This window comes from Streptomyces sp. NPDC107498, assembly GCF_055582805.1.
This window is the reverse complement of record NZ_JBVJPE010000005.1, coordinates 1-54,937: the sequence shown is the minus strand read 5'-3', so window position 1 is coordinate 54,937 and position 54,937 is coordinate 1. Positions and strand designations below refer to the sequence as shown.

At 73.0% G+C, this 54,937-nt stretch carries 54 protein-coding genes, 3 pseudogenes and 1 riboswitch (1 of these 58 cut by a window edge); of the genes and pseudogenes, 33 read left to right on the top strand and 24 right to left on the bottom strand.

What is annotated here, in order from left to right; genetic code table 11:
* The 3 genes from ACZ66Z_RS10655 to ACZ66Z_RS10645 all read left to right on the top strand — a co-directional run.
* Positions 1–1,079, top strand: the 3' portion of a protein-coding gene (locus ACZ66Z_RS10655) for a hypothetical protein (RefSeq protein ID WP_469933618.1). Its footprint begins 664 nt before the window's first position; 1,079 of the gene's 1,743 nt are visible here — the last part of the coding sequence; its start codon lies beyond the left edge, outside the window; it ends in the stop codon at positions 1,077–1,079.
* Positions 1,072–1,452, top strand: a complete 381-nt coding sequence (locus tag ACZ66Z_RS10650) for a hypothetical protein (RefSeq protein WP_469933617.1) — start codon at positions 1,072–1,074, stop codon at positions 1,450–1,452. The genes ACZ66Z_RS10655 and ACZ66Z_RS10650 overlap by 8 nt, the downstream gene beginning before the upstream one ends.
* 229 nt (positions 1,453–1,681) lie before the next feature.
* On the top strand, positions 1,682–2,527 hold the full coding sequence (locus ACZ66Z_RS10645; RefSeq protein WP_469933616.1) for a hypothetical protein: 846 nt from the start codon (positions 1,682–1,684) through the stop codon (positions 2,525–2,527).
* On the opposite strand, the gene ACZ66Z_RS10640 is transcribed toward ACZ66Z_RS10645, so the two are convergent.
* Together ACZ66Z_RS10640 and ACZ66Z_RS10635 are read right to left on the bottom strand one after the other, a co-directional pair.
* Complete coding sequence (locus ACZ66Z_RS10640; protein WP_469933934.1) at positions 2,521–3,231, bottom strand: isocitrate lyase/PEP mutase family protein; 711 nt, start codon at positions 3,229–3,231, stop codon at positions 2,521–2,523. The genes ACZ66Z_RS10645 and ACZ66Z_RS10640 overlap by 7 nt on opposite strands.
* 107 nt (positions 3,232–3,338) lie before the next feature.
* Positions 3,339–3,842 (bottom strand): carboxymuconolactone decarboxylase family protein, encoded by a 504-nt coding sequence (locus tag ACZ66Z_RS10635; protein WP_469933615.1) that lies wholly within the window; start codon positions 3,840–3,842, stop codon positions 3,339–3,341.
* 47 nt (positions 3,843–3,889) lie between these two features.
* Here ACZ66Z_RS10635 and pdxR point away from each other — a divergent pair, with 47 nt between their 5' ends.
* Complete coding sequence (gene pdxR, locus ACZ66Z_RS10630) at positions 3,890–5,344, top strand: MocR-like pyridoxine biosynthesis transcription factor PdxR (RefSeq protein WP_469933614.1); 1,455 nt, start codon at positions 3,890–3,892, stop codon at positions 5,342–5,344.
* Between the two features lie 43 nt (positions 5,345–5,387).
* On the opposite strand, the gene ACZ66Z_RS10625 is transcribed toward pdxR, so the two are convergent.
* Entirely contained in the window at positions 5,388–6,224 is an 837-nt protein-coding gene (locus ACZ66Z_RS10625; protein ID WP_469933933.1) for a hypothetical protein, read from the bottom strand.
* A 101-nt stretch (positions 6,225–6,325) separates the two neighbouring features.
* Here ACZ66Z_RS10625 and ACZ66Z_RS10620 point away from each other — a divergent pair, with 101 nt between their 5' ends.
* On the top strand, positions 6,326–6,625 hold the full coding sequence (locus ACZ66Z_RS10620; RefSeq protein WP_469933613.1) for a hypothetical protein: 300 nt from the start codon (positions 6,326–6,328) through the stop codon (positions 6,623–6,625).
* Positions 6,626–6,640: 15 nt separating this feature from the next.
* Positions 6,641–7,825: a glutathionylspermidine synthase family protein gene (locus ACZ66Z_RS10615; protein WP_469933612.1), complete on the top strand. Its 1,185-nt coding sequence runs from the start codon at positions 6,641–6,643 to the stop codon at positions 7,823–7,825.
* Positions 7,826–7,859: 34 nt separating this feature from the next.
* On the opposite strand, the gene rocD is transcribed toward ACZ66Z_RS10615, so the two are convergent.
* A complete protein-coding gene (gene rocD / locus ACZ66Z_RS10610) occupies positions 7,860–9,065 on the bottom strand; it encodes an ornithine--oxo-acid transaminase (protein WP_469933611.1) in 1,206 nt (401 codons plus the stop codon).
* 123 nt (positions 9,066–9,188) lie between these two features.
* Positions 9,189–9,279, top strand: a riboswitch (ZMP/ZTP riboswitch).
* A 63-nt stretch (positions 9,280–9,342) separates the two neighbouring features.
* On the opposite strand from rocD, the gene ACZ66Z_RS10605 reads away from it, so the two are divergent.
* The 3 genes from ACZ66Z_RS10605 to ACZ66Z_RS10595 all read left to right on the top strand — a co-directional run bounded on the left by ACZ66Z_RS10605 (position 9,343) and on the right by ACZ66Z_RS10595 (position 12,484).
* Positions 9,343–10,611: a serine hydroxymethyltransferase gene (locus ACZ66Z_RS10605; RefSeq protein ID WP_469933610.1), complete on the top strand. Its 1,269-nt coding sequence runs from the start codon at positions 9,343–9,345 to the stop codon at positions 10,609–10,611.
* A gap of 177 nt (positions 10,612–10,788) precedes the next feature.
* Positions 10,789–11,802: a tryptophan--tRNA ligase gene (gene trpS, locus ACZ66Z_RS10600; protein WP_469933609.1), complete on the top strand. Its 1,014-nt coding sequence runs from the start codon at positions 10,789–10,791 to the stop codon at positions 11,800–11,802.
* Between the two features lie 91 nt (positions 11,803–11,893).
* Positions 11,894–12,484, top strand: a complete 591-nt coding sequence (locus tag ACZ66Z_RS10595) for a 2'-5' RNA ligase family protein (protein ID WP_469933608.1) — start codon at positions 11,894–11,896, stop codon at positions 12,482–12,484.
* A gap of 62 nt (positions 12,485–12,546) precedes the next feature.
* On the opposite strand, the gene ACZ66Z_RS10590 is transcribed toward ACZ66Z_RS10595, so the two are convergent.
* A complete protein-coding gene (locus ACZ66Z_RS10590; RefSeq protein ID WP_469933607.1) occupies positions 12,547–13,302 on the bottom strand; it encodes a decaprenylphospho-beta-D-erythro-pentofuranosid-2-ulose 2-reductase in 756 nt (251 codons plus the stop codon).
* On the bottom strand, positions 13,299–14,714 hold the full coding sequence (locus ACZ66Z_RS10585; RefSeq protein ID WP_469933606.1) for an FAD-binding protein: 1,416 nt from the start codon (positions 14,712–14,714) through the stop codon (positions 13,299–13,301). Before ACZ66Z_RS10585 ends, ACZ66Z_RS10590 begins: the two co-directional genes overlap by 4 nt.
* A 251-nt stretch (positions 14,715–14,965) precedes the next feature.
* On the opposite strand from ACZ66Z_RS10585, the gene ACZ66Z_RS10580 reads away from it, so the two are divergent.
* Complete coding sequence (locus ACZ66Z_RS10580; RefSeq protein WP_469933932.1) at positions 14,966–15,949, top strand: YihY/virulence factor BrkB family protein; 984 nt, start codon at positions 14,966–14,968, stop codon at positions 15,947–15,949.
* Between the two features lie 343 nt (positions 15,950–16,292).
* Here ACZ66Z_RS10580 and ACZ66Z_RS10575 read toward each other — a convergent pair.
* Positions 16,293–17,018, bottom strand: a pseudogene (locus ACZ66Z_RS10575) (D-alanyl-D-alanine carboxypeptidase family protein); the annotation flags it as partial.
* 238 nt (positions 17,019–17,256) lie between these two features.
* Between ACZ66Z_RS10575 and ACZ66Z_RS10570 the strand changes: the two are divergent.
* A pseudogene (locus ACZ66Z_RS10570) lies at positions 17,257–17,331 on the top strand (SCO4848 family membrane protein); the annotation flags it as partial.
* 274 nt (positions 17,332–17,605) lie between these two features.
* Positions 17,606–18,277 (top strand): recombinase family protein, encoded by a 672-nt coding sequence (locus ACZ66Z_RS10565; protein WP_469933605.1) that lies wholly within the window; start codon positions 17,606–17,608, stop codon positions 18,275–18,277.
* A 35-nt stretch (positions 18,278–18,312) separates the two neighbouring features.
* Here ACZ66Z_RS10565 and ACZ66Z_RS10560 read toward each other — a convergent pair whose 3' ends face one another.
* Positions 18,313–18,549, bottom strand: coding sequence for an SCO4848 family membrane protein (locus ACZ66Z_RS10560; protein WP_469933604.1), 237 nt, complete (start codon positions 18,547–18,549; stop codon positions 18,313–18,315).
* Between the two features lie 98 nt (positions 18,550–18,647).
* Between ACZ66Z_RS10560 and ACZ66Z_RS10555 the strand changes: the two genes are divergently transcribed.
* Positions 18,648–20,144, top strand: a complete 1,497-nt coding sequence (locus ACZ66Z_RS10555; protein WP_469933603.1) for an SCO4848 family membrane protein — start codon at positions 18,648–18,650, stop codon at positions 20,142–20,144.
* Between the two features lie 193 nt (positions 20,145–20,337).
* Complete coding sequence (locus ACZ66Z_RS10550) at positions 20,338–21,891, top strand: ABC transporter substrate-binding protein (protein WP_469933602.1); 1,554 nt, start codon at positions 20,338–20,340, stop codon at positions 21,889–21,891.
* A gap of 6 nt (positions 21,892–21,897) precedes the next feature.
* On the opposite strand, the gene ACZ66Z_RS10545 is transcribed toward ACZ66Z_RS10550, so the two are convergent.
* Genes ACZ66Z_RS10545 through ACZ66Z_RS10535 form a run of 3 tightly spaced genes read right to left on the bottom strand, consistent with a single transcriptional unit; the run spans position 21,898 to position 23,520 of the window.
* Positions 21,898–22,641: a TetR family transcriptional regulator gene (locus ACZ66Z_RS10545; RefSeq protein WP_469933601.1), complete on the bottom strand. Its 744-nt coding sequence runs from the start codon at positions 22,639–22,641 to the stop codon at positions 21,898–21,900.
* 10 nt (positions 22,642–22,651) lie between these two features.
* On the bottom strand, positions 22,652–23,080 hold the full coding sequence (locus tag ACZ66Z_RS10540; protein WP_469933600.1) for a thiol-disulfide oxidoreductase DCC family protein: 429 nt from the start codon (positions 23,078–23,080) through the stop codon (positions 22,652–22,654).
* Positions 23,081–23,085: 5 nt separating this feature from the next.
* Positions 23,086–23,520 carry a hypothetical protein gene (locus ACZ66Z_RS10535; RefSeq protein ID WP_469933599.1) on the bottom strand — a complete coding sequence of 145 codons (435 nt, stop codon included), beginning with the start codon at positions 23,518–23,520 and terminating at the stop codon, positions 23,086–23,088.
* Between the two features lie 202 nt (positions 23,521–23,722).
* On the opposite strand from ACZ66Z_RS10535, the pseudogene ACZ66Z_RS10530 reads away from it, so the two are divergent.
* Positions 23,723–23,920 (top strand): annotated as a pseudogene (locus ACZ66Z_RS10530) (alpha/beta fold hydrolase); the annotation flags it as partial.
* A gap of 415 nt (positions 23,921–24,335) precedes the next feature.
* On the opposite strand, the gene ACZ66Z_RS10525 reads toward ACZ66Z_RS10530, so the two are convergent.
* The gene (locus tag ACZ66Z_RS10525; RefSeq protein ID WP_469933598.1) at positions 24,336–25,559 is read right to left on the bottom strand and encodes an MFS transporter; all 1,224 of its coding nucleotides are present in this window, start codon (positions 25,557–25,559) and stop codon (positions 24,336–24,338) included.
* A gap of 85 nt (positions 25,560–25,644) precedes the next feature.
* On the opposite strand from ACZ66Z_RS10525, the gene ACZ66Z_RS10520 reads away from it, so the two are divergent.
* Positions 25,645–26,235, top strand: a complete 591-nt coding sequence (locus ACZ66Z_RS10520) for a MarR family winged helix-turn-helix transcriptional regulator (RefSeq protein WP_469933597.1) — start codon at positions 25,645–25,647, stop codon at positions 26,233–26,235.
* 58 nt (positions 26,236–26,293) lie between these two features.
* Here the strand turns inward: ACZ66Z_RS10520 and ACZ66Z_RS10515 are convergent, their stop codons facing one another.
* The 6 genes from ACZ66Z_RS10515 to ACZ66Z_RS10490 all read right to left on the bottom strand — a co-directional run bounded on the left by ACZ66Z_RS10515 (position 26,294) and on the right by ACZ66Z_RS10490 (position 31,152).
* Entirely contained in the window at positions 26,294–26,836 is a 543-nt protein-coding gene (locus ACZ66Z_RS10515) for a hypothetical protein (RefSeq protein WP_469933596.1), read from the bottom strand.
* Positions 26,837–26,938: 102 nt separating this feature from the next.
* Positions 26,939–27,697 (bottom strand): succinate dehydrogenase iron-sulfur subunit, encoded by a 759-nt coding sequence (locus ACZ66Z_RS10510; protein WP_030687532.1) that lies wholly within the window; start codon positions 27,695–27,697, stop codon positions 26,939–26,941.
* Positions 27,697–29,451 carry a succinate dehydrogenase flavoprotein subunit gene (gene sdhA / locus ACZ66Z_RS10505; protein ID WP_469933595.1) on the bottom strand — a complete coding sequence of 585 codons (1,755 nt, stop codon included), beginning with the start codon at positions 29,449–29,451 and terminating at the stop codon, positions 27,697–27,699. The genes ACZ66Z_RS10510 and sdhA overlap by 1 nt, the downstream gene beginning before the upstream one ends.
* A gap of 25 nt (positions 29,452–29,476) precedes the next feature.
* Complete coding sequence (locus tag ACZ66Z_RS10500; RefSeq protein WP_030687527.1) at positions 29,477–29,953, bottom strand: succinate dehydrogenase hydrophobic membrane anchor subunit; 477 nt, start codon at positions 29,951–29,953, stop codon at positions 29,477–29,479.
* An 8-nt stretch (positions 29,954–29,961) separates the two neighbouring features.
* Positions 29,962–30,342, bottom strand: a complete 381-nt coding sequence (sdhC, locus tag ACZ66Z_RS10495; protein WP_015035721.1) for a succinate dehydrogenase, cytochrome b556 subunit — start codon at positions 30,340–30,342, stop codon at positions 29,962–29,964.
* Positions 30,343–30,534: 192 nt separating this feature from the next.
* Positions 30,535–31,152, bottom strand: a complete 618-nt coding sequence (locus ACZ66Z_RS10490; protein ID WP_469933594.1) for a 2-oxo-4-hydroxy-4-carboxy-5-ureidoimidazoline decarboxylase — start codon at positions 31,150–31,152, stop codon at positions 30,535–30,537.
* A gap of 140 nt (positions 31,153–31,292) precedes the next feature.
* Between ACZ66Z_RS10490 and ACZ66Z_RS10485 the strand changes: the two genes are divergently transcribed.
* The 5 genes from ACZ66Z_RS10485 to ACZ66Z_RS10465 all read left to right on the top strand — a co-directional run bounded on the left by ACZ66Z_RS10485 (position 31,293) and on the right by ACZ66Z_RS10465 (position 34,998).
* Positions 31,293–32,930, top strand: coding sequence for a beta-N-acetylhexosaminidase (locus ACZ66Z_RS10485; protein WP_469933593.1), 1,638 nt, complete (start codon positions 31,293–31,295; stop codon positions 32,928–32,930).
* Positions 32,931–32,976: 46 nt separating this feature from the next.
* A complete protein-coding gene (locus tag ACZ66Z_RS10480) occupies positions 32,977–33,207 on the top strand; it encodes a FitA-like ribbon-helix-helix domain-containing protein (protein ID WP_469933592.1) in 231 nt (76 codons plus the stop codon).
* Between the two features lie 117 nt (positions 33,208–33,324).
* Positions 33,325–33,624, top strand: a complete 300-nt coding sequence (locus ACZ66Z_RS10475) for a type II toxin-antitoxin system VapC family toxin (protein ID WP_469933591.1) — start codon at positions 33,325–33,327, stop codon at positions 33,622–33,624.
* A 102-nt stretch (positions 33,625–33,726) separates the two neighbouring features.
* Positions 33,727–34,371: a DUF4328 domain-containing protein gene (locus ACZ66Z_RS10470; protein ID WP_469933590.1), complete on the top strand. Its 645-nt coding sequence runs from the start codon at positions 33,727–33,729 to the stop codon at positions 34,369–34,371.
* 66 nt (positions 34,372–34,437) lie between these two features.
* Complete coding sequence (locus tag ACZ66Z_RS10465; RefSeq protein ID WP_469933589.1) at positions 34,438–34,998, top strand: hypothetical protein; 561 nt, start codon at positions 34,438–34,440, stop codon at positions 34,996–34,998.
* A 7-nt stretch (positions 34,999–35,005) separates the two neighbouring features.
* Here ACZ66Z_RS10465 and ACZ66Z_RS10460 read toward each other — a convergent pair whose 3' ends face one another.
* Positions 35,006–35,743 carry a Clp protease N-terminal domain-containing protein gene (locus ACZ66Z_RS10460; protein ID WP_469933588.1) on the bottom strand — a complete coding sequence of 246 codons (738 nt, stop codon included), beginning with the start codon at positions 35,741–35,743 and terminating at the stop codon, positions 35,006–35,008.
* Positions 35,744–36,134: 391 nt separating this feature from the next.
* On the opposite strand from ACZ66Z_RS10460, the gene ACZ66Z_RS10455 reads away from it, so the two are divergent.
* Together ACZ66Z_RS10455 and ACZ66Z_RS10450 are read left to right on the top strand one after the other, a co-directional pair.
* A complete protein-coding gene (locus tag ACZ66Z_RS10455) occupies positions 36,135–36,815 on the top strand; it encodes an RNA polymerase sigma factor (RefSeq protein WP_469933587.1) in 681 nt (226 codons plus the stop codon).
* A complete protein-coding gene (locus ACZ66Z_RS10450; RefSeq protein ID WP_469933586.1) occupies positions 36,815–37,921 on the top strand; it encodes a hypothetical protein in 1,107 nt (368 codons plus the stop codon). Before ACZ66Z_RS10455 ends, ACZ66Z_RS10450 begins: the two co-directional genes overlap by 1 nt.
* 153 nt (positions 37,922–38,074) lie before the next feature.
* Here the strand turns inward: ACZ66Z_RS10450 and ACZ66Z_RS10445 are convergent, their stop codons facing one another.
* The gene (locus ACZ66Z_RS10445; protein WP_469933585.1) at positions 38,075–38,908 is read right to left on the bottom strand and encodes a L,D-transpeptidase family protein; all 834 of its coding nucleotides are present in this window, start codon (positions 38,906–38,908) and stop codon (positions 38,075–38,077) included.
* Between the two features lie 172 nt (positions 38,909–39,080).
* Here ACZ66Z_RS10445 and ACZ66Z_RS10440 point away from each other — a divergent pair, with 172 nt between their 5' ends.
* Positions 39,081–40,661 carry an acyl-CoA mutase large subunit family protein gene (locus ACZ66Z_RS10440; RefSeq protein ID WP_469933584.1) on the top strand — a complete coding sequence of 527 codons (1,581 nt, stop codon included), beginning with the start codon at positions 39,081–39,083 and terminating at the stop codon, positions 40,659–40,661.
* A 92-nt stretch (positions 40,662–40,753) separates the two neighbouring features.
* Here ACZ66Z_RS10440 and ACZ66Z_RS10435 read toward each other — a convergent pair whose 3' ends face one another.
* Complete coding sequence (locus ACZ66Z_RS10435) at positions 40,754–41,938, bottom strand: MFS transporter (RefSeq protein WP_469933583.1); 1,185 nt, start codon at positions 41,936–41,938, stop codon at positions 40,754–40,756.
* Positions 41,939–42,157: 219 nt separating this feature from the next.
* The gene (locus ACZ66Z_RS10430; protein ID WP_469933582.1) at positions 42,158–42,751 is read right to left on the bottom strand and encodes a malonic semialdehyde reductase; all 594 of its coding nucleotides are present in this window, start codon (positions 42,749–42,751) and stop codon (positions 42,158–42,160) included.
* Positions 42,752–42,865: 114 nt separating this feature from the next.
* Here ACZ66Z_RS10430 and ACZ66Z_RS10425 point away from each other — a divergent pair, with 114 nt between their 5' ends.
* From ACZ66Z_RS10425 to ACZ66Z_RS10415, 3 genes are all read left to right on the top strand, one after another.
* The gene (locus ACZ66Z_RS10425; RefSeq protein ID WP_469933581.1) at positions 42,866–43,372 is read left to right on the top strand and encodes a MarR family winged helix-turn-helix transcriptional regulator; all 507 of its coding nucleotides are present in this window, start codon (positions 42,866–42,868) and stop codon (positions 43,370–43,372) included.
* 84 nt (positions 43,373–43,456) lie between these two features.
* The gene (gene leuE / locus ACZ66Z_RS10420; protein ID WP_469933580.1) at positions 43,457–44,110 is read left to right on the top strand and encodes a leucine efflux protein LeuE; all 654 of its coding nucleotides are present in this window, start codon (positions 43,457–43,459) and stop codon (positions 44,108–44,110) included.
* A gap of 50 nt (positions 44,111–44,160) precedes the next feature.
* Entirely contained in the window at positions 44,161–44,982 is an 822-nt protein-coding gene (locus ACZ66Z_RS10415; protein ID WP_469933579.1) for a MerR family transcriptional regulator, read from the top strand.
* A gap of 62 nt (positions 44,983–45,044) precedes the next feature.
* Here the strand turns inward: ACZ66Z_RS10415 and ACZ66Z_RS10410 are convergent, their stop codons facing one another.
* Both ACZ66Z_RS10410 and ACZ66Z_RS10405 read right to left on the bottom strand, forming a co-directional pair.
* The gene (locus ACZ66Z_RS10410; protein ID WP_469933578.1) at positions 45,045–46,364 is read right to left on the bottom strand and encodes a polysialyltransferase family glycosyltransferase; all 1,320 of its coding nucleotides are present in this window, start codon (positions 46,362–46,364) and stop codon (positions 45,045–45,047) included.
* Complete coding sequence (locus ACZ66Z_RS10405; protein WP_469933577.1) at positions 46,361–47,383, bottom strand: glycosyltransferase family 2 protein; 1,023 nt, start codon at positions 47,381–47,383, stop codon at positions 46,361–46,363. The genes ACZ66Z_RS10410 and ACZ66Z_RS10405 overlap by 4 nt, the downstream gene beginning before the upstream one ends.
* Positions 47,384–47,602: 219 nt before the next feature.
* On the opposite strand from ACZ66Z_RS10405, the gene ACZ66Z_RS10400 reads away from it, so the two are divergent.
* The 6 genes from ACZ66Z_RS10400 (at position 47,603) to ACZ66Z_RS10375 (ending at position 54,783) form a co-directional block, all read left to right on the top strand.
* Positions 47,603–48,892 (top strand): DUF6716 putative glycosyltransferase, encoded by a 1,290-nt coding sequence (locus tag ACZ66Z_RS10400; RefSeq protein WP_469933576.1) that lies wholly within the window; start codon positions 47,603–47,605, stop codon positions 48,890–48,892.
* Complete coding sequence (locus ACZ66Z_RS10395) at positions 48,892–50,094, top strand: cytidylyltransferase domain-containing protein (protein WP_469933575.1); 1,203 nt, start codon at positions 48,892–48,894, stop codon at positions 50,092–50,094. Before ACZ66Z_RS10400 ends, ACZ66Z_RS10395 begins: the two co-directional genes overlap by 1 nt.
* Before the next feature lie 9 nt (positions 50,095–50,103).
* Positions 50,104–50,997 carry an N-acetylneuraminate synthase family protein gene (locus tag ACZ66Z_RS10390; protein ID WP_469933574.1) on the top strand — a complete coding sequence of 298 codons (894 nt, stop codon included), beginning with the start codon at positions 50,104–50,106 and terminating at the stop codon, positions 50,995–50,997.
* A complete protein-coding gene (locus ACZ66Z_RS10385) occupies positions 50,994–52,097 on the top strand; it encodes a hypothetical protein (RefSeq protein ID WP_469933573.1) in 1,104 nt (367 codons plus the stop codon). The genes ACZ66Z_RS10390 and ACZ66Z_RS10385 overlap by 4 nt, the downstream gene beginning before the upstream one ends.
* A gap of 116 nt (positions 52,098–52,213) precedes the next feature.
* Positions 52,214–53,434 (top strand): amidohydrolase, encoded by a 1,221-nt coding sequence (locus ACZ66Z_RS10380; RefSeq protein WP_469933572.1) that lies wholly within the window; start codon positions 52,214–52,216, stop codon positions 53,432–53,434.
* 284 nt (positions 53,435–53,718) lie between these two features.
* Positions 53,719–54,783 (top strand): BMP family lipoprotein, encoded by a 1,065-nt coding sequence (locus ACZ66Z_RS10375; RefSeq protein WP_469933571.1) that lies wholly within the window; start codon positions 53,719–53,721, stop codon positions 54,781–54,783.
* Positions 54,784–54,937: the final 154 nt, after the last annotated feature.

Below are 54,937 nucleotides of genomic sequence, written 5' to 3'. Positions count from 1 at the left end.
TCACCCAGGAGCTGTCCCGCGAGCGCTTCGCCGACCGGCGCTCCGACCCGGCCGAGCTCGCCGAGGGCGCCCGCTTCCGCAGGCTGCGCGACCGGATCCGGATCGAACAGCACGACCGGCTGATCATGTACGACGCCGACGTCCCGTTCTGCGGCGCCGGCTCCCCGTACGAGCCCTGGTCGCTCTCCGTCGAGCTGCGCCCCCGCAAGAACCTCGACGGCAAGGCGCCCGAACCGCTCGACAACAGCGCCGTCCTGCGGCACGTCGTCCCCCTCCTGGAGGCGCTCCGCGTGCCCTCCCCCCACGGCTCGCCGCAACTCCGGGCGGCCGTGCGGGACCGGCTGCGCGAGCTGGAGATCGACGAGGTCGTCTTCCTGCCCGTCGACGGACTGCCGGCCCGCACGAGCGCCCCGTACACGCCCGAGGCCTTCGAGGCGCACCGCTCGCGCGCCATCGAGGAGGGCGGCGAGACCCGCCGCCACTTCCTCCGCGTCCGGGTCGGCGGCTGGGGCGAGGAGATCGTCACCACGGTCTTCGTCCGCGTCCACACCCAGGGCGGCATGCTGATGCTGGAGGTCGCCCCGCACGTCCTGCGGCCGGTGAAGCGGCTCTACCGGGACGCCGACCGGATCGCCCACCGCTACCGCCACAACCACCACTTCGGCAAGGCCGTCTGGGCGCTCGGCCGGACCCCGAGCTCGGCCGGACGGGCCGTGGTCACCATCGGGCGCGCGCTCGTCCACCTGTGGCGGGTGCTCACCGCCGGCCACACCAACGCGCTGCCCGAGGGCCCGTGGACCTCGGTCCGCGAACTCGGCTCCGACGACGAGGCCTCCCTCTTCCAGGAGATGGACGTCAGCCGCTACCTGAAGAGCGTGCAGGACCGCGTCGCGAACGGCGTGACGATCGCGCTCCGCGAAGCCGGTTACGAGACCGCCGAGTTCGAGCAGAAGATCGTCCACGTGGCCGAGGGCGGCACGTTCATCGAGAACACCAAGGGGAACGTCACCGTCGGGCACCACAACACCGTCACCAGCAAGACCTTCACCACTTCCACGACCGGAGGCGACCGTGGCTGAGACAGGGAACTCCCGCGACCGCGGCGGCGTTCACGTCACCAACACCGGCGGCAACGTCACCATCGGCGACAGCAACACCGTCACCAGCACGGTGAACGGCACGCCGCCCGCCCGCGACGCCCGGCAGGAGGAGCTGCTCCAGGCCATCCGCCGGCTCCGCGCCGACCTGGAGGGCGTCGTCCCCACCGAGGGGACGACCGCGCTCGACGCCGAACTCGCCGACGCCGAGGACGAGATCGAGGGCACCGGGCGCGCGGGCACGAGTCGGCTCGCCGCCCTGCGCCGCGCCCTCACGGACGCGGGCGCGGTGGCCGGGATCCTCGCCTCGGGCGTGGCCGTGGGGCAGGCCGTCGGCGCCCTGCTCGGAGGATGAGATGAGCGGTCACGGGGGATCCCCGGCGGGCGGGGCCCGCTGGAACGACGAGACGCAGAGCTGGGAGAGCGGAGGAACGGAGACCACGCCCGCACCCCCGTGGGACGGGGCACCGGCCGGGCCGGTGGCGCCGGGGGGCGCTGCCGGGCCGGTGGTCCCGGAGGGTGCTGCCGGGCCTGTCGCCCCTGCCGGGCCGCCGCCCCCGCAGGGCGCCGGGACCGCCGGACCGGTGGCGCCTCCGCCGCCGCCTCCCCCGGAGTACGCGCCGGAGTACGCCCTCGATTACGCCCCCGACCGCGCTCCGGGCCACGGCCAGGGGCACCTCCCGGGCCCCCCGGGGTACGCCCCCGACGCCGGTGGTCCGCAGTACCCCGCGCCGCCCGTCCCGGCGCCCCGGGCCCGTTCGCGGGTCGTCCTGGCGGCAGTGGTGGCGGTGGCCGTCCTCGCGGCGGGTTCCGCGGGGGCCTGGCTGGTCTGGGGCCGGAGCGGGGACGGGAGCGGCCCGGCGGCGGGACCGCCGGCCTCCGTCCCGGCCACGACGGAGACGGACCGGCCGACCTCCGAGACCCCGTCGGGGACCCCGACGGGGTCCCCGTCCGGCACGTCCACGCCCCCGGACGACGTGCCCCCGCCCGGCTACCGCGCCCAGGAGGACCTCAAGGGCTTCACGATCGCCGTCCCCGAGGGCTGGAACCGCACCGAGTCCGAACAGGGCGTGTTCTACAACGCCCCGGACGGGCGGAGCCTGATCCAGGTCTTCGTCATCCAGGAGGCGGGCATGACGCCGTACGAGGCGCTGCGCGGGGCCTCCGAGGACGGCCGGACCAACAAGCCCGGCTACGGCGAGATCAGCCTCGAACGGGTCACGGGCGAGCCCGGCGCGCCCGCGGACTCCGCCGAGCTGGTGTACGCGTACGACCGGGAGGGCGGCCGCCGCAAGGTCGTCGACCGCGCCTTCACCGCCGGGGACGGCAACCAGTACGCGATCCTGGCCGCCGGCCCGGACGCCGACTGGCCGAAGCAGCGCGAACGGCTCCGCGTGGCCCTGCAGTTCTTCCGTCCCGGCGCCTACTGAGCCTGCGCCCGCACCTCGGCCGCCAGGTCCGCGAGCCCGTGCAGGGACCGGAACAACAGGCCGGGGCCGAAGGTGACGCGGGTCGCGCCCAGGCGGCCGAGTTCGGCGAAGGACGGGCCGTCCGGGAGGGACAGGGTGTTGATCGGCAGGTCGCCGAGAGCCGCCCGCAGGCCCGGCAGGTCGGTGGGCGGGGCCTTGATCGGGTACACGCAGTCCGCGCCCGCCGCCGCGTAGAGGCGGGCGCGGGCGAGCGCCTCCCCGGCGGGGTCGGCGACGCCCCCGCGGAGGTACGCGTCGACGCGCGCGTTCACGAAGAGGTCCGGCCCGGCCGCCGCCCGCACCTCCGCCAGCCACTCCGCGTGCGCCTCGGGGTCCTTGAGGCCGTTCGTGGCGTCGCCGTCCTCCAGGTTCACGCCGACCGCGCCGGTCTCCCGCACCCGCTCGACGAGTTCGGCGGCGGACAGCCCGTACCCGCCCTCCAGGTCCGCCGTGACGGGGACGGAGACGGCCCGGACGACGCGCGCCACGGCGGCGAACATCTCGTCGGCGGGCGTCGCCCCGTCCTCGTGGCCGAGGGACGCGGCGACGGCGGCGCTCGGGGTGGCGAGGGCGGGGAAGCCGGCGGCCTCGAAGGTGCGGGCGCTCGCCGCGTCCCACGGGCCGGGCAGCACGAGAGGGTTGCCGCCCGCGCGGCCGTGGTGCAGGGCGCGGAGGGCCTCGGCCTTCTTCGGAGCGGCCTCCGGGACGCCCGCCGAAGCGGGCTCCGAAGCGACCCCCGGGGCGGGCTTCGAAGCGGCCGCCGGGGTGCTCACTACGCGGACTTCGGGGTGTAGTGGCCCGGCGTCATGCGCGTCGTGACGCCGATCCGGTTCCAGGCGTTGATCGTGACGATCGCGGCGATGACCCGGGCGAGTTCGGTCTCGTCGAAGTGCGCGGCGGCCCGTGCGTACACCTCGTCGGGCACGAAGCCGTCGGTGAGGACGGTGACGGCCTCGGTCAGGGCGAGCGCGGCGAGTTCGCGCTCGGTGTAGAAGTGCCGGGACTCCTCCCAGGCGGCGAGCTGCACGATCCGCTCGATGCTCTCGCCCTCGGCCAGCGCGTCCTTGCTGTGCATGTCGATGCAGAACGCGCAGCGGTTGACCTGCGAGGCGCGGAGCTTGATCAGGTGGTACAGGGTCGGGTCGACGTCCTTCGCGGCCGCCGTCTCCAGCCGGATCATCGCCCGGTAGAACTCGGGGACGCGCTCGGCGAGGGGGAGGCGGGGCGCGTGCTCGTGGGCGTACGCGGTCTGCTCGGTGGATTCCGTCGTCGTCATGCCGACCACCGTACGAAGCCGATGGCGCACCTGTATGGTCCATTTCCATGGCGAACGACTGGGCCACTTTCGGGGCCGACCTCCACCTGGAACTCCGTGGCACCCGGCTCCGCGCGGGCCTGATGGACGCCCTGCGGGAGGCGGTCCGCAGCGGCCGCCTGGAGCCCGGCGCCCGGCTGCCGTCCTCCCGCTCGCTCGCCGTCGACCTCGGCATGGCCCGCAACACCGTCGCCGACGCCTACGCCGAGCTCGTCGCCGAGGGCTGGCTCACCGCCCGGCAGGGCTCCGGGACCCGTGTCGCCCGCCGCGCCGCGCCCCGTCCCCCGGCGCCGGCCTCCCCCAGGCCCCCGGCTTCGTCCGAGCAGGGGAGGCCCCCTGCGCCGCCGTCCGGCACCGGCCGGACCGCCGCACTCGTCCACAACCTCCAGTCCGGCTCCCCCGACCTCGCCTCCTTCCCGCGCGCCGACTGGCTCAAGGCGTACCGCCGGGCCCTCACCGCCGCCCCCCACGAGGCCTTCGGGTACGGCGATCCGCGCGGCCGGCCCGAACTGCGCACCGCGCTCGCCGAGTACCTCGCCCGCGCCCGGGGCGTGCACGCCCGGCCCGAGCGGATCGTGATCTGCGCGGGCTTCGTGCACGGCCTGATGCTGATCGGCGAGGTGCTGCGGGCCCGGGGCGTACGGGACGTGGCCGTCGAGTCGTACGGGCTCTGGCTCCACGACGACCTCCTGCGCCGGGCCGGGCTCGGCACCCCCGCCCTGGGCTTCGACGAACGCGGCACGCGGACCGAGGAGTTGACCGGACTCGACGGCTGCGGAGCCGTCCTCATGACGGCCGCCCACCAGTACCCGCTGGGCGGCGCCCTGCCCCCGGACCGGCGGGCGGCCGCCGTCGACTGGGCGCGCGCCTCGGGCGGCTTCGTCCTGGAGGACGACTACGACGGGGAGTTCCGCTACGACCGGCAGCCGGTCGGCGCCCTCCAGGGCCTCGACCCCGACCGCGTCGTCTACTTCGGCACCGCCAGCAAGTCCCTCGCGCCCGGACTCCGCCTCGCCTGGATGGTCCTGCCGCAGGAGCTCGCGCAGGAGGTGGCGGCGGCGAAGGGGGGCGCGGACTGGACGTCGAGCGCGCCGGACCAGCTGGCCTTCGCCGAGTTCCTGCGCTCGGGGGCGTACGACCGGCACGTGCGGGCGATGCGGCTGCGCTACCGGCGCCGCCGCGACCAGCTGGTGGCGGCCGTCGCCGCACACTCGCCGGAGACCCGGGTCAGCGGGATCGCGGCCGGCCTCCACGCCGTCCTGGCCCTCCCGCCCGGCACCGAGCAGGCCACCCTGCGGGCCGCCGCCTGGCGCGGCCTCGCCGTCCAGGGCGTCAACCGGTTCCGCCGCCCCGCGGTGCCGCCCACCCTCGACGGCCTCGTCGTCGGCTACGCCACGCCCCCCGACAGCGGCTGGCAGGGCGCCCTCCGGGCCCTGTGCGGGGTGCTGCCGCAAGGGTCGTGAGGGTCCCGCCAGGGGGTGTCCCGTCCGATCGGCAGGCCACCCCCTACGGCGCGGCGGACTCCGGGGCCGGAGCCGGGGCCGGCGCCTCGCCGAAGCGGGCCAGGGTCAGGGAGCCCGCCACCGCCACGGCGAAGCCGGCGACCGCCAGCCAGCCGAGCCCGTCCCGGGTGCGGTCCCCGAGCCAGGCCACCCCGACGATCGCGGGTCCGATCGTCTCGCCGAGCACCGCGCCCGCCGTCGCCGTGGTCACCGAGCCGCGCTGGAGCGCCGAGGTCAGCAGGATGAAGGCGGCCCCGCCGCCGACGAGGAGCGCGTACCAGGCGGGATCGGTGAAGTCGATGCCGTCGATCAGCCGGACCGCCACCTCCACCACTCCGAAGCCGAACCCGGCCCCGAGGCCGAGGACCAGCGCCCGGGGCCGCTCCGGCAACCGGCCCGCCCCGAAGCCGAGCAGCAGGACCCCGAAGGAGACCCCGAGCAGCGCCCAGCGCAGCGCCTCCGAGCCCTCCCGGTGGCCCTCCTCGCCGGAGGCGAACGCCAGCATCGCGAGCCCCGCGCAGACCACGGCCACGGCCGCCCACTCCACCCGGCTCAGCCGCACCCCCAGCACCCGGGAGGCGATGACCGCCGTGACCGCCAGACTCGCGGCGAGGGCCGCGCCCACCACGTAGATGGGCAGCGTCCGCAGGGCCACGATCTGCAGGACGAAGCCCAGCCCGTCCATCCCGAGCCCGGCGAGATAGCGCCACTGCCGCAGGACCCGCCCCATCAGCGCGACGTCGACGCCGCTCCCCGTCCCCGGCGCGGCGGCGCGGGCCCCCATCGCCTGGAGAACCGATGCCGCGCCGAAGCACACGGACGAGGCCAGCGCGCAAATCATCCCGAGTAGCACGAAACGACTCTAGGGGCTGAGGCCCGAAATCATCGGCCTACACTGTGCGGTCGCGACGGACGCGACGCGGTGAAGGGGAGGCGACGGCCATGCGCAGGCTGAGGTCGAGCACGGTGGTGCTCGGCGGGATGGGTGTGCTCGCGGCGACGATCACCGCGTGCGGTTCGGAGCCGGACAGGCGGTGCGTGGACCCGCTGACCCGGGAGGAACTGCCCAGCTACCGGTGCGAGAGCGGCGGCGGAAGCGACGACGACGACAACGGCAGCGCCACCCGGGGCGCGTACTACTACGGCGGATCCGTCCGCGACAGGCGCGTCAGCGGCGGCAGCTTCGACAGGACCGCCGTCGACAGCGGCGGCTTCGGCTGCTCCGGCACCGGCGGCGGCTGAGGCGGGCGCGGCACCGTGGAACGCCACACCATCGAGCCCCGGCCCGACTGGCAGCGGACGGTCGAGGAGCAGGGGCTCGTCTACCCCCTGACCCGTCACCCGGACGGCTCGCTGCGCCCGTACTGGGACGAGAGCGCGTACTACTCCTTCTCGCTGCCCGAGGTCGAGGCCCTGGAGGAGGTCGTCGAGGAGCTGCACGCGCTGTGCCTGGCGGCGGCCGCGCACATCGTCGAGCATGACCGCTTCGCCGAGCTCGGGATCACCGACCCGAAGCTGGCCGGCCTGGTCGCCGAGTCCTGGCGGCGGCGGGCCGAACTCCCCTCCCTGTACGGCCGCTTCGACCTCCGTTACGACGGCACGGGCCCGGCCAAGATGCTGGAGTACAACGCGGACACCCCCACCTCCCTGGTGGAGGCGGCGAGCCCGCAGTGGTTCTGGATGGAGGAACGATTCCCCGGCGCCGACCAGTGGAACTCCCTCCACGAGCGGCTCGTCGACGCCTGGAAGCGCCAGGCCCCCCTCCTCCCGCCCGGCCCCGTCCACTTCGCCCACTCGGACGGCGACGAACTCGGCGAGGACCTGATGACGGTCGCGTACCTGCGCGAGACCGCCCAGCAGGCCGGACTCGACACCGAGGCGCTCTCCGTCGAACGGATCGGCTGGGACCGGCTCTCGCGCCGCTTCGTGGACGACCGGCTCCGCTTCATCCGCAGCTGCTTCAAGCTCTACCCGTGGGAGTGGCTGACCACCGACCGCTTCGGCCCGCACGTCCTGGACACCCTCGACAACGGCGGCGGCACCGGCACGACCTGCTGGATCGAACCCGCCTGGAAGATGCTGCTCTCCAACAAGGCGCTCCTCGCGATCCTGTGGGAGCTGAACCCGGGCCACCCCAACCTGCTGCCCGCCTACCTCGACGGACCGCGCGAGCTCACCTCCACCGTCGGCTGGGTCGCCAAGCCGCTGCTCGGCCGCGAGGGTGCGGGCGTCACCCTGCACGAGGCCGGTGCGGAGCCCTTCGTACGGGACGGGGAGGCCTGCTGCTACCAGGAGCTGGCCCCGCTGCCCGACTTCGACGGCAACCGGGTGGTGCTCGGCGCGTGGGTCGTCGAGGACGAGGCGGCGGGGCTGGGGATCCGGGAGTCGGCGGGCCCCGTCACCGACGAGTACGCCCGCTTCCTCCCGCACGTGATCCTGTGACCCGCCGCGCCCCGTCGCGGGCGCCGCCCCGGGGTCAGACCGAGAGCACCGTCCTCAACTGCTCCAGCCCCCAGTCCAGGTCCTCCTTCGAGATCACCAGCGGCGGAGCGATCCGGATCGTCGACCCGTGCGTGTCCTTCACCAGGACCCCGCGCTCCATCAGCTTCTCCGAGATCTCCCGGCCCGTGCCCCGGGACGGCACGACGTCCACCCCGGCCCACAGCCCGCGCCCCCGCACCGCCTCCACCGCGCCGCCGCCCACGAGCAGCCCCAGCTCGGCGTGGAGGTGCTCGCCCAGCTCCGCCGCCCGCTCCTGGAACTCGCCCGTCCGCAGCATCGCGATCACCTCCAGGGCCACCGCGCACGCCAGCGGGTTCCCGCCGAACGTCGACCCGTGCTCGCCCGGCCGGAACACCCCGAGCACCTCGCGGTCGGCCACCACCGCCGACACCGGCACCACCCCGCCGCCCAGCGCCTTCCCCAGGACGTACACGTCGGGCACCACGCCCTCGTGCTCGCACGCGAACGTCCGCCCCGTCCGGCCCAGTCCCGACTGGATCTCGTCCGCCACGAACAGCACGTTCCGCCGGCGCGTCAGCTCCCGCACCCCCGCCAGATAACCGGCCGGCGGGACCAGGACCCCCGCCTCGCCCTGGATCGGTTCGAGCAGCACGGCCACCGTGTTCTCGGTGACCGCCGCCTCCATCGCCGTCAGGTCCCCGTACGGCACGATCTCGAACCCCGGCGTGTACGGCCCGTAGTGGTCCCGCGCCTCGTGGTCCGTCGAGAAGCTCACGATCGTCGTCGTCCGGCCGTGGAAGTTGTTCGCCGCCACCACGATCTTCGCGTGCCCGTCCGGCACGCCCTTCACCTCGTACCCCCACTTCCGGGCGGTCTTCACGGCCGTCTCGACCGCCTCCGCCCCCGTGTTCATCGGCAGCACCGCCTCCTTGCCGCACAGCTCCGCGAGCCGCGCGCAGAACTCGGCGAACCGGTCGTGGTGGAAGGCCCGCGAGGTCAGCGTCACCCGCTCTAGCTGCGCCTTCGCCGCGTCGATCAGACGGCGGTTGCCGTGCCCGAAGTTGAGCGCCGAGTACCCGGCGAGCATGTCGAGGTAGCGACGGCCCTCGACGTCGGTCATCCAGGCGCCGTCCGCCGAGGCGACGACGACCGGAAGGGGGTGGTAGTTGTGCGCGCTGTGCGCGTCCGCGGAAGCGATCGCCTCTTCTGTCCTCGACACGGGATCTCCGTTCGTCCTGCGGCTCGGGGGGTGGCTCGTCCCCAGGGGGCTGTGGCCCCCTTCTTATCGTCGCTCGGATGCCGGACGGGGAAACCTCGGCGTCGGCGCGCCCGCTACTGTGGGGACACGCACGGCGACTGGCGCACGGGGAAGCGACCCCGGGGGAGCCGCGCGCGCTCCACCACACGAGGTGCCGCCCGCCTGGGCATCACGGGATCCCGGTCCCGTGCGCACCTCAGCCCCGGGACCGTTCCGCCGAACGCCCGGAGGACACCGCATGACCGTCCCGCAGCAGCACCCCGCACTCGCCGCCGCCGACCCCGAGCTCGCCGCCCTCGTCGGCGCCGAGGAACGGCTCCAGGCCGAGACCCTGCGCCTCATCCCCAGCGAGAACTACGTCTCCGCCGCCGTGCTCGAAGCCTCCGGCACCGTCCTCCAGAACAAGTACAGCGAGGGCTACCCCGGTCGCCGCTACTACGAGGGCCAGCAGAACGTCGACCGGGTCGAGACCCTCGCGATCGAGCGCGCCAAGGCCCTCTTCGGCGTCGACCACGCCAACGTCCAGCCCCATTCCGGCTCCCCGGCCAACCTCGCCGTCCACCTCGCCTTCGCGCGGCCCGGCGACACCGTCATGGGCATGGCGCTGCCGATGGGCGGCCACCTCACCCACGGCTGGGGCGTCTCCGCCACCGGCACCTGGTTCCGCGGCGTCCAGTACGGGGTCCGCCGGGACACCGGCCTCATCGACTTCGACCAGGTCCGCGACCTCGCCCTCGAGGAACGCCCGAAGATCATCTTCTGTGGCGGCACCGCGCTGCCCCGCACCATCGACTTCGCCGCCTTCGGCGAGATCGCCCGCGAGGCCGGCGCCGTCCTCGTCGCCGACGTCGCCCACATCGCCGGCCTCGTCGCCGGCGGCGCCCACCCGTCCCCGGTCGGCCACGTCGACGTGATCTCCACGACCACCCACAAGACCCTCCGCGGCCCGCGCGGCGCCATGCTGATGTCCACGGAGGAGCACGCCAAGGCCCTCGACAAGGCCGTCTTCCCCGGCCTCCAGGGCGGCCCCCACAACCAGACCACCGCCGCCATCGCCGTCGCCCTCCGCGAGGCCTCCCTGCCCTCCTTCCGCGACTACGCCCACGCCGTCGTCGCCAACGCCGGGGCCCTCGCCGAGGCGCTCCTCGCCCGGGGCTTCGACCTGGTCTCCGGCGGCACCGACAACCACCTGATCCTGATCGACCTCACCCCCGAGCGGGTCCCGGGCAAGGTGGCGGCCAAGGCGCTCGACCGGGCCGGCATCGTCGTCAACCACAACACCGTCCCGTACGACCCCCGCAAGCCCTTCGACCCCTCCGGCATCCGCATCGGCACCCCCGCCCTCACCTCCCGGGGGCTCACCACGGAGCACATGGCGCAGGTCGCCGAGTGGATCGACCGCGCCGTCACCGCCGCCGGCACGGGCGACGAGGACGCCCTCCGCACGGTCCGCGCCGAGGTCGCCGACCTCATGGCCGCCCACCCCGCCCCCGGCCTCCCGGTCTAGCCCGGGCCTCCCGGTCCCGCGCTCCCGGTCCCCGGGGGCGCGGGACCGTCGGCCGCGCCGTGTTCCCGGTCTCACCGAAGACGGTGCCCGCCCGTGCCCGCCCGTGTCCGACCGCGTTCCCGCGATCCCGGCGGACGGCAGTCGGGATCGCTCCCCACACCTGAGAGAATGATGTGCATGGCCTCTGACAGTCCCCGCGTGCTCTCCGGAATCCAGCCCACCGCAGGCTCGTTCCACCTCGGCAACTACCTCGGCGCCGTCCGCCAGTGGGTCGCCCTGCAGGAGACCCACGACGCCTTCTACATGGTCGTCGACCTGCACGCGATCACGGTCCCGCAGGACCCCGCCGAGCTGCGCGCCAACACCCGGCTCGCCGCCGCCCAGCTGCTCGCCGCCGGCCTCGACCCGGAGCGCTGCACCCTCTTCGTCCAGAGCCACGTCCCCGAGCACGCACAGCTCGGCTGGGTCATGAACTGCCTCACCGGCTTCGGCGAGGCCTCCCGCATGACCCAGTTCAAGGACAAGTCCGCCAAGCAGGGCGCCGACCGCGCCACCGTCGGCCTCTTCACGTACCCGATCCTCCAGGTCGCGGACATCCTGCTCTACCAGGCCCACGAGGTCCCGGTCGGCGAGGACCAGCGCCAGCACATCGAGCTGACCCGCGACCTCGCGGAGCGCTTCAACGGCCGCTTCGGCGAGACGTTCACGATCCCCAAGCCGTACATCCTCAAGGAGACGGCGAAGATCTACGACCTCCAGGACCCGACGATCAAGATGAGCAAGTCGGCGTCCACGCCGAAGGGCCTCATCAACCTCCTGGACGACCCGAAGACCACCGCGAAGAAGGTCAAGAGCGCGGTCACCGACACCGACACGGTGATCCGCTTCGACCCGGAGCACAAGGCCGGCGTCTCCAACCTGCTCACCATCATGTCCACGCTCACCGCCACGTCCGTCGCGGATCTGGAGAGGAGCTACGAGGGCAAGATGTACGGCGCGCTGAAGACGGATCTCGCCGAGGTCATGGTGGACTTCGTCACGCCGTTCCGGACCCGCACCCAGGAATACCTGGACGACCCGGAGACGCTGGACTCGGTCCTGGCCAAGGGCGCGGAGAAGGCCCGCGCGGTCGCCGCGGAGACGCTGGCGCAGACGTACGAGCGGATCGGTTTCCTGCCCGCCAAGCACTGAGTCCAAGGACCCTGGCCGAAAGGGCGGTGCAGGCCGCACACTGGCGCTGCACCACCCGTACACATTTCGACGGACGACGGAGGAGAACGACGTGGGGACCGTAACGCTCGGCGTTTCGATCGCGGTCCCGGAGCCCTACGGCAGCCTGCTCCAGGAGCGGCGCGCCGGCTTCGGGGACCCGGCCGCGCACGGCATCCCCACGCACGTCACCCTGGTCCCGCCGACCGAGGTCCCCGAGGAGCGGCTGCCGGAGATCGAGGCCCACCTCGCGGACGTCGCCGCCGAGCACCAGCCGTTCCCCGTGCGCCTCCGGGGCACCGGCACCTTCCGCCCGCTCTCCCCGGTCGTCTACGTGAGGCTGGAGGAGGGCGTCTCCGCCTGCCACCGCCTCCAGCACCGGATCCGCGACGAGGCCGGGCCGCTGGTGCGCGAGCTCCAGTTCCCGTACCACCCGCACGTCACCGTGGCGCACGGCATCTCCGAGGAGGGGATGGACCGGGCGTTCGAGGAGCTCGCCGGGTACGAGGCGGCCTGGACCTGCCGCTCCTTCGCGCTCTACGAGCAGGGCCCGGACGGGGTCTGGCGGAAGCTGTACGACTACGAGTTCGGCAGCGGCCGCCCGATCGCGGCCGTCCCCGCCCAGGGCGGCAGCCCGGTCGACACGCCGACGCCGACGGCCTGACCCGCCGCCCGGGCCCCGGGCGCCGCGCCTCACGCCCGCCGCCCAGGCCCCGGCGCCGCGCCTCACACCGGCAGGCGCCGGAACAGCGGCCTCGGCACGTGCCGTACCGCCGCCGTCACCATCCGCAGCGACCCCGGCACCCACACCGTCTCCGAGCGCCGCCGCAGCCCCAGCTCGATCGCGCCCGCGACCTCCTCCGGGGTCGTCGCGAGCGGCGCCTCCGCGAGGCCCGCCGTCGCCCTCGAACGCACGAACCCGGGCCGTACGACCATGACGTGCACGCCCGTGCCGTGCAGCGCGTCCCCCAGGCCCTGCGCGAACGCGTCGAGGCCCGCCTTCGACGAGCCGTAGATGAAGTCGGCGCGGCGCGCCCGCTCGCCCGCCACCGACGAGAGCACCACCAGCGAACCGTGCCCCTGCGCCTGGAGCGCGCCCGCGCACACCAGGCCGGCCGAGACGGCGCCCGTGTAGTTGGTCTGCGCGACCCGGGCGGCGGCGACCGGGTCCGACTCGTCGCGCGCCTGGTCGCCGAAGACCCCGAAGGCGAGCAGCACCATGTCGACGTCGCCCTCCGCGAAGACCTTCCCGAGCCGCTCCTCGTGCGACCCGGTGTCCAGCGCGTCGAAGGGCACGGTGCGCACGTCCGCCCCGAGCGCGCGCAGCGAGTCGGCGGCGGCCGTGAGCGCGGGGGAGGGGCGGCCGGCCAGCCGGACCACGCGGGTGCGGCGCGCGATCAGCCGGCGGGCGGTGGCGAGCCCGATCTCGGAGGTGCCGCCGAGGACGAGCAGCGACTGCGGGGCACCGAAGGCGTCCTTCACGTGAACTCCTGGATTTCCTGGGGGGCCCGGGGGCCCTGGAGACCGAGACGGCGGGCGAGGTCCGAGGTGAAGACGGACCGGGGGTCGAGCGCCGCGCGCAGCGCCCGGAACTCGTCGAGCCGGGGGTACATCACGGCCAGGTTCTCCGGCCGGACCCGGGAGTCCTCGGCGAGGTCGACCCGGCCGCCGGCGCCCATGACCTCCTCGTCGAGCGCGTCGAGGAAGCGCCCGAGCCCGGGCAGGCCGGCGGGCAGGCCGAGGGAGAGGGCCCAGCCGGGGAGGGGGAAGGAGAGCGGGCCGGGGCCGCCCGCGCCGAACCGCTGCAGGACGGCGGGGAAGGAGGGGCAGCGCCGGTCCGCGATCCGCCGCACGATCCGCCGGAGGGCGTCCTCCTGCCCGTACGGGACGACGAACCGGTACCGGACGAAGCCCGCGGGCCCGTGGATCCGGTTCCGGTGCGGGACGCGGTCGAGGGGGTGGAAGAAGGCCGGCAGCGACTGGAGCCGGCCGGTGGCGGCGCGGGGGGTCCCGCGGTACCAGAGCTCGTTGACGAGCCCGACGGACGTGCGGCCGAGCAGCCCGCCGGGGACGTACGGCGGCGGTGCGGGCAGCCGCCCCGGCCGGAAGTCCAGCGGTGTGCGGCGGGCCCGGTGGCGGCGGGGCAGCGCGTCGTACGGGACGTGGTCGCCGCGGGTCAGGACGGCGCGGCCGGTGGCGGCGCCCCGGGCGAGCAGGTCGATCCGGGCGACGGAGTAGCGGTACCGGCGGTCACCGTCGGCGAGCCGGGCCATCAGCTCGTCGAGGCCGGGGACGCGCTCGGCGTCCACGCGCATCAGGGAGGTCTCGACGGGCAGCAGCCGCAGGGTGGCCGAGAGGATCACGCCGGTCAGGCCCATGCCGCCGGTGGTGGCGTCGAAGAGCGGGGTCCCGGGCAGCACGGTGCGGATCTCCCCGTCGGCGGTGAGGAGTTCGAGCGCGGTCACGTGCCGGCCGAAGGAACCCGAGACGTGGTGGTCGCCGCCGTGGACGTCGGCGCCGATCGCGCCGCCGACGGTCACGTACCGGGTGCCGGGGACGACCGGGACGAACCAGCCGAACGGCACCAGCGACTCCATCAGCCGGTGCAGGGTGACGCCCGCCTCGCAGACGACGAGCCCGGCGGTGGTGTCGACGGCCAGGATCCGGTCGAAGCCGGTCATGTCGAGGACGGTGCCGCCGGCGTTCTGCGCGGCGTCGCCGCACGCGCGGCCGAGACCGCGGGCGACGACGCCCCGGTGGCCGCGGGCGAGGACGGCCTCGACCGCCTCGGCGTACCCGCGGGGCCGGTGCACGCGCGCGAGGGTGGGGGCGGTGCGGCCCCAGCCGCTGATCGCTTCGCAGTCCTCGTCCGGGACGCGGGTCTCGACAGCCATGGAGCTGACCGTATAGCCGGATATGGGGCTTATGACGGCATTACGGGGCGGCTCGTCGGAACGGATGCCCGAAGGAAGGCAGGGAGCGCGAGAAGCGCGGTGAGAACCGGGCAGGGACCTCCACGACCCGGGACCGCCCGCGCCCGTACGGGATGTCGGTCGCGGATCCCCGCGCCCCGGCGGGGGATTCTCGTGTCCGGGGGATCCAAGTGACCCGAGTGGTCCGACGGCGCGAGGAGCAGACGTACGACATGGACTGGCTGACCGGACTCCCCGTCATCGGCCCGTGGATCGCCCGCCTCATGCGGACCCACGGCTGGCACGCGTACGAGACCCTCGACGAGGCGCACTGGACGCGGCTCGCCGCCGCGATCACCTTCGTCTCCTTCATCGCGCTCTTCCCGCTGATCACGGTCGCCGCCGCGATCGGCGCCGCGCTCCTCACCGACGACCAGCTCGGCACCATCGAGAAGAAGATCGGCGACCAGGTCCCCGGCATCTCCGACCAGCTCGACATCGGCGGTCTGGTCGCCAACGCCGGCACCATCGGAATCGTCGCCGGAGCCGTCCTGCTCGTCACCGGCATCAGCTGGATCGGCTCCATGCGGGAGTGCCTGCGCGCGGTCTGGGGGCTCGACGACGTCGAGGGCAACCCGATCCTGCTCAAGGGCAAGGACGCGCTGGTCCTCCTCGGCCTCGGCGGCGTCGCGCTCGGCTCGCTCGCGGCCTCCTGGCTCGGCTCCACCGCCGTCGGCTGGAGCGCCGACCGGCTCGGCGTCTCGGGCGGGGGAGCGGGCGGCATCCTGCTCCAGGTGGCCGCCGTCCTCGTCGCCGTCGTCGCCGACTTCCTGATCCTGCTGTACGTGCTGACGCTGCTGCCGGGCGTCGAACCGCACCGCCGCGACCTCGTGACGGCGGCACTGATGGGCGCGGTCGGCTTCGAGCTGCTGAAACTGCTGCTCGGCGGCTACATGAAGGGGGTCGCGGCGAAGTCGATGTACGGGGCGTTCGGCGTCCCGGTCGCCCTGCTCCTCTGGATCAACTTCACCGCGAAACTGCTGCTCTTCTGCGCGGCCTGGACGGCTACGGAGTCACCTCGGAAGGGCCTTTCCGATCAGGAGCCGGAGCCTCCCCCGACGACCCCTCCGGGGACTCCACGGACTCCGCCGACTCCTCCGAGGACGGGGAAGGGTGCCGACGGGCCGCCGCCCCGGCCGGCGGCCAGCGACGGTTGACCAGGAAGACGCCCGCGGCCAGGAGGACGAGGACGCCCCCCGCCACGGCCAGTGCGATCCCCACCCCGCCGGCCCACCCGGCGGGAGCGGCCGCGTGCACCGGCTTCTGCGGGACCTCCTTCCCGGGCGCCGGAGCCGTGACCTCCTTCACCTCGGGGGACGCCGTCCGCGCCGAGAGCGGCGGCACCAGCTCGCCCACCGGCGTCACCTTCCCCGAGGCGGCGAAGCCCCAGTCGAGCAGCCGGGCGGCCTCCCGGTAGACCGCGTGCTGCTCCTCCGAGGAGGGGTTCATGACGGTGACGAGCAGCACCTTGCCGTTGCGCTCGGCGACCCCGGTGAAGGTGGCGCCCGCGTGCGTGGTGTTGCCGTTCTTGACCCCGGCGATGCCCTGGTACGGGGCGACGCCGATGTCCCCGGTGAGGAGCCGGTTGGTGTTCTGGATCTCGAAGGTCTCGCGCTTCTTGCCCGGCTTGGCCTCGCCGGGGAAGGAGGCGCGGGCCGTGGCGGCGTACGTGCGGAAGTCCTTGTTCTGCATCCCGTCGCGGGCGATGAGCGTCAGGTCGTACGCGGAGGAGACCTGGCCCGAGGCGTCGTAGCCGTCCGGGGTGACCACGTGGGTGTCGAGGGCCTGGAGCTCGACCGCCCGGTCGTTCATGTCCTGCACGGTCTGCCGGAGACCGTTGTTCATGCTGGTCAGCACGTGCACGGCGTCATTGCCGGAGCGGAGGAAGACGCCGAGCCACAGGTCGTGGACGCTGTAGGTCTGCTTCTCCTTGATGCCGACCAGGCTGGAGCCGTCCCCCATCCCGGCCAGGTCCGCGGTGGTGACCAGGTGGTTCTGCGCCTTGTTGGAGAACTTCGGCAGCAGGGTGTCCGCGAAGAGCATCTTGAGCGTGGAGGCCGGGGCGAGCCGCCAGTGCGCGTTGTGCGCGGCGAGGATCTGCCCGCTCTCCGCGTCCGCGACGATCCAGGAACGCCCGGACAGCTCCTTCGGCAGCACCGGAGCACCGGGGCCGAGCCGCACCTGCGTCCCCGGCGTGCCGAGCAGGGCGCCGCCGACCTTGGACATCACGGCGGGAGGCTTGGGCTGCTTTTCCTTCCCGTCCTTCCCGTCCGCGTGAGCCGCGGGCGCGGCGGTGACGAGCGGCAGGAGCACAGCAGCGGCGACCGCCCAAGCGGTCTTCTTCGAAGCAGACACGGTCGAGAACGTACAGGTACGCACAACCGATCCGAACCCCGGCAGGCGGTTCACCCGCGCTCGTCCACCCGGACGCGGGGCTCGGGAGGCCGACGGTGATACGGGGGTCATGAAGCTCAGCCGCCGCGTCTCCTGGTTCCTGCTCGCGTTCGGGGCGTGGAGTTGGTTCATCTGGGTCACTTTCCATAGGCAGCCGACCTGTACGGCTTCAATGACAGAGAAGATCAGGTGAGAGACCTCGGCCCCCTTCGTTTCGCCGTGGGAGCCGAGCAACCGCACACGGTGCGGGCGGCCGTCCACGCCCGACAGTCCACGGCGCGCCCCGACTCGTCCGAAGCGCAGACGGCAGTCGGCGAGGCGTTGGCGGCGAGCCGAGGGCGGGAGGTCGTTCACGCCTTCAAAGACGTCGGTCGGCCCGGTGGGGATCCACACGCCATCCGCCCGGATTCGAAGACCTCATGTCCGCTGTCCGCGCGGGCGAGATCGACAAGGAGTTCAAGGAGTACGGAGTCCGCTTCGTCTCGGTCCTCGAACCGTTTCCCGACACGTCGAACCCGATCGGCGCCGCGATCTTCGCGCTGGTCGCGGCACTCGCGAAGCAGGACGGCGACATCAAGGCGGAGCGCCTGCGCGGAGCCGAGGACGAGAAGCGCGGGACCGGGGCGCATCTCGAACACGTCAGGAAGTCCATCGCCGAACTTCAGGCCGATCGCAAGGCGGGGCTCTACCGTGGGCGGGGCGAGCCGGCCGCGTGGCGCGCGGCGATGACGCAGTACCGGACCTTCGAGGACCGGTGCACGGTCAGGTCGGGAGAACTGGACGAGCAGGCCACGGCAGCGATCCGGGTTCCCTCGGACTGGTTCGAACCGGGCGAGGACCCCTTGGGCGCCGGCTCCCCTCGGGCGGCGTGGGGCGTGTGCGAGCGGCGCGAGTTCCTGGACCTCTTCCTCTCCGGCGTCTCCGTCGGCCCCGGCCGGGGCCCGGAGTCCCGCAAGTACCTCGCGATCGAGGAACGCGTGACGCTCCACTGGCGGCACCTCGGGACGGATGAGGACCGCGAAGACGACGAGGAGACGCCAGCCGCTCGGCCGCTGACCGGCCCACCAGCGCCGAGGCGTGCGACAAGCTGAGCGCCGTCGTGGAGAGCGACCCCGTGGACGGGGCCTTACTTCTTGCTGGCGCGCACCCCGCGCAACCCGATCACGCCGACTGCCGTCCCCAGGATGAACGACGTGACGGCCAGCAGCAGGTGGACCCAGAAGTACGGCGTCGGGTCGCCCGCGTCGTCGAAGGCGAGGCCGCTCCCGTCCTTCCAGAGGTTCTTCGCGAAGGTCACCCAGATCACCCAGGACCAGACGCCGAACGCGAGCAGGAACCAGGAGACGCGGCGGCTGAGCTTCATGGGGGTGTCCTCCGGAGTGGGGTGGCCGTGCCCTGCCAGTATCGAACGGGCCTGCCCCGATCTTGCGGCTGGGTCTCTGTACGCTGGTGGTCGGCTGCTTGTGGATCACTTTCGTCAGAAACCCGGGGAACGACGGGAGCGGCCTCGCCCTCGACGACGCGGGCGACCCGACGGCCTGCTTCCGGGTTCATCTGCTGCTCGCCGTCACGTCCTTCGTCCTGGGGACGGTGATCGGTGTGATCGGGTTGCGTGGGGTGCGCGCCGCGCGCCGCGCGGACGCCTGGAAGAGGGGTCCCGGGGGCGTGGTCGTCGTCTTTCTGCTGGTCCTGGTCGTGGTGCTCGCGCTGCTCGGGGCGGTCCACTGGTACGTGTGGCGGCGTCTCGTGCGCGACGTCACGGTGGCCGGGAGCCTCGCGCGCCGGCTCGGCACGGCCGTCGTCGTGGCCCTCCCGCTGCTCTCGCTCGCGGCCCTGGTCTCCTCGCGGGCGGGCGCGCCCTTCCGGCTCCAGCAGGCGGTCGCCTGGCCGGGCTTCCTCTGGCTCGCCGTGCTCCTGTACCTGGTCCTGGCCCTGGTCGTCGGCGAGGCCGTCCGGCCGCTCCTGCGCGCCTGGACGGAGCGCCGTGCCGCCGCCGACGCCCCGGCGGAACCCGTGCCCGCGGACGTCCCGGCGGAGCCCGTGCCCGCGGCCGAGCTCCCGGAGGGCGTACCCGCCGCCGAGCTCCCGGAGCCCCCGCCCGTGCCCGCGGGGGGACCGCAGGGGGCGGATCCCTCCCGGCGGCTGTTCGTCTCCCGGGTCGTCGGGGGTTCCGCGGCCGCCGTCGCCGTCGGGACCGTCGGGTACGGGACGTACGGCGTGCTGCGCGGGCCCCGGGTCAAGCGGGTCACCGTGCCGCTGGCCAAGATCCCGCGCGCCGCGCACGGTTACCGGATCGCCGTCGTGTCCGACATCCACCTCGGGCCGATCCTGGGCCGCGCCCACACCCGGCGCATCGTGGACACGATCAACGCCACCCAGCCCGACCTGATCGCGGTCGTCGGCGACCTCGTCGACGGGACCGTCCAGAACCTCGGCCCGGCCGCCGAGCCGCTCGCCCGGCTCCGGGCCCGGCACGGCTCCTTCTTCGTGACCGGCAACCACGAGTACTTCTCGGGCGCCGACGCCTGGGTCGACCACGTCCGCGAGCTCGGCCTGCGTCCGTTGCGCAACGCGCGCGTGGAGGTCCCGGCCGGCTTCGACCTCGCCGGCGTCGACGACGTCGCGGGGGAGAGCGAGGGGCAGGGCCCCGACTTCGCGCGGGCCCTCGGCGACCGCGACCGGGCCCGCGCCGCGGTGCTCCTCGCGCACCAGCCGGTCGTCGTCCACGACGCCGTGCGCCACGGCGTGGACCTCCAGCTCTCCGGGCACACCCACGGCGGCCAGCTCTGGCCCGGCAACTACCTCGCCGAGCTCGCCAACCCGACCGTCGCCGGCCTGGAGCGGTACGGGGACACGCAGCTGTACGTCTCGCGGGGCGCGGGTGCCTGGGGGCCTCCGGTCCGGGTCGGGGCGCCCTCCGACATCACGGTCGTCGAACTCGCCTCGAAGCAGGCCTGACCGGCGCGTCACTTCCCGCGCCGAGCCCGGTACGTGCTGCTCGTCGACTTGAATGCGCACATCCCGGACATATGCCCGGCATGTGAAAGTCGCCCCTTCCGCATGTGAAGACCGTGTGATGGGATGCAGCCATCGCGACGTTTTTCCGGGGGCCGTCGCATCCGGGGCGGCACCGAAAAAAGGAAGCACGGCAATGCGGTCGACGGTCCGTCTGCGGATCCTCCTCACTTGTGGAGTACTGGTGGCCGCCGGAGCAGGGGGCTGGCGCCTCCTGCCCTCCGACGGCGTCCGGACCGATCCGATCACCGTCGGCACGACCGACGAGGTCACTTCGCTCGACCCGGCCGGCGCCTACGACGCCGGCTCCTGGGCGATGTACAGCAACGTCTTCCAGTCGCTGCTGACCTTCAAGCCGGGCCTCACCCAGCCGGTCCCGGACGCCGCCGAGAGCTGCAAGTTCATGGGCGCCGAGCTCACCACCTACCGGTGCACGCTCCGCGACGACCTCACCTTCGCCAGTGGGCGCAGGATCACCGCCGAGGACGTCGCGTACTCCTTCGAGCGCATGCTGCGCATCAAGACCGACGTCGGCCCGCAGCCGCTCTTCCCGACCCTGAGGAACGTCTCGGCCGAGGGCCGCACCGTCACCTTCCACCTGAGCGGCCGCGACGCCACGTTCCCGCTGAAGGTGGCCACGGGCGCCGGTTCGATCGTGGACAAGGACCGCTACCCGGCCGACAGGCTGCGGAAGGACTCCACGGTCGACGGCTCGGGCCCGTACGTCCTCAAGGAGTACAAGGAGGGCGAGTCCGCGCGCCTGGAGCCCAACCCGAGGTACAAGGGCGCCGTCACCAGGACCGGTCACACGGTCCTGGTGAAGTACTTCGCCCAGTCCGAGGGCCTCGCCGACGCCTGGAAGGCGAAGGAGGTCCAGGTGACGCACCGGCAGCTCCCGCCGAACTTCCTCGCGACCCTGGAGGGCGAGGACGGGACCCGGATCACCGAGGCGGAGAGCGCCGAGATCCGCAACCTGAACTTCAACGTCCGGCCCGGCTCGCCCATGGCGGACAGGGCCGTACGGCAGGCCGTCGCCGCGGTCCTCGACCGCCCGGCGATCACCGAGGGCGCCTACAAGGGCACGGTCGAGCCGCTCTACTCCCTCATCCCGCAGGGCTTCGTCGGCCACAGCACCGCCTTCTTCGACGTCTATCCGGAGCCGAGCCGGAAGAAGGCCCGGGAGCTCCTGAGGGACGCCGGGATCAAGACGCCGGTGGCGTTCACCCTCGGCGTCCGCAAGGACGCCACCTACGTCGCCGAGGCCGCCGAGATCAGGCGGCAGCTGGACGAGACCGGCCTCTTCGACGTGAAGGTCCTCGAAGTCGACTGGAAGAGCTTCCAGAAGGGGTACGCGAAGGGCGGTTACGACGCCTACCCCGTCGGCTGGCTCCCCGACTTCCCCGACTCCGACAGCTTCACCGCCCCGCTCGTCGGCACCGAGAACACCCTGCACAACGGCTTCTCCAGCAAGCGGATCGACCGCCTGATCGCCTCGACGCAGCAGTTCGGCGACCGGGGCCGGGCGACGAACGACTTCAAGGAGATCCAGAACGAGGTCGCCGTCGACGTGCCGCTCGTCCCGCTGTGGCAGAAGAAGGACTACGTCCTCTCCACGGAGGCGGTCACCGGCTCCCAGTACCTCTCGGACGGCACGGGCATCTGGCGCCTGTGGGAACTCAACTGGATCTGACGGGCCCTAGGGGGCGTCCTGCGGCTTCGGGGCCGTCCGCTTCCCGGGCTTGCCCGAGGCCGCCATCCCGGCCGCCGTCGGCATGAAGTCGGTGAGCAGTTCGTGCGTCTCCTTGACCAGCGGGCGCAGGATCCGGAAGCGGGAGAGCGAGATCGCGCGGGCGGTGACCGGCGCGAGGCGCTCCACCAGGCGCCGGCTGTTCGCCGCGCCCTCCGAGCGGTCGTACACCCAGAACAGCACCAGCCCCATCTGCTGGAGCCAGAGCAACCGCGGGAGCGCTTCCCTCAGTTCCGGGTCGACCTTGACCGAGGCGCCGGAGATGACCCGCCGGTGCACCTCGATCGCCGCCTCGCGCGGGCCCTCCGACTCGGGGGAGAAGGGGCTGAGCGGGCTGTCGGGGTCGGCGGCGTTCTTGAAGAACTGGGCCGCGAACTCGTGGTACGGCTCCGCGATGTCGAGCCAGCCGAGGTAGACGCCGCGGATCCGGGCGGTCAGGTCCTTCTCGGGGCCGGCCAGGATGGGCTCGACGGCCGCCTGGTGCTCCTCGGCGATCCGGTCGTAGAAGCCCTGGACGAGGTGCTCCTTGGAGGAGAAGTAGTAGTACGCGTTGCCGACGGAGACCCCGGCCTCCTGGGCGATGGCCCGCATCGTCGTCTTGTCGTAACCGCGCTCCCTGAACAGCCGGAGCGCGGTTTCGAGGATGAGCGTGCGGGTCTGCTCGCTCTTGGGGGCCTTCTTCTCTTCCGTCACGGAGCCGAGCCTAACGGGGCGGACCGGGCGCCTCGCAGCGCCCGTCCCCGCAGGGCCCGTCCTCCCGTGCCGGCCCCTTGAGGGCCTCGCGCCACCTCGCGGCCGCCAGGACGGTCACCCGGGCGAAGGGCCGTCCGGCGGGGGTCGCCAGCCAGTGGGCCCTGGGCCGGTGGTCGGCCAGGGCCCAGAGGCAGACGATCCAGGCGGAGGTCTCGCGGTAGACCTGGCCCCGGTCCCCGATCACGGTGATCTCCCGCAGGGTGGCGGTGTGGTCGAGGGCCGGGAAGAGGCGCCGTGCCTGCTGCGAGCCGGCCGGTACGAAGTCGAGCGGGACGAGCTGCCGCTGGCGCATCAGCCAGTGCCTGAGGTGCACGCAGAGCGGGCAGTCGGCGTCGTACAGCACGGTCAGACGTCCCACGGGGGTCGTGGGGGCCGACATCGCGGTCAGCCCTGGGGCGCGGGCGGGGCCCAGGGGCCGCTCTTGGGCGTCGTGGTCCAGCCCTGGGGGCCGACCGGCGGGACCTGTTCGCGCTCCATGACCCCGCGGCGGCGGATCTTGTTGAGCACGTAGACGTTTCCGAGGTGCATCACGCCGAGGACGAGCAGGACCACTCCGAGCTTGACGGAGAGGGCCTCGAAGAGGGCCCGGGCGTCGACGACGGCGGCGTCCTGGCTCAGGTAGAGGGCGACGAAGCCGAAGTTGACGAGGTAGAAGCCGACCACCAGGAGGTGGTTGACGGCGTCCGCGAGCTTCTCGTTCCCGTGCAGGACGTCGGAGAGGAAGATCCTTCCGTTGCGGCTGAGCGTGCGGGCGACCCAGATGGTGAGGGCCACGCCGATCAGCAGGTAGACGATGTACGCGACGACAGTGAGGTCCATGCCCCACCCTCCCTTGAACGCGTTCAAAAGCTGGCGGTCATGACTGTAGACCCCTTCTTGAACGTGTTCAAGTCCTGGGGCGGAGGGGTGGTCCGGCCGTTTCCCGCCGCTTGGGGTCGGGCGGGTGACGCCCCCTCATGACCTGGCCGGCACCGGCCCCTCGACCGTCCTCCTACTGCACTCCGGGCTCTGCGACCGCCGGATGGGGGACGGGCGGTTCCCCGCGCTCGCCGAAGCGGGACACCGGGGCGTCCGCTGCGACCTCCGCGGCTTCGGCGACAGCCCCGTCGACGCCCCGCACGCCCACGCCGAGGACGTGCGCGAGCTCCTCGACCACCTCGGCGCCGAGCGCGCCGTCGTCGGCTCCTCCTCCGGCGGCCGGGTCGCCCTCGAACTCGCCGCCCGCCACCCCGGACGCGTCTCCGCGCCCGCCCTGCTCGCCTCCGGCGTCCCCGGCACGGCGCCGAGCGACGAGCTGCGCGCCCGGGGGCCCGCGGGGACGCGCTCCACGAAGCGGGGACCTCGACGCGGCCGTCGAGCTCAACGTCGACACCTGGCTCGGCCCCGGGGCCGGGGAGGCCGCCCGCGCCCTCGTCCGGGAGGGACGGCGGCGCGCCTTCGGCCTCCGGCTCGCCGCCCCCGAGGAACACCACCCCGTCGCTCCCGAGGTCACCCACGACGACCTCGCCCGGATCCTGGTCCCCGCCCCGGAGCGCCCGGAGGAGACCGCCCGCCTGCTCGTCGCCTTCCTCGCGGACGAGCCCCACCGGCCGGAGGCCTCCTGAGACCCGTCCGGCGGATCGCGGCCGGAGGTCCTAGGCGAACCGCCTCACCCCCGGCACCAGTGCCGTCCCCGCGCAGCACCCGCCCACCACCACCGCGGCGACCAGGAGCGGTGCCCGCGGACCCCAGGTCGCGGCGGCGAGCGGGGCGAGGGCGTACCCCAGGGGCATCGCGGCGAGCGAGAGCAGCCAGTCGTACGAGGTGACCCGGGCGAGCGCGTGGGCGGGCACCGCGCGCTGGACGGCGGTCTCCCAGACGGGGGAGAGGAAGCCGAGCCCCGCCTGTGCCAGCCCGTACGCCGCGATCGTCACCGGCGCGGGCGCGGCGAGGGCGAGCAGCACCAGCGGCAGCGCGTACGTGGCGAGGCCGAGGTTCGCGGTCAGGACCGGGCGCCGGGGGTGGATCCGGTCGGCGAGCAGCGTCCCGAGGAGGAAGCCGACGGCGCCGACCTGGAGGAGGACGACCCAGGTGGTGCCGCCGCCGAGCCGCTCCACGGCGATGGCGGGGCCGAGGGTCATCAGGACGGCCGCGGCGCCGTTCCAGGCGCTGTGGCCGATGAGGCTGGCCCAGTACCAGTCCCGGGAGCGGACCTCCTGCCAGCCCTCGGCGAGGTCGGCGCGGAGCGAACGGCGCGGGATCGGGACCCGCTTCACCCGGACGGCGGCCAGGAGCAGGGCGCTGACGGCGAAGGTGGCCGCGTCCAGGACGAACGCCCAGCCGGCGCCGACGGTCAGGACCAGGGTGCCGGCGAGCGCGGGGCCCGCGAGGCGGGTGGCGCTCTGGGCGACGCCCATCGCCGCGTTGGCCCGGTGCAGGCCCTCCTCGGGCACCGTGCCCTTCACGAGCGGTGAGCCGGTCGGCATGGCGAAGGCTCCGGCGGCGCCGCCGAGGGCCTCGGCGACCGCGAGGACGGCGAGGCCGGGGGAGCCGCCGAGCAGCTGGACGCCGACGAGGAGCTGGGTGGCGCAGCGTACGAGGTCCGTGGTGAGCGCGACCGCACGGGCGTCGAAGCGGTCGCCGACGACGCCTCCCAGCGGCAGCAGGAGCAGCTTGGGGACCATCGCGCAGCCGAGGACCAGGGCGAGTGCCGAGGTGGAGCCGGTGGCCTCCAGGACGGCGAGGGCGAGGGCGGCGGGAATGGCGGCGTCCCCGAGGAGGGAGAGGGCGCGGCCCGTGAAGAGGAGGCGGAAGGAGCGGGTGCGCAGGGGGTGGGGGACGGGTGGGGGTGCGTCGGTGCGCACGGGGGCGACGGGCATGGGCCGCAGGGTATTTCGCTGCCGAATAATTCGTCAACGAAATACTTCCCGGGAGAACGGCGCCCCGCCGACGTACGATCACCCCATGGCGCACCCCGAGGAACCGCGTGCCCCCCGCGAACCACACGCACCGCTCGAACACCGCGAAGCCCGTGAACCCCGCGAACCACGCGACTGGACCGACGAGCACGTCGACCGCTGGCAGCCCGTCCTGCCCGGCCTCGACCCCGTCGTCGAAGGCGCGGTCACCCGGATGAAGAAACTCTCCGTCCATCTGCGCCGGGTCAGGGAGCAGTCCCTCGTCGACTTCGACCTGGAACGCCACGAGTTCGACACCCTCCACAAGCTCGCGGGGCGCGGCGGCACCGCCGCCCCCTCCGAACTCGCCCAGGACCTCGACCTGGCCCCCGCCTCCGTCTCCGGGCGCCTCGACGCCCTGGAGAAGCGCGGTTTCGTTCGCCGCACCCAGTCCACGACCGACCGCCGCCGGGTCGTCGTCGAACTCACCGCCTCCGGCCGCGAGACCTGGCTCGGCGCGATGGACGTCCTCGGCCACGAGGAGGAGCGGCTCCTCGGCGTCCTCACCCCCGAGGAACGCGGCCTGCTCAACGGCATGCTGCGCCGCGTCATGGTCGAGGCGGAGGCGGGCGGCCCCACCCACTCCTGGCACGCCTGAGCGCCCCCGTCGGCGCCCGCTCCGCACTCGGGGACGGCCCCCTACAGGACGAAGGGGGTCACACGCTCAGCGAGCGCGCGTAGTTGAGCTGCCCCATCACCCAGTGGATGGTGTCCGGGCCCGTCGCCGGGATCATCGTCGAGTGGTGGCGGCCGCCGCTGGTCACCGTGACCTGGATGAAGCCCGTCGTGGTCTTCTCCTTCATCAGCAGGAACAGCAGGCCGAGCAGACAGAAGAGGAAGAAGATCACCGCGAGGACGATCGCCACGGTGGGCATCTTCTCCTCGGTCCGCGACATGTCCATCGCGTTCCACACGGCGCCCTTGAGGGGCATGTTGCCGGCCGGCGTGACGATCTGGTCACCGATCACGGTGATGTCACCGAGGCTCAGCAGCGGCGCGCCGCCGCCCATCGGCGCGTGCTGCGGCGGCACCGGCACGCCGCCCGGCAGGGTCGGCTGGTAGGCGGGCGTCGCCTGCGGGTACCCGTACCCGGGCGTCGCGTCCTGCGGGTATCCGTACGCCGGGCCCCCGGGCGCCCCGCCCTGCTGCCCCGGCCCCCACTTGTACTCACCGTCCGCGTAAGGGTTCGGCTCGCTCATCTGTCCCCGATTCTCTGTGCGATGGAAAAGCCCGCGTGCAAGGGAAAAGCCCGCTTCTGCACGCCGCAGCGTACAGAAGCGGGCTCTCCCGCCGCGCCGGTGTCAGAAGCGACGCGTGATCAGCGCGCGCTTCACTTCCTGGATGGCCTTCGTGACCTCGATGCCACGCGGGCACGCGTCCGTGCAGTTGAACGTCGTGCGGCAGCGCCACACGCCGTCCTTGTCGTTCAGGATCTCCAGGCGCTGCTCGCCCGCCTCGTCACGCGAGTCGAAGATGAAGCGGTGCGCGTTGACGATCGCGGCCGGACCGAAGTACTGGCCGTCGTTCCAGAAGACCGGGCAGGACGACGTGCACGCGGCGCACAGGATGCACTTGGTGGTGTCGTCGAAGCGCTCGCGGTCCTCGGCGGACTGCAGGCGCTCGCGCGTCGGCTCGTTCCCCTTGGTGACCAGGAACGGCATGACGTCCCGGTACGCCTGGAAGAACGGCTCCATGTCCACGACCAGGTCCTTCAGGACCGTCAGGCCCTTGATGGCCTCGACCGTGATCGGCTTCTCGGGGTTGATGTCCTTGATCAGCGTCTTGCAGGCGAGCCTGTTCTTGCCGTTGATCCGCATCGCGTCCGAGCCGCAGATGCCGTGCGCGCACGAGCGACGGAAGGTCAGCGTGCCGTCGACGTCCCACTTGATCTTGTGGAGGGCGTCGAGCACGCGCTCCTTCGGGTCGATCTCGATCTGGAAGTCCTCCCAGACCGCGGCGTCCGACACCTCGGGGTTGAAGCGGCGGATCCGCATCGTGACCGTGATGTACGGGGAGGCGGCGGAGTCCTTCTCCACCTTGTCCAGTACGGGGGTAGCCATCAGTACTTACGCTCCATCGGCTGGTAGCGGGTCTGGACGACCGGCTTGTAGTCGAGACGGACGGTCTCGGAGCCGTCCTCGCCGACCTCGCGGTACGCCATGGTGTGGCGCATGAAGTTGACGTCGTCGCGGTTCGGGTAGTCCTCGCGGTAGTGACCGCCGCGGGACTCCTTGCGCGCCAGGGCCGAGACGGCCATGACCTCGGCCAGTTCGAGCAGGTTGCCCAGCTCGATGGCCTCCAGGAGGTCGGTGTTGAAGCGCTTGCCCTTGTCCTGGATGGACACGTTCGCGTAGCGCTCGCGCAGTTCGGCGATCTTCTCGACGGCCGTCTTGATGGTCTGCTCCGTGCGGAACACCATCACGTTGGCGTCCATCGTCTCCTGGAGCTCACGGCGCAGGTCGGCGACCCGCTCGTTGCCCGTGGAGTTGCGGAGCCTCTCGATCTGCGCGACGACGAACGCCTCGGGGGCCTCCGGCAGCTCGACGAAGTCGGCCTTGGCGGAGTACTCGGCGGCGGCGATGCCGGAGCGCTTGCCGAAGACGTTGATGTCGAGCAGCGAGTTGGTGCCCAGACGGTTGGCGCCGTGCACGGAGACACAGGCGACCTCGCCGGCCGCGTACAGGCCCGGGACGACGGTGGTGTTGTCCGAGAGGACCTCACCCTCGACGTTGGTCGGGATGCCGCCCATGGCGTAGTGCGCGGTGGGCTGGATCGGGATCGGGTCCGTGTACGGCTCGATGCCGAGGTACGTACGGGCGAACTCGGTGATGTCCGGGAGCTTGGCGTCGAGCTGCTCCGGCGGGAGGTGCGTCAGGTCCAGGTAGACGTGGTCGCCCTCGGGACCGCAGCCGCGGCCCTCGCGGATCTCCGTGTAGATGGAGCGGGAGACGACGTCACGGGACGCGAGGTCCTTCATGACCGGCGCGTACTTCTCCATGAAGCGCTCGCCGTCCTTGTTGCGGAGGATGCCGCCCTCACCGCGGGCGCCCTCCGTCAGCAGGATGCCCATGCGCCAGATGCCCGTCGGGTGGAACTGGAAGAACTCCATGTCCTCCAGGGGCAGGCCGCGGCGGTAGCAGGCGGCCTGGCCGTCACCGGTCAGGGTGTGCGCGTTGGAGGTCACCTTGAAGAACTTGCCGGTGCCGCCGGAGGCGTAGATCACGGCCTTCGCCTGGAAGATGTGGATCTCGCCGGTGGCCAGCTCGTAGGCGACGACGCCCGCGGAGTGCTTCACACCGTCGACCTCGGTGATCAGCTGGTCCAGGACGTAGAACTCGTTGAAGAACTCCACGCCCTCCTTGACGCAGTTCTGGTACAGCGTCTGGAGGATCATGTGGCCGGTGCGGTCCGCGGCGTAGCAGGACCGGCGGACCGGGGCCTCGCCGTGGTTGCGGGAGTGACCGCCGAAGCGGCGCTGGTCGATGGTGCCGTTCGGGGTGCGGTTGAACGGCAGGCCCATCTTCTCCAGGTCGAGGACGGCGTCGATGGCCTCCTTCGCCAGGATCTCGGCGGCGTCCTGGTCGACCAGGTAGTCACCGCCCTTGACCGTGTCGAAGGTGTGCCACTCCCAGTTGTCCTCCTCCACGTTCGCCAGCGCGGCGGCCATGCCGCCCTGCGCGGCGCCCGTGTGGGAGCGGGTGGGGTAGAGCTTCGTCAGCACGGCGGTGCGGCTGCGCTTCGTCGCCTCGATGGCGGCGCGCATGCCGGCGCCGCCGGCGCCGACGATGACGGTGTCGTACTTGTGGATCTTCATGACGTGGATTACCTCAGCCCCGTGCCTAGCGGATGTTCGGGTCGAAGGTGAAGATCACCAGCGTGCCCAGAAGGATGGTGAACACCGTGGCGGTGTACAGCAGGCCCTTGAGCCACAGGCGCGTGTTGGCCCGCTCCGCGTAGTCGTTGATGACCGTGCGGAGGCCGTTGGCGCCGTGCAGCATGGCGAGCCAGAGCATCAGCAGGTCCCAGACCTGCCAGAACGGGGAGGCCCAGCGGCCGGCCACGAAGGCGAAGCCGACCTTGCTGACGCCGCCGTCCAGGAAGAGCTGGATCAGCAGGTGGCCGAGGACCAGGACGACGAGGACCACGCCGGAGAGGCGCATGAAGAGCCACGCGGCCATCTCGAAGTTGCCCCGGGTCGCGCGCGGGGTCCTGCCCGTGCGCTTGCGGGGGGCCTCGATGTACGGCGCGGGGTTGTCCACGTCGTAGCGCGGGCCGCCCTCGACGGGTCCGATCGCGGAGGTGGTGTCAGTCGACATGTCTGGCGTCAGCTCCCGAACAGTTCACGTGCGGCGTGGCCGAGGACGGGGTAAAGGGAGCCCGCCATCAGCACGACCCAGATGCCCACGACGGTCCAGAGCATCTGCTTCTGGTAGCGCGGGCCCTTGGACCAGAAGTCCACGGCGATGACCCGGAGGCCGTTCAGCGCGTGGAAGAGGATGGCGGCGACCAGGCCGTACTCCAGAAGAGCGACGATCGGCGTCTTGTAGGTCGCGACGACCTCGTCGTACGCCTCGGGGGAGACGCGGACGAGAGCGGTGTCCAGCACGTGTACGAACAGGAAGAAGAAGATGAGGACGCCGGTGACTCGATGAGCCACCCAGCTCCACATTCCTTCCCGGCCGCGGTACAGCGTTCCAGCCGGCACGGAAAAACCCTCCGGGAGCGGGGATCGGGGTCGGCCGGCTTCTCTGTCGGTCTGACCCGGCCGGGTACGGTCCACCGGCCCCGGTCATCGTAGCGACGACTCGTCGGTTCGCTCGCCCGGGGTCCATCGGTGTGATCAAACAGGCACGGACGGGCTATCGCACAGACCCGAATCGCCGCATTACGGACGACATCACGGCCCGGAGTGTCGCGGTGTGAGCCCTTCGGCCAGTCGGAAGGCCAGTCGGGCGCGGGCGAGCCGGCGGAGCTCCTCGGCGGCGACCACCCGCTCCTCCTCCGCTTCGTTGCCGAGACGTGACCGGATACCGGCCAGTAACTGGTCGAGGCGCTCCTCGGGGCGGACTCCGTCGAGGCTGATCACGAACGCGTGTCCGAATCTGCTCTCGTACGCGGCGTGGGCGGCCCGCAGCGCCGTCCGGGCGGCGGGCGGGGCGTCCGGGTGGGGCGGCGCGGAGGACTCGGCGGCCAGGGCCTCGTCGAGATCGGCGCGGGAGAGGTCGTACCCGGCCTCGTCGGCGGCGGCGAGGAGGGCGTCCGCGGTCGGGTACGGGCGGTGCGCCGCCACCCGTTCGGCCCAGCGCGTGCTGCGGCAGCAGGAGAGCAGCAGGGTCACCGCCTCGGCGGGCGCGGCCGCGTTGAATCCGACGAGACCGCCGGTGTGCCGTGAGGGGGTCTGCTGGGCGGGTATGCCGGGGGTGTCCACGGAGCCCGGCTTCCGGCAGGGGGCGTGGGTGTCGCTGGTCAGCGTGGACTCCGGTGCTCCGGGACGGATGGGGTGGGCGTGACGCAACGTTATCGACGGGATGGGGGAAGTGTCCGACGGATGCGCGATTTTCACCCGGAAGGGAGAGTTTCGGAACAGATGACGGACGATCGGCCTCCGCTCCGTCGACTGGTCGGACCGCCGTCCTTGCGGGAGGATTCCGAGTGATGCGGTATTCCCCACGAGGGCCCCGCCCGGGCCCCGCCCTCCTGGCGACCGCGGTGGCGCTGGCCGCCGTGGCGGCCTGTTCGAACGGTTCTCCGTCAGGTCCGCCCTCCGGCCCGTCCGCCACGGGCGCGTCCGCGAGCGCCGCACCCACGAGCGCCGCGCCGCCTCCCAGCCCCACGCCGACGCCGCCCGCGCCCACCCCCACGAAGACCCACCCCCTCTCCACCGCGCCCCGCACCGTCCCCGCCGTCCGCGCCCACGAGGCCGCCCGCGGCCCCGGCTGGAAGCCCGCGCCCACCGGCGGGGTCGTCCTCGCCGCGAACAGCGGGGCCCTCGCCGACGAGGGGCGGCTGCTCGCCGGGGAGCTCGGCATCCCGTACCGGGGCGCCGCCGCGGCCGGGCCCGGGGACGTCGAACTGGCCCTCGGCGGGACGGGCGCCCCCGAGTCGTACACCCTGACGGTCACGGGCGGCCGCGCCCGGATCGCCGGCCCCGACGAGGCCGGGGTCTTCTACGGCACCCGCACCCTCAAGCAGTCGGTGAAGGCCACCGGCGCCGTGCCCGAGGGGACCGTCACCGACCGGCCCGCGAAACCGCAGCGCGGACTCATGCTCGACATCGCCCGCAAGCACTTCACCGCCGCCTGGATCGAGGACCGCATCCGCGAGATGAGCGACCTGAAGCTCAACCAGCTCGGGCTGCACTTCTCCGACGACCAGGGCTTCCGGATCGAGTCCTCCAGCCACCCCGAGGTCGTCTCGGCCGAGCACCTCACCAAGGCCGAGGTCCGCCGGATCCTCGCCCTCGCGGCGAGCCGCCACGTCACGGTGATCCCCGAGATCGACTCCCCGGGGCACCTCGGCGCGGTCATCGCCGCCCACCCCGGGCTCCAGCTCGTCAGCGCGAGCGGCCGGACCCCGCGCGGGACCGTCGACATCGCGAACCCGGACGCGGCGAAGATCGTCGACGAGCTGCTGCGCGAGTACACCGGGCTCTTCCCCGGGGCGTACTGGCACCTCGGCGGCGACGAGTACGTCGCCCTGATGTCCAAGGACCCCGAGGCGAGCTACCCGAAGCTGGCGCGGGCCGCGGTCGCGAAGTACGGGCCCTCCGGCCGCGTCCAGGACCTCGCCACCGGCTGGCTCAACGACCGCGCGGCCGTCGTCCGCCCCACCGGCAAGACCCTCAAGGCCTGGAACGACGGCTTCTTCACCGGCGGGGTGGTGGGCCCGGACAAGGACCTGCAGGTCGAGTACTGGACGGGCCGCGAGATCGGCGCCCGGCTGCCCGTCTCCTACCTGAGCGAGGGTCGCAAGCTGGTCAACCTCAACGACGACTACCTCTACTACATCCTGGGCGAGCCCAACGATTTCCCGTACCCCACCGGCCGCCGGATCTACGAGCAGTGGACCCCCCGCGTCCTGCGCGGTTCCACCCCGGTCCCGGCGAAGTACGACCCCCAGATCCTCGGTGGCCGGCTCGCGGTCTGGTGCGACCTGTCACGGGCCCAGACGCAGGCCCAGGTGGCGGCCGGCATCCGCCTCCCGATGGCGGCCCTCGCCCAGAAGGTCTGGGACCCGAGGCCCCCGGCGCTGACCTGGGCGCAGTTCAGGGCGCTGGCGTCGACGGTGGGCTGATCGGAAGTCGCTAGCAGATCGCCGGCGGTGCGACTACTGCTGTCGCATGGCCACTCTCTACGCGCGAGACCCGTCCGAGGAAGCGCTGACCGAGCTGAAGATACGGGCCGCCCGCAAGCGGCGGTCCCTGCAGGCGTACGCGCGGACCCTGCTGGAGCAGGAGGCCGCGACGCCGTCGCTGGAGGACGTGCTCGACCGGATCCAGGGCCGGGTGACGGCGCGGCTCACCACGGAGGACGTGCTCGACGAGATCGACCGGGGAAGGCGCCGCGAGTGATCGTCGTCGACGCCGGTGCGTCGGTCGTGCTGCAGTCCGACGCGGGGCCGGTCGGTACGGCGCTGAGGAGACGGGGGAGGGGGGCGTCTGCTCGCCCCGCACCTCGTGGACGGCGAGGTGACGTCCGCGCTCCTGGGAAGGCATCGCGGCGGCAAGCCGACCGACCGGGAGCCGGACGATGCCTGTACGGCGTTCGCCGAACTCCCGCTGCGCAGGCCGGAGCACCTGCTCCTGCTTCCGCGCGTGCGTGAGCCGTACGCGAACCTCACTCCGTACGACGCGCTGTGCGTCGCCCTCGCCGAGGGCTACGACGTGCCGCTGGTGACGGGCGACGGCCGGATCGGGGACGGCGCCCGGGCCACTCGGGCCACGTGCCGGGTCGAGGTGTTCGGCGAGAAGACGCACGGGGAGGCGTAAGGTCCGCCACCTCCATTTTCGTCGTGGACGCGATCGGTCCGGATCGCGTACGTTCCCCCGGCGGCGGCCGAGCGGTCGCCGCACGTTCCTGGGGGGAACCCGTTGCTCACGCTCAAGAATCCGAGCGGCCTCGCGAGGGCCGTCGTGGCCCTGCTGGCCGGAAACATCTTCTTCGACGTCCTGCTCGGTCTGATCGAGGCCCGCTGGCTGATGGCCGACGCGATGCCCTACACCTTCGATCCGGCCGTGTTCGGTCCGGTCGATCTGAACGCGGCCCACAACCTGCAGGTCATGGTCTTCACGGCGACCGTCGTCGTCTTCATCATCTGGTTCCACCGACTGCGGAAGAACGCCGAGGTCTGGGCCGCTGATCTGCAGGGCCGGAAGCCCGGCTGGGCCATCGGCGGCTGGTTCGTCCCGATCGGCAACCTCTGGATCCCGCGGGTGATCGCCGTCGACATCTGGCGGGCCAGTCGCCGGCAGCCGTATGGCGCCGACGGTCCCGGGGAGCTGACCCTCCTGAACGCCTGGTGGGTGTTCTGGATCGCCGACTGGGTCGTGGGCAGGGTCGGCGCGCAGATGTACAAGCGTGCCGAGACGCCGGAGGCCTACGACACCGCCGCCGCCTGGGCCCTTGCGAGCTACGGCGTCAACATCGTCGCCGCCGTCCTCGCGATCCTCGTCGTCCGGCGACTGACCTCTATGCAGCACGCCAAGGCCACTGGCATGATTCCGGCCGCGCAGTGACGAAAAAGCGCCCCCCGGCGCAGTAGTGGAAGTACTGCGTCCGCATCGGGTGGCGAGGAGGCGTCCATGACGTCGGGGAACGGCCGGAGCCTGCTGGAACTGATCGACGGGGCCGACGAGCGAGGGCTGGCCGCGGCCGGGCTCGCCTGCCTCGACCGCTGTCTGCCGCTGCTCGCCCCCGACCGGGCCGACGCCCTGCGCCCCGTGTGGGCGGCCGTCGCGCGCGGCGACGGGGGCGCGTGGGGCGAGGCCGTCGCCAAGGCCCGCGTCGACCTCGACGTCGACGGCGCGGAGGACGCCGAGGCCGTACGCCGCATGCTCGCGGAAGCCCCGGTGGCCTGGACCGCCGGGGCCCTGCGCGTCTGGGCCGGCGACTGCTCCGTCGCGGCGCTCGCCCTGCACGGGCGGTACGACGCGGCCGGAGCGCCCGACGGGCTCGTCGAGCGCTGCCGGGCCGGGGACGCGGACGGCGCGGGCCCGCTGCTCGCCGGGGAGCTCCGCCGCCAGCTGGCCGTCCTCGAAACGGCCGCCCACGGCCCGACCGGTCTGCGCCGGGCGCGTGAACTCTCCGTCGAGGGCGGCCGCGTGCTGCGCGCGGTGGTCTCCCGCCGGGCCCGCACCGCCTGACCGGCGGTCAGGCCTCCGGCGCCTGGACCACGACCGAGGCGATCGCCTCGGCGATCTCCCGTTCCGCCGCGGCCTTGTCCAGGCCGAGCCCGCTCAGCACGCCCTGTCCGTCCTCGTGCTCCAGGAGGGCCAGCAGGATGTGCTCGGTGCCGACGTAGTCGTGGCCGAGGCGCAGGGCCTCGCGGAACGTCAGCTCCAGGACCTTCTTCGTGTTCGCGTCGAACGGGATCAGGGCCGGGACCTCCTCGGTCCGCGGCGGCAGCGTCGGGGTCACCGCGTTGCGCACCGCCTCCTCCGTCACGCCGTGCCCGGTCAGCCACCGCATGGCGAGCGACTCGGGCTCGGCGAGCAGGCCCAGGGCGAGGTGACCGGTCGTGACCTGCGCGTTGGCGGCCGCCCGGGCCTCCTCCTGCGAGGCCACGACCACCGTGCGGGCGCGCGGGGTGAAGCGGCTGAACCCGGAGTTCGGGTCCATCTTCTCCGCGTCGGGCTCCTTGGGGACGAAGCGCTTCTGGGCCGCCTGGCGGGTGACGCCCATGCTGCGGCCGATGTCGGTCCAGGAGGCGCCGGAGCGCCGGGCCTGGTCCACGAAGTGGCCGATGAGGTGGTCGGCGACGTCGCCGAGGTGGTCCGCCGCGATGACCGCGCTGGAGAGCTGCTCCAGGGAATCCGGATGGACCTTCTTGATGGCTTCGATGAGTTCGTCGAGACGGACGGGGATCTTCGGGCCGACTGGATTCGTCATGAGGCAACCTTAGGTTGACACCTCTCCACTGTCAACGGTCGGTTGACACTCGAAGGGTGTACTGCGCCCCGGGAGGCGAAAGGTCGCGAGAAAGAGTGAGAAGGAGCGAGAAAAGGGAGACGACCGGGGCCGCCACCCCCCACAGGAGAGGCCCCGGTCGTCGTCCACGGAGCCGCAGCACGGCTCCGTACTCCTATCAGCGCCGGGCATGCGGTTTCTGTCACACCCTCTCGGCCGCCCAGAGGTTGCAAGTTGCACAAAGACCCCGGACCGCGTGGACGGGACACCGCGACACCACGTAGCGTGCAGGTGCGCGAGCCTGCGTGGCGGTGATGACCAGCCGCGATGACGCGGGGCGCGACCACGCTGCCGACGAACAGGGTTTAGGGGAGTGCTGGGGGACGACGCGGAGCTGACGGCCGCGGTGCTCGCTGCGCAGGACGGGGACGAGGACGCCTTCCGTACTGTGTACCGCGCCGTGCACCCCCGGTTGCTCGGCTACATACGCACGCTGGTCGGCGACACGGACGCCGAGGACGTCGCCTCCGAGGCCTGGCTCCAGATAGCCCGCGACCTCGACCGCTTCGACGGCGACGCGGACCGGTTCCGCGGCTGGGCGGCCCGGATCGCGCGCAACCGCGCCCTCGACCACGTCCGGATGCGCGGCCGCCGCCCCGCCGCGGGCGCCGACGAGACCGAACTCACCGACAAGCCCGCCGACTCCGACACGGCCGGAGAGGCCCTGGAGGCCCTCTCCACCGGCGACACCATGCAGCTGATCGCCCAGCTCCCGCAGGACCAGGCCGAGGCCGTCGTCCTGCGCGTCGTCGTCGGCCTCGACGCCAAGAGCGCCGCCGACACGCTGGGGAAACGCCCCGGCGCCGTGCGCACCGCCGCGCACCGGGGCCTCAAGAAGCTCGCCGAGCTCCTCGGGGCCGACGGCGGGCAGGGCGACGGCGCGGGAACCGTCGTCCCCCTGGACGGCGTCCCTCCGCAACGCGGCCGCGTACCGGGGCCCGTGGCCCCCGGCGGTGTGACGCAATCACGTCCGCGTACGCAGAAGGACATGTGATGGCCGACGAGCGGTACCAGTGGCTCGATCAGGAGGCCGCGGAGCGGCTGCTCCGCGGCGAGCCGGTCGAGGCCGTCGACGACCGTGCGCGCGCCGAGGCCCAGCGCCTCGCCGAGGCCCTGGGCACGGCCCGCGTCCCGGCCGTCCCGCCGGCCGCGCGCACCGAACTTCCGGGCGAGGCGGCGGCGCTCGCCGCCTTCCGCAAGGCCGCCGCCGAGCGGGCCGCGGCCGCCGTGTCCGCGTCCGCGGGCCCCGCCACCACCGGCGAGATCGGCCGGATCCGACTCGCGCCCGCGACCGCCCCGGCGCGCCGCTGGGGACGTTCCGTACGGTACGGGCTGGCCGCCGCGGTCGCCGCCGTCACGGTCGGCGGCGTCGCCGTCGCCGCCGGCACGGGCGTGCTGCCGCTGGTCGGCCCCGCGCCCGCGAGCTCCGTCACGGCGGAGGAGACGGCGGACCCGCTCGTCTCCGAGGAACCCGGCATACGCCAGGACCCCGAGACGCCCCCGACGGAACCGGGCGACGGCGGCGACCCCACGCCCGGCTCGTCCCCCTCGGCCGACTCCGGGTCCACCGCCCCCACCCCCCGCGCCCCCGACGGACGCGGCACGGCCACCCCGGCCCCCGGCACCCCGACGCCGGGCAGGACGTCCGGTGGCGGCGACACGGCCGGGACCGGCTCGGCGAACGCCCGCCAGAAGGCCCTCCAGGCCTGCCGGCAGTACCGGACGGGCAAGCTCGACACCGCCGGCCGGCAGCACCTCCTGAACACCCTGCGCAACGGCGACACCCTGCGCGTCTACTGCGACCGGCTCCTCTCCGGCGACGACGGCACCCCCGAGGACGGGGGCCAGGACTCCGGCAAGGACGACTCCAAGGGCGACGGCAAGGACGACTCCGACGACACCTCCGACGGCGACCGCAAGACCGGCCCGAAGGACGGGTCCAAGGGCGGATCCGGCGGCGGCTCCGCGAACGCCGGCGGAAACGGAGACCGGCACGGCGGCACCGGGAACCAGAACGGAGGCGTCCGTCTCGACGCCGGAGCCACCGCCGCGCTGCCCGCGGGAATCACCGCCGGAGCACGTCTTCCGCTCGGGGTGTAACACTTCTCGACCCGTCGGCGCAGTAAGAAGTGCCGACTGGTCATCGGCCGCGCAGAGAGCCGGGGTTCCCCCCGTACCTACGGCTCCGCGCACCCGGCGCGGGTGGGACACGTTCCCCCGGTCCCACCCGCGCCCCTTCCTCTCCCGCGGCTCCTACCAGTGGACGACGACCTTGTCGCCGACCTTCACCTGGTCGAAGAGGGTGGACAGCTTGGCCCGGTCCCGGACGTTGACGCAGCCGTGCGAGGCCCCGGCGTAGCCGCGGGCCGCGAAGTCCGCCGAGTAGTGCACGGCCTGGCCGCGGCTGAAGAACATCGCGTACGGCATGGGCGTGTGGTAGATCGTCGACGTCCACTCCCGCGCCTTCCACTCGACCTTGAAGAGGCCCTCGCGGGTCGGCGTGTTCTCCGAGCCGAAGCGGACGTCCATCGAGGAGACGACCTTGCCGTCGACCATCCAGGCGAGGGTCCGGCTCTCCTTGCTGATGCACAGCACCCGGCCGGTCATGCACCGCGGGTCCGGGGCGTCCAGCTCGTTCGTCGTCGACGGCTTCAGCTCGTCGGCGGTCGGCTTCCGGGTGGCGGAGAGCAACTGCCGCCAGGTCGTCGCGTCGACCGTGCCCGTCTCCGGCAGCGTCCGGCGCGCCTGGAACCCCCTGACCGAGGTCGCCGTCATCGTCCCGTAGAAGCCGGTGGGGGCCCGGTCGAAGAAGTCGAGCTGCCGCAGCCGCGCCTGGAGCTCGCGCACCTGCTCGTTCTCGTCCCCGTCGCCCATGAGGGGCTTGGGGTCGGACACCCCGGTGGAAGGGGACGGCGGCTTGTCGTCCGTGGTGGGCGCGGAGGTCGGGCCGGCGCCGGGCGCGGTGGTCCCGGGCGCGACCGAGCTCGGCGCGGGAGCCGTGCCCGTGCCCGTACCCGTACCGGACGCGTCGGGCGTGCAGCCGGCGGCGAGTGCCACCGCCGCCGCCGCCAGAACCACTCTGCGCATGACGGCCGAAGACCGCTTCATCATTGCCCCCCGAGGTGTGTCGTGTGTACGTAGGGATGCTTCCCGCGCGCGTGCGGTTGCGCGCCCGGGCGGCGAACCGCGCATCCTGTGAGGAAGGAACGGCAGGTCCGGACGGCAGGCCCGGGCCACAGGTCTACGGGAGGCACGGGACATGGCGCGCGAGTCGGAGTCGGGGCTGCCCATCGAGCCGGTCTACGGGCCGGACGCCCTGGAGGGATGGGATCCCGCCGAGAAGCTGGGCGAGCCGGGCGCGTACCCCTTCACGCGCGGTGTCTACCCCTCGATGTACACCGGTCGGCCCTGGACCATGCGGCAGTACGCCGGCTTCGGCACCGCCGCGGAGTCCAACGCCCGCTACAAGCGGCTCATCGCCAACGGCACCACGGGCCTGTCGGTCGCCTTCGACCTGCCGACCCAGATGGGCCACGACTCCGACGCCCCGATCGCGCACGGCGAGGTCGGGAAGGTCGGCGTCGCCGTCGACTCGATCGACGACATGCGGGTCCTGTTCGACGGCATCCCGCTGGGCGGGGTCTCCACGTCGATGACCATCAACGCCCCCGCCGCCCTCCTCCTCCTGCTCTACCAGCTCGTCGGCGAGGAGCAGGGCGTCCCGGCGGACGAGCTGACCGGCACGATCCAGAACGACGTGCTCAAGGAGTACATCGCCCGCGGCACGTACATCTTCCCGCCGAAGCCCTCGCTGCGGCTGATCGCGGACACCTTCAAGTACTGCCGGACCGAGATCCCGAAGTGGAACACCATCTCGATCTCCGGCTACCACATGGCCGAGGCCGGCGCCTCGCCCGCGCAGGAGATCGCGTTCACCCTCGCCGACGGCATCGAGTACGTCCGCACCGCCGTCGCCGCCGGCATGGACGTCGACGACTTCGCGCCCCGCCTCTCCTTCTTCTTCGTGGCGCGCACGACGCTCCTGGAGGAGGTCGCCAAGTTCCGCGCCGCCCGCCGGATCTGGGCGCGGGTGATGAGGGAGGAGTTCGGCGCGAGGAACCCCAAGTCGCTGATGCTCCGCTTCCACACCCAGACCGCCGGCGTGCAGCTCACCGCCCAGCAGCCCGAGGTCAACCTGGTGCGCGTCGCCGTCCAGGGCCTCGCGGCCGTCCTCGGCGGCACGCAGTCGCTGCACACCAACTCCTTCGACGAGGCCATCGCGCTCCCGACCGACAAGTCCGCCCGCCTCGCGCTGCGCACCCAGCAGGTCCTGGCGTACGAGACGGACGTCACCGCCACCGTCGACCCCTTCGCCGGCTCCTACGTCGTCGAGAGGATGACGGACGACGTCGAGGCCGCGGCCCTGGAGCTGATGGAGCGGATCGAGGAGATGGGCGGCGCGGTCAGCGCGATCGAGCGGGGCTTCCAGAAGGGCGAGATCGAGCGCTCGGCCTATCGGATCGCGCAGGAGACCGACAGCGGCGAGCGGGTCGTCGTCGGCGTCAACCGCTACGCGATCGACGTCGAGGAGCCCTACGAGCCGCTCCGCGTCGACCCGGCCATCGAGGCCCGGCAGGCCGAGCGCCTCGCGCGGCTGCGCGCCGAGCGCGACCGGGCGGCCGTGGACGCCGCGCTCGCCGAGTTGAAGAAGGCGGCGGAGGGCACGGAGAACGTCCTCCACCCGATGAAGGACGCCCTCAAGGCGCGGGCCACGATCGGCGAGGTCTGCGACGCGCTTCGCGAGGTCTGGGGCACGTACGTCCCGACCGACGCGTTCTAGTCGGTTCCGCCCGCGGGAACCACGCGACGGCCCCGCTTCCCGTCCGGGGAAGCGGGGCCGCTCGGCGTCCACCGACGGCCGGGACGAGGTGGTCAGGCGCCCAGCGTGATCAGCGCCGCGAGTGCCGGACCGAAGGCGCCGCCCAGCTGGTAGCAGAGGTTGAACAGGCCGATCGCCGTGGGGCGCCGGGCGGGCGGCGCGGCCTGCGTGGCGTAGACCGCGAGCGTGGCCTGGCCCGCGCTCGTCGTGAAGACGGCCAGCGTCGCGACCGGCAGGAGCAGCGGAGCCCAGGGGGTCAGCAGGGCGGTGAGCGGGGCCAGGGCCCCGAGGGTGAGCAGGATCGTCAGGACTCGCGGGCGGCCCAGCCGGGCCGCGGTCGCGGCCAGCACCATGGAGAGCACGGAGCCCGCGAGGAGGGCGACCAGCTGGCCGGTGCCGATCGCGGGGGTCGACCAGTCGGTACGGTCGCGCAGCAGCTGCGGGACGGTGAAGAGCAGCGTGAAGTACGAGGTCGCGAAGGCGCAGGCGAGCAGGGCGGAGAGGGCGAAGGCCCGGGAGCGCAGCAGTGCCGCGGGGACGAAGCCCTCGGGGCGGGACCGGATGTGCAGGCCCAGCAGCGAGGCCGTCAGCAGCGAGGCGGCCACCGCCGGGAGCGGGTGGCGCGGGATGAGGACCAGGGCCGTCGCCGTCAGGACCAGCAGGACGGCGCCCCGGCCGTCGAAGGGGGTGGTCCGCTCGGGTGCGGACAGGTCGGCGCGGCGCATGACCGCCGGCAGGGCCAGGAGGGCGACCGTTCCGACGGCGAGGGACACCCGCCAGGAGGAGGCGCCCGCGACGGCGGAGCCGAGCAGCGGTCCGACCGCGCCCAGCGCCCCGAAGCCCGCCGTGATCACTCCCATGCGGCGGGCCGTGCCCGCCAGGCTCATCGCGGCGGTGATCAGGCCCGCGCCGCCCACCGCCTGGGTCGCCCGGCCCGCCATGGCCAGCGGCAGCCAGGGCGCCAGCCCGACGACGGCGGTGCCGGCCACGATCAGGGTCGCGCTCAGCCGGAGCGCGGTGCCCAGGCCGCGCCGGCGGAGCAGGCCCGCCATCAGCGGGGTGCCGACGGCCATGGCCCAGGCGAAGACCGTGACGAGCCAGGTCGCCGTGGCCGTGCGGATGCCGAGCGAGCCGGCCATGTCGGAGAGGATCAGGACCGGGCTGTTGGCGCTCGCGGCGACCGGAGTGGCCAGCAGCGCCAGCCACGCGGCGGGGACCTGGCGGGACGGCGGAGTCACGGGCGCGGCGGTGGGTGCCTGAGCGGGGGGGCGGGTGCGTGCGAACAGGGACACGGCGGGCTCCGGGTGGCGAGGGGTGCGGGCGGGGCGGGCTCTGCGGGAGTCGGGAGGGCGCGAGGGTTCTGCGGGAGTCGGGGAGGGCGGGGCGCGCCGGCGGCTCGGACCGCGCGGGTCGGGTCGCGGGTCGCACCGCTCGGGCGGATCGGCGGCTCGGGTCGCTCAGACCGTGGTGACGACCTCGTGGTAGGCGAGCCGCGGGGAGCGCGGGTGCCAGGCGTCCGCTCCGGGGCGGCCGATGTTCACGACCATCAGGGGCGTGTGGTCGTCGTCCAGGAACTCCTTCCGCACGCCCGGGAAGTCGAAGCCGGTCATCGGCCCGGCGGCCAGCCCCGCCGCGCGCACGCCGAGGATGAAGTACGCCGCCTGGAGCGTCGCGTTGAGCAGCGCGGACTCCTCGCGGACCGGGCGGTCGGCGAAGAGGACGTCCTTGGCCCGGGGGAAGTGCGGGAGCAGCGTGGGGAGCTCCTCGTGGAACTCGTTGTCGGCGGCGAGGACCGCGATCAGCGGTGCGGACGCGGTCTTGCGCCGGTTCCCCTCGTCCATGAGGTCGAGGAGCCGCTCCCGGGCCTCGTCGGAGCGGATCAGGACCACCCGGAGCGGCGACTGGTTGTAGGCGGTCGGGGCGTACTTGACCAGGTCGTGGATCGCCTGGACCTGGGCCTCGGTCACCGGCTCGTCGGTGAACGTGTTGGCGGTGCGGGCCTCGCGGAAGAGGAGGTCCTGGGCGGTGGGGTGGAGGACGAGCTCGGACATGGGTGTTCCCGTCGTTCAGTCTTGATAATCTCAACGTTGAGATAAAAGCAGCCCGACTCTCTCAACGTCAAGTATCTTAACGTTGAGATAATGTCCAGGAGAGGAGAGACGGCCATGAGCGATGCCGTGGACGCGATCATCGACCAGTGGGCCCGGGAGCGCCCCGACGTCGTGGAGGACCTCTGGCCGGTGCAGCTCTTCGGGCGCATCCAGCGGCTGGCCCGGGTCATCGACAGGACGGCCAGGGCCGCGGCCGCCGAACACGGCATCGAGCACGGTGAGTTCGACGTGCTCACCACGCTCCAGCGCTCCGGACCGCCCTACACCCTCACCGCGGGGGCCTTCATCAAGGCCTCCATGGTGACCTCCGGGGCGATCACCAACCGCATCGACAGGATGGAGGCCAAAGGCCTGGTCGAGCGCGTCCGCGACGGCGACGACCGGCGCACCGTCAAGATCCGCCTCACCGAGCACGGGCACCGGGTCACCCGGGCCGCTTTCGCCGACCACCTGGCGAGTTACGCGCGGCTGCTCGCCGACGTGGACCGCGACCTGGTCGCCGGGACCGCCGACGGCCTCCGTCACGTGCTGGAGGGCCTCGGCGACACCGCCATCGAGTGACGTCCGTCGGGGCGTGCCGGTCTCCGTCTCACGGACCGACACCGGCATGCCTCCGGGTCGCACCGGTGTGCGACACTCCGCTTCATGCTGGGTGTCACCGATCTGCCGACCTATCTCGCCGGGCTCGTCCTCATCATCCTCCTCCCGGGGCCGAACTCGCTGTACGTGCTGTCCGTCGCCGCCCGCAGGGGCACCCGGACCGGGTACAAGGCCGCCGCCGGGGTGTTCACCGGCGACGCCGTCCTGATGACGCTCGCCGCGCTCGGGGCCGCCTCGCTGCTCCAGACCACCCCGCTCCTCTTCATGATCGTGAAGTACGCGGGCGCCGGCTACCTGACCTGGATGGCGATCGGCATGCTGCGGGCCGCCCTGGCCATGTGGCGCACCCGGCACGAGGCCGTCGCCGGGTCCGCCGCCGAGCCGGACGCCGGGCCGTCCGAGCGCCCGTACCGCCGGGCGCTGATCATCAGCCTCTTCAACCCGAAGGCGATCCTCTTCCTGATCTCCTTCTTCGTGCAGTTCGTGGACCCGTCCTACGCCTACCCGGCGCTCTCCTTCCTGGTCCTCGGCACCCTGCTGCAGCTCGGCAGCTTCCTCTACCTGACGACCCTGATCTTCGGCGGCACCCGGCTCGCCGAGGCCTTCCGCCGCCGCAAGCGCCTCTCGGCGGGAGCGACCTCCGCCGCCGGCGCCCTCTTCCTCGGCTTCGCCGCCAAGCTCTCGCTCAGCAGCGCCTGACCGGATCCGCTTGACCCTCACACCGTGTGAGGCCGTTCCGTAGGGGCGTCATGTTCGCCATCGGAGACTTCGCCCGGCACGGGCGGGTGTCGGTCCGGATGCTGCGTCACTACGACGCCATCGGACTGCTGCGCCCGGCCCACGTCGACCCGCACAGCGGCTACCGCTTCTACTCGGCGGACCAGCTCGCCCCGCTCAACCGCGTGATCGCGCTCAAGGACCTCGGCTTCACCCTCGAACAGGTGGGGGCGATCCTCCGGGACGAGCTCGGCGCGGAGGAGCTGCGGGGGATGCTGCGCCTGCGCCAGGCCGAGCTGGAAGCGGCCCTGGAGGCGGCGCGGACCCGGCTCGCCCAGGTCGGTGCGAGGCTCCGCGCCATCGAGAGCGAGGGACGCATGCCCACCCAGGACGTCGTCGTCAAGAAGGTTCCCGCAGTCCGTGTCGCCGAGCTGAGCGCGGTCGCCGCGGGCTTCGGGCCGGAGGACATCGGCCCGGTGATCGGGCCGCTGTACGAGGAGCTGTGCGGCCGTCTGGAGGGCGCGGGCGTCACCGGATTCGGCCCGGCCGTCGCGTACTACGAGGACGCGGGCCGGGGCGACGGCTCGGTCGTCGTGCACGCCGCGACGACCGTGCCCGAGGGCACGGTCGCGGAGGGCGTCGAGGTGCGCGTGCTGCCCGGCATCGAGGAGGCGGCCACCCTCGTCCACCGGGGCTCGATGGACGAGGTCCTGCCGACCGCGCAGACCCTGGCCGCCTGGATCGACACCAACGGCTACCGGTCGGCCGGCTACGCCCGCGAGCTGTACCTGGAGTGCCCGGAGGACCCGGCCGGCTGGGTCTCCGAGATCCAGGAGCCGATCGTCCGCGCCTGACCGCGCGTCCCCGCGGACCCGGGACCCCCGCACGGGTCCCGGGTCCGGTCCTTCCCGGCCCGCTACCTCTTCAGCGCCCTGCGCAGCCGCAGCGCACGGCGCGCGAGCCGGCGGACCTTCGGGTGGCGGGGGATCGGCAGGCCGCCCGGCAGGTTCAGGACGGTGAGGCGGCGCCGGGTGAAGTGGTGCCGGGTGCGCTCGGCGAGCGGGCCCGAGAGGTGCCGCACCGCCGGTTCCCGCAGCTCCGGACGTATCTTCGGCTGCATCGCGAAGCCGACCGCCGCGACCAGGTCGTTCAGCTGCTCCGTACCGATCCTGGCGTCGCCGCCGTCGCCCTCCTCCAGGGGCGGGACGACCGCGTCGACGACCGTGAGCGGGATCCGGTTGCTGTTCTGGAACGGGGTGAGCCGCTCCAGGAGGGCGCGCGTGCCGACCCGGGCGGCCGGCATCCCGTAGAAGGTCGCCGCCGTGAGCAGCGCCGTGGAGAAGCAGCCGACGACGAGCGCGGGCCGCAGCTCGCGGTAGAGCACCTCGGCGAGCACCGGCCGGTGCTCGACGGTCAGCTCGGCGCCGAGCTCCTCCGCCACCTCCACCAGCGCCCGCGACCAGGCGTCCGGGGCCGTCGGGTGCGGCTTGAAGACGAGCCGCCGGTGGCCGCGGGCGATCGCGCCCCGCACCATCCGCAGGTGCAGCTCCTCCTCCTCGGCGGCGGTCAGCAGGTTCAGCGCGGCCAGGTACTGGCCGAGGAGCAGCGCGGGGCCCTCCTGCGCGCCGGCGGCGGGAGGTCCCGCCAGCTCCTCGACGACCTTGGTGAAGGCCTCCGTCGGCACCGCCTCCGGCACCGCCCCGAACTCGGCGAGCAGCAGCGGCGCGAGCCCCGGGACGAGGTCCAGGTGCAGCAGCCGGCCCACGCGGCCGCCGATGAGCGGGTCGATCTTGTTGCGGGTCGGGCCGTAGCTCATCAGACCGTCGGCGTACACCGTGATCGGCGCGTCGGGCAGCAGCTGGGCGATGGCGAGCGCGGGCGTGACCTGGAGCGATTCGAGGGCGAGTTCGACGCGGTCGTCGCCGAGGTCCCAGACCCTGCGCAGATGGCGCTGGAGGAGCGGCAGGTCGCTCGCGCGCGGGGTCCAGCCGGCCGGGTGGAGCGGGGAGATCGTCTCGTTCCAGGACAGGACGGAGTCGAAGCGGCCGCGCAGCCGCTCGAAGCCCTCGGCCTCGTCCAGGGCGGGGGTCGTCTCCGGCACGGCCGCGTTGTTGGTGACGAGGAGGATCCGGCGGTCGGCGGGACCGAAGCAGCCGCTGTCGAGCGCCGCGGCGAGCGTCACGGCGCCGTAGAGCGTGGAGGCGCAGAAGACCTGGGTGGTCCGGCGGGCGCTCACGCGGCCACCTCCGTGCCCGCGCCGGCCGCCGGCTCGCGGACCGGTCCCGTCGGCGGCGGCGCGGGCCGGCGCCTGCGCAGTCGGCGCAGCAGCGTCGCGCGGTCCCCGCCCATCGCGGTCAGGGCCTCGTCGAGGACCCCCTGCGGCATCCGCCGCAGCGCGCCCGCGCTCATGGCCCTCAGCTGACGCGCCACGTCGGGCTCGAACCGTTCGACGGAACCGATGTGGTGGGAAATCACCGCGCAATACGTACGGACGGCCTTGGGAAGAAGGAGATCCGCGTCCGGGTCCTCCGCCGTCTCCTCGATCACCTGGTCGAAGGCGCGGATGAAATCCAATTGCCGGACGTCGCCGATCTGGGTGAGCGAGGTCGCCACCCCGCGCCGGTAGAACACGCCGAGTTCCCCGATCGCGGCGAACGATTCCGCCTCGCGGTGGAGTTTCCAGATCCACGGCCGGTCCTCGGCGGTCCGCAGCCCGTGCGGGAAGTGCAGCAGGCCCCGGTCCAGGAGCCGCCGGTGGTAGATCCCGGCCCAGGCGTACGGGTAGTCGACCGAGGTCGTCCGGTGCGCCGGCAGGATCGCGTCCCGCGGGCGCAGCACCTCGCCGCGCCGGGGGACCGGCACCCGGCGCACCGCGCGGTTGCGGCCGGTGACCGTGACGTGGTCGGTGCGCAGGAAGTCGCAGCGCAGCGACTCGGCGGCGGCGACCAGACGGCCGTAGTAGCCGGGGGCGAGCCAGTCGTCCCCGTCGAGGAAGGCGACGTACTCGCCGCGGGCGGCGTCCAGGCCGGTGTTCCGGGCCGTGGCGAGGCCCTCGTTGTGCTCGTGCCTGATCAGGACGGCACCCGGGATCTCGCGCGCGGCCCGTCCGAGGAGCTCGGGAGTCCCGTCGGTCGAGCAGTCGTCGACCAGGAGGAACTCGAAGTCCTCGCGGGCGTTGGCCCGCAGGCTCGTGAGGGTGTCGGGGGCGTATGTCTGCACGTTGAAGAACGGCACGACGACGGAGAGCTTGACCACGCGGCCGACGCTAGGCGCCGCCCCGGCATTCCCCCCGACCGCCGGGAATCCTTTCGGTGAACACCAAGCGGCGGGCCGATTAACCGCCTTTCCCCACAAGGGGAATCGGCCTTCCCGTGTCCGAAAGACGAACCGCTTCAGCGGGCGGAGAGGCTCTGTTCACCGTTTGTTGTGACTCAGTTGGGCCGAAAAGCGGAATGCCCTTCTAGCGTCCTCGACGTGCCAGCAAGTACCAGAGAAGCGGTACGGGTCGCCGTACTCGCCGACTCCGACACCCGGTGGAAATGGGGCGCCCTCACCGCGCGCCGCATCACCGCGGCGACCGCCGAACCCACCGGCTTCGTCCTGCGCGGACGGGCCACGCCCACCGCGCGCCAGCTCGCCGAGACCGGGGTGTCCCGGGTCGCCCCGCGCGAGGTGACGGGCGCGGACTTCCTGCGCGCGGTACGGGACGCGGAGGCGCGCGGCGAGGGGTTCGACGTCCTCGTGCTCGCCCTGGTCGGCGGCACCGTCCGGGCCGTCCTCCAGGGGCTCGCCGACCTCTCCCTGGAACGGCGCCCGGTGATCGTCACCGGCTACGTCGGCGTCGTCTACGAGAAGCTGACCGACGGACTGCTGCTGCGCCACGGCGCCGACGTGGTCCTCGCCAACTCCCGCCACGACGCCGAGCGGTTCCGCGCCGTCTACGAGGGCGTGGGCGCCGGCGCCGACTCGGTCGTCGAGGCCGCGCTGCCCTTCCTGGGCGGCGCCCCGCACGCTCCCGAGGCCGGCCGCGACGCGCTGGTCTTCGCCGCCCAGCCCTCCGTGCCCGCGACCCGGGCCGAACGGGCCTACGTGCTGCGGCGGCTGATCGCGCACGCCCGTCTCCACCCGGGGCGCGAGGTGCTCCTCAAGCTCCGCTCCAAGCCGGGCGAACACACCACGCACCTGGAGGAGTTCCCCTTCCAGAAGCTGGTGCGCGAGCTCGACCCGCCGGCCAACTTCCGGCTGGTGTACGGGCACATGGGCGAGGTCCTCGACCGCACCGACCTGCTGGTCACCGTCTCCTCCACGGCCGCGCTCGAAGCGCTCCACCGCCGGATCCCCACCGCGATCCTCACCGACCTCGGGGTCCGCGAGGCGCTCGGCAACCACCACTTCGTCGGCTCCGGCCTGCTGACCTCCTTCGACCGGCTGGACGAGGGGGACGTGCCGGCACCCGACGAGACCTGGCTCGCCCGGCAGGGCGTGGCGTCCGACGGGTCGTACGAGGAGGCCTTCGACGCCGCCCGCGACCGGGTCGCCGCGCTCCTGGCGCTCCCCGCGCTGCCCCCGATCACCCCCTACTACACCGCGGAGACGGCCCCCGGCTACCTGCCCGGGATCCTCGCCCGCCACCGCCTGGACGTCACCGCGCCCGAGCCCCGCGAGAGCGGGCTGCGCCGGGTCGTCCGGGAGGCCGCGCGGGGCGCGTACCGCCACGGCGTGCAGCGCGTCGCCCCCGTCATCCGCCGCCTGGGAGAACTGTGATGTCGTCCCCGACCGTGCTCGCCGTCATCCCCGCCCGGGGCGGCTCCAAGGGCGTGCCCGCCAAGAACCTCGCCCCGGTGGCCGGGGTCCCCCTGGTGGCCCGCGCCGTCCACGCCTGCCTCGGCGCCCGCGCCGTCACGCACGTCGTGGTCTCCACCGACGACGAGGCCATCGCGGCCGCGGCCCGCACCGCCGGGGCCGAGGCCGTCCGGCGGCCCGCCGAGATCGCCGGCGACACGGCCACCAGCGAGGCCGCGGTCCTGCACGCCATGGACGCCTTCGAGGCCGTCCACGGCCGCCCGGCCGACGTGGTCCTCCTCGTCCAGTGCACGAGCCCCTTCCTGACCTCCGCCGAGGTCGCCGAGACCGCCGAGCGCATCACCTCGGGCGCCGCCGACACCGCCTTCACGGCCGCCCCGTCCCACGGCTTCCTCTGGCGCGACCCCCGGGACGGCGCGACGGGGGCCGTCGGCGTCAACCACGACAAGGCGCACCGTCCGCGCCGCCAGGACCGCGAGCCCGAGTACCTGGAGACCGGCGCCGTCTACGCGATGGACGCGGCCGGCTTCCGCACCCACGGCCACCGCTTCTTCGGCCGCACCGCGCTCGTCGTCACCGACCCCGCCCGGGTCCTGGAGATCGACGACCCGCACGACCTCGCCCGGGCCAGGGCCCTCGCGCCGCTCCTCGACGAGCCCGTCACGCCCGGCTTCGCCGATGTCGACGCCGTCGTCCTCGACTTCGACGGCACCCAGACCGACGACCGGGTCCACCTCGACGCCGAGGGACGCGAGTTCGTCTCCGCGCACCGCGGCGACGGCCTCGGCATCGCGGCCCTGCGCCGCGCCGGACTGCCCGTCCTCATCCTCTCCACCGAGCAGAACGCCGTGGTCGCCGCCCGCGCCCGCAAGCTCAAGATCCCCGTCCTGCACGGCATCGACCGCAAGGACCGCGCCCTCAAGGAGTGGTGCGAGACCGAGGGCATCGACCCCCAGCGCGTCCTCTACGCCGGCAACGACGTCAACGACCTGCCCTGCTTCCACCTCGTCGGCTGGCCCGTCGCGGTGAGCAGCGCCCACGACTCCGTACGGGCCGCCGCCCGCGCGGTCACCGTCACCCCGGGCGGCGCCGGAGCGATCCGCGAGATCGCCGCCTGGCTCCTCGGACCCGAGCTCGACACCCCCAACTCGCCCAACCCGTAAGGAACGATCATGAACTCCCGTCTGCGCACCCTCGGCACCAAGACCGCCGGCCCGGGCCACTCCGTCTACGTCTGCGGCGAGATCGGCATCAACCACAACGGCGACCTCGACAACGCCTTCAAGCTGATCGACGTGGCCGCCGAGGCCGGCTGCGACGCCGTCAAGTTCCAGAAGCGCACCCCGGAGATCTGCACCCCGCGCGACCAGTGGGACATCGAGCGCGACACCCCCTGGGGCCGGATGACGTACATCGACTACCGCCACCGCGTGGAGTTCGGCGAGGACGAGTACCGCGCCATCGACGCGCACTGCAAGGAGCGCGGCATCGACTGGTTCGCCTCCCCGTGGGACACCGAGGCCGTCGCCTTCCTGGAGAAGTTCGACGTCCCGGCCCACAAGGTCGCCTCCGCCTCCCTCACCGACGACGAGCTGCTGCGCGAGCTGCGCGCCACCGGCCGCACGGTCATCCTCTCCACCGGCATGTCGACGCCGAAGCAGATCCGGCACGCCGTCGAGGTCCTCGGCAGCGACAACATCCTGCTCTGCCACGCCACCTCGACCTACCCGGCCAAGGCCGAGGAGCTCAACCTCCGCGTCATCCAGACGCTCCAGGAGGAGTACCCGAACGTCCCGATCGGCTACTCCGGCCACGAGACCGGCCTCCAGACCACGCTGGCCGCCGTCGCCCTCGGCGCCACCTTCGTCGAGCGCCACATCACCCTCGACCGCGCCATGTGGGGCTCCGACCAGGCCGCCTCCGTCGAGCCGCAGGGCCTCCAGCGCCTGGTCCGCGACATCCGCACCATCGAGACCGCGCTCGGCGACGGCGTGAAGAAGGTGTACGAGTCGGAGCTCGGTCCGATGAAGAAGCTCCGCCGGGTCCAGGGCACCGACGCCGCATGACCGGGCAGCTGGCGTTCGTCGAGAGCCCGGTCCAGCTCCTGAACGTCCTGGAGTGGGCGCACACGCGGAGCCCCGGGGGCCGTACGGCCCCCCCGACCGGCGGACCGGCGGACGCCGCACCGCCCCTCATCGTCGTCGTCCTCTCGCCGACCGACCCCATGTCGCGGGGCCAGCTGCGCCGGATGGCCCAGCTGGCCCGCGACCAGGGCCTCACCGTCCGCTGGCAGGAGGCCCGCGGCGGCCGGGGCGCGCTCGTCCGCACCCTGCGGCAGCTCGCCCGGCCGCTGCGCTCGGCGGAGCGGGTGATCATCGGGGACCCGTTCTCCCGGTACGTCCAGCTGCTCCTGACCCTCTTCGCCCCCCGGCACCTGACGGTGGTCGACGACGGCACCGCGACCATGGAGTTCGCCGCCCAGCTCGGCCGCGGCGAGCGCCTGGTGCGCTGGCACCGCAAGGGCAGCCTGGGCCCCCGCGAGCTGGTCCTCGCCCCGGTCACGACCCTCGCCCGGCGCCGGCTCGCCCCCGCCCGGAACCGCACGGTCGAGATCTTCACCTCGCTGCCCGTGGAGGCCCCGCCGGGCGTCACGGTCACCGAGAACGCGTACGCCTGGACCCGGGACACCTTCGGGCCGCCACTGCTCACCGGCGGCGCGGACCTGGTCGGCACCTCGCTGGTCGAGACGGGCGTCGTCGACGCCGACCACTACGCGCGCGTGGTGCACGAGCTGGCCCGCGCCCACGGAGCCACCCGGTACTTCGCCCACCGCAGGGAGAGCGCCGAGAAGCTGCACCGGATCGCGGTCGAGACGGGCCTCCAGGTGGTCCGGCCCGACCTGCCCCTGGAGCTGATAGCCCGACGCGGCCCCATCGGGCGCACGGTCGTCAGCTTCCCGTCCACGGTCGTGCACACCCTGCCCCTGGCCCTCGCCGGGACGGGCGTGAAGGTCGCCGTCGTCGAGATAGCGCCCGAGTGGCTGCGGGCGACCGCCTCACCGCGCGCGCAGGGCTTCCTGTCGGGCGTGGCGGGCACGGCGGCCCACGAGGTCGACCGTCTCAGCGCCCGTGTGACGAATCACACGGACCGTCTCGAATTCGGCTGAGTATGCCCACTGGGAGTGACCTTCATGCCTGAGAAACCGAGATTCTTTCCCCTAACGGGCTGAACTTTTTGTGATCAACGGGCAGTTGACCTCTCCACGGGCCTACCCTTCAAAGGGTGAACCAGTTGAAGTCCCGTGAGCCAGGCTCCGTCACCCTGCCCGGAACGCTGTCCGAAACCCTGCGCGCCGAACTCGTCGCCTTCCGCAGGGACTTGCACATGCACCCCGAGCTCGGGAACCAGGAGTTCCGTACGACCGCCGCGCTCAAGGCCCGTCTGGAGGCGGCCGGCCTCGCGCCGAAGGTCCTGCCGGGCGGCACCGGGCTCCACTGCGACATCGGCAGCCGGGCCGCCGGCCGGTCCATGCTCGCGATCCGCGCCGATCTCGACGCCCTGCCCATCCCCGACGTCAAGACCGTCGCCTACCGCTCCACCGTGGCCAACCGCGCCCACGCCTGCGGACACGACGTCCACACCACCACCGTCCTCGGTGCCGGACTCGTCCTCGCCGAGCTCGACCGCCAGGGCCTCCTGCCGAACGCCGTGCGGCTCGTCTTCCAGCCCGCCGAGGAGGTCCTGCCCGGCGGCGCCGCCGACGTCGTCGAGGCCGGGATCCTGGACGGCGTCGGCCGGATCATCGCCGTCCACTGCGACCCCCGGGTCGACGCCGGGAAGATCGGGCTCCGGGCGGGCCCCATCACCTCCGCCTGCGACCGCCTGGAGGTCACCCTCGACGGCCCCGGCGGCCACACCGCCCGCCCGCACCTCACCACCGACCTCGTCACCGCCGCCGCCCGGGTCGCCACCGACGTCCCCGCCGTCCTCGCCCGCCGCGTCGACGCCCGCTCCGGCCTCTCCGTCACCTGGGGCCGCATCGAGGCCGGCCACGCCCCCAACGTCATCCCGCAGCACGCCGAGCTCTCCGGCACCGTCCGCTGCCTCGACCTGCCCGCCTGGCGGGACGCGCCCGACCTGGTCCACGCGGCGATCGACGAGGTCGCCGCCCTGCACCGGGCCAAGTCGACCGTCACCTACGTCCGCGGCGTCCCCCCGGTCGTCAACGACCCGGCCGTCGCCGAGCTGCTCCGCGACGCGATGGCGGCCCGTCGCGGACCGTACGCGATCGAGGACACCGAGCAGAGCCTCGGCGGCGAGGACTTCTCCTGGTACCTGGAGCACGTCCCCGGCGCCATGGCCCGCCTCGGCGTCCGCACCCCCGGCGACACCCGGGTCCGCGACCTGCACGCCGGCGACTTCGACGTGGACGAGCGGTGCATCGAGGCCGGCGTGGAGCTCTTCACGGCCGCGGCCCTCCTCGACGCCGCGCCCCGGGGTTGACCTCCGGCCGGACGGACCGCCCGCTCGTCCGTCCGGCCCACCGCCGTCCCACGGCCGGCCCAGCGCCCGGCGTGTCGCCTCCCGGCCCCCGTCCGGACGTCCGCCCCCGGCGGTATAACCGGCGGTACCGGGCCGAACGCCCCCGGTCGCTTCGACTGGCCGGTTCGCGACGATCCGATAACGACTCATGAACGGGTCTTTAACTGACATCTACGCGCGTTACGATCGCCGCGAAACCAGCGCCGGAAGAGGCGCTTTCGGTCAGTCTTGAAGGGACCCTCCTCTTGCGCCGGATCACCAGGATCACGACCGTGGGCATCGCCTCCGCGGCGCTCGCCCTGTCCGTCACCGCGTGCGGCAAGTCGTCCAGCGGTTCGAGCTCGAGCTCCAGCTCGTCCTCGACCTCCGGCGCCGTCAAGGCCGCCATCGCGTACGACATCGGCGGCCGTGGCGACCAGTCCTTCAACGACGCCGCGTACGCCGGCCTGAAGAGGGCCGAGGACGAGCTCGGCGTCAAGGGCGCCGAGGCCGAGCCGTCGCAGGGCGAGAGCGACGCCGACAAGGTCGCGCGCCTCACCTCGCTGGCCCGCGCCGGGAACAACCCGGTCATCGGCGTCGGCTTCTCCTACGCCCCGGCCATCGAGAAGGTCGCCAAGTCCTTCCCGAAGACCACCTTCGGCCTCATCGACGACACGTCGAAGACCGGCCCGAACATCGCCAACCTCGTCTTCAACGAGGAGCAGGGCTCCTACCTGGCCGGCGTCGCCGCCGCCAAGGCGTCCAAGTCCGGCACGGTCGGCTTCATCGGCGGCGTCGAGGTCCCGCTGATCAAGAAGTTCGAGGCGGGCTACACGCAGGGCGTCAAGGCCACCAACCCCAAGGCGAAGGTGCTCGTCCAGTACCTGACCCAGCCGCCGAACTTCGACGGCTTCTCGAAGCCCGACCTCGGCAAGGCCGCCGCGCAGGGCCAGCTCGACAAGGGCGCCGACGTGATCTACGCCGCCGCCGGTCTGGCCGGCTCCGGTGCGATCGAGGCCGCCTCCGCCGCGGGCAAGTGGGCCATCGGCGTCGACTCCGACCAGTACAAGCAGGCGGGTCTGGCCTCCTACAAGGAGCAGATCCTGACCTCGGTCACCAAGGACGTCTCGGGCTCCGTCTTCAACCTGATCAAGTCGGTCAAGGACGGCAAGCCGCAGACCGGTGAGATCCGCTACGGCCTCGCCACGAACGGCGTCGGCCTGGCCGACTCCAACCCGGCGTTCACGAAGATGACGGACCTCATCGCCGCGGTGGACAAGGCGAAGAAGGACATCGTCGACGGCAAGATCACGGTCAAGACCGCTCCGTAAGGACACCAGGTCACGACCTGAGCCCGGGCCCGGGGGGGGGGGGGGGTTTTTTTTTTTTTGGGGTTCTTTTTGGTTTTTGTTTCCCCTTCTGTGCTACTTTCCCTCCCCCCCTCCCCCCCTTCCCCCCCCCCCTCGCCCCAAAAAAAGAGGACCC

Coding starts and splice junctions, on each gene's coding strand:
- ACZ66Z_RS10635 (WP_469933615.1), bottom strand. CDS start 3,842: ATGACGACGACGGAATCCACCGAGCAGACCGCGTACGCCCACGAGCAC.
- ACZ66Z_RS10585 (WP_469933606.1), bottom strand. CDS start 14,714: ATGGCTGTCGAGACCCGCGTCCCGGACGAGGACTGCGAAGCGATCAGC.
- pdxR (WP_469933614.1), top strand. CDS start 3,890: ATGGCGAACGACTGGGCCACTTTCGGGGCCGACCTCCACCTGGAACTC.
- ACZ66Z_RS10390 (WP_469933574.1), top strand. CDS start 50,104: ATGAACTCCCGTCTGCGCACCCTCGGCACCAAGACCGCCGGCCCGGGC.
- ACZ66Z_RS10485 (WP_469933593.1), top strand. CDS start 31,293: ATGCGGTATTCCCCACGAGGGCCCCGCCCGGGCCCCGCCCTCCTGGCG.
- ACZ66Z_RS10580 (WP_469933932.1), top strand. CDS start 14,966: ATGGACTGGCTGACCGGACTCCCCGTCATCGGCCCGTGGATCGCCCGC.
- ACZ66Z_RS10520 (WP_469933597.1), top strand. CDS start 25,645: ATGGCGCACCCCGAGGAACCGCGTGCCCCCCGCGAACCACACGCACCG.
- ACZ66Z_RS10500 (WP_030687527.1), bottom strand. CDS start 29,953: ATGTCGACTGACACCACCTCCGCGATCGGACCCGTCGAGGGCGGCCCG.
- sdhA (WP_469933595.1), bottom strand. CDS start 29,451: ATGAAGATCCACAAGTACGACACCGTCATCGTCGGCGCCGGCGGCGCC.
- ACZ66Z_RS10605 (WP_469933610.1), top strand. CDS start 9,343: ATGACCGTCCCGCAGCAGCACCCCGCACTCGCCGCCGCCGACCCCGAG.
- ACZ66Z_RS10460 (WP_469933588.1), bottom strand. CDS start 35,743: ATGACGAATCCAGTCGGCCCGAAGATCCCCGTCCGTCTCGACGAACTC.
- ACZ66Z_RS10415 (WP_469933579.1), top strand. CDS start 44,161: ATGTTCGCCATCGGAGACTTCGCCCGGCACGGGCGGGTGTCGGTCCGG.
- ACZ66Z_RS10620 (WP_469933613.1), top strand. CDS start 6,326: ATGCGCAGGCTGAGGTCGAGCACGGTGGTGCTCGGCGGGATGGGTGTG.
- ACZ66Z_RS10430 (WP_469933582.1), bottom strand. CDS start 42,751: ATGTCCGAGCTCGTCCTCCACCCCACCGCCCAGGACCTCCTCTTCCGC.
- ACZ66Z_RS10515 (WP_469933596.1), bottom strand. CDS start 26,836: ATGAGCGAGCCGAACCCTTACGCGGACGGTGAGTACAAGTGGGGGCCG.
- ACZ66Z_RS10385 (WP_469933573.1), top strand. CDS start 50,994: ATGACCGGGCAGCTGGCGTTCGTCGAGAGCCCGGTCCAGCTCCTGAAC.
- ACZ66Z_RS10445 (WP_469933585.1), bottom strand. CDS start 38,908: ATGCGCAGAGTGGTTCTGGCGGCGGCGGCGGTGGCACTCGCCGCCGGC.
- ACZ66Z_RS10525 (WP_469933598.1), bottom strand. CDS start 25,559: ATGCCCGTCGCCCCCGTGCGCACCGACGCACCCCCACCCGTCCCCCAC.
- ACZ66Z_RS10560 (WP_469933604.1), bottom strand. CDS start 18,549: ATGAAGCTCAGCCGCCGCGTCTCCTGGTTCCTGCTCGCGTTCGGCGTC.
- ACZ66Z_RS10395 (WP_469933575.1), top strand. CDS start 48,892: ATGTCGTCCCCGACCGTGCTCGCCGTCATCCCCGCCCGGGGCGGCTCC.
- trpS (WP_469933609.1), top strand. CDS start 10,789: ATGGCCTCTGACAGTCCCCGCGTGCTCTCCGGAATCCAGCCCACCGCA.
- ACZ66Z_RS10540 (WP_469933600.1), bottom strand. CDS start 23,080: ATGTCGGCCCCCACGACCCCCGTGGGACGTCTGACCGTGCTGTACGAC.
- leuE (WP_469933580.1), top strand. CDS start 43,457: ATGCTGGGTGTCACCGATCTGCCGACCTATCTCGCCGGGCTCGTCCTC.
- ACZ66Z_RS10510 (WP_030687532.1), bottom strand. CDS start 27,697: ATGGCTACCCCCGTACTGGACAAGGTGGAGAAGGACTCCGCCGCCTCC.
- ACZ66Z_RS10480 (WP_469933592.1), top strand. CDS start 32,977: ATGGCCACTCTCTACGCGCGAGACCCGTCCGAGGAAGCGCTGACCGAG.
- ACZ66Z_RS10565 (WP_469933605.1), top strand. CDS start 17,606: ATGTCCGCTGTCCGCGCGGGCGAGATCGACAAGGAGTTCAAGGAGTAC.
- ACZ66Z_RS10550 (WP_469933602.1), top strand. CDS start 20,338: ATGCGGTCGACGGTCCGTCTGCGGATCCTCCTCACTTGTGGAGTACTG.
- ACZ66Z_RS10425 (WP_469933581.1), top strand. CDS start 42,866: ATGAGCGATGCCGTGGACGCGATCATCGACCAGTGGGCCCGGGAGCGC.
- ACZ66Z_RS10440 (WP_469933584.1), top strand. CDS start 39,081: ATGGCGCGCGAGTCGGAGTCGGGGCTGCCCATCGAGCCGGTCTACGGG.
- ACZ66Z_RS10535 (WP_469933599.1), bottom strand. CDS start 23,520: ATGGACCTCACTGTCGTCGCGTACATCGTCTACCTGCTGATCGGCGTG.
- ACZ66Z_RS10465 (WP_469933589.1), top strand. CDS start 34,438: ATGACGTCGGGGAACGGCCGGAGCCTGCTGGAACTGATCGACGGGGCC.
- ACZ66Z_RS10625 (WP_469933933.1), bottom strand. CDS start 6,224: ATGATTTGCGCGCTGGCCTCGTCCGTGTGCTTCGGCGCGGCATCGGTT.
- ACZ66Z_RS10450 (WP_469933586.1), top strand. CDS start 36,815: ATGGCCGACGAGCGGTACCAGTGGCTCGATCAGGAGGCCGCGGAGCGG.